The organism is Pseudomonas sp. FBF18 (assembly GCF_024261405.1).
GTDB classification, from domain to species: Bacteria; Pseudomonadota; Gammaproteobacteria; order Pseudomonadales; family Pseudomonadaceae; genus Aquipseudomonas; species Aquipseudomonas palmensis.
On the sequence record NZ_QKRS01000019.1, the window covers coordinates 57,672 to 102,995 of the forward strand.

At 64.5% G+C, this 45,324-nt stretch carries 48 protein-coding genes (1 of these 48 cut by a window edge); 31 read left to right on the forward strand and 17 right to left on the reverse strand.

Annotation, left to right across the window (positions count from 1 at the left end; translation table 11 throughout):
• From mreB to tldD, 8 genes are all read left to right on the forward strand, one after another.
• Positions 1-416, forward strand: partial view of a rod shape-determining protein MreB gene (gene mreB / locus DN387_RS22750; RefSeq protein WP_008371426.1) — the 3' end only. It extends 622 nt beyond the left edge of the window; 416 of the gene's 1,038 nt are visible here — the last part of the coding sequence; its start codon lies off the left edge, out of view; it ends in the stop codon at positions 414-416.
• Positions 417-573: 157 nt separating this feature from the next.
• On the forward strand, positions 574-1,611 hold the full coding sequence (gene mreC / locus DN387_RS22755) for a rod shape-determining protein MreC (RefSeq protein ID WP_080922886.1): 1,038 nt from the start codon (positions 574-576) through the stop codon (positions 1,609-1,611).
• Positions 1,611-2,099, forward strand: a complete 489-nt coding sequence (mreD, locus tag DN387_RS22760; protein ID WP_043862475.1) for a rod shape-determining protein MreD — start codon at positions 1,611-1,613, stop codon at positions 2,097-2,099. The genes mreC and mreD overlap by 1 nt, the downstream gene beginning before the upstream one ends.
• Before the next feature lie 37 nt (positions 2,100-2,136).
• Entirely contained in the window at positions 2,137-2,742 is a 606-nt protein-coding gene (locus tag DN387_RS22765; RefSeq protein ID WP_043862474.1) for a nucleoside triphosphate pyrophosphatase, read from the forward strand.
• 88 nt (positions 2,743-2,830) lie between these two features.
• Positions 2,831-4,288, forward strand: coding sequence for a ribonuclease G (gene rng, locus DN387_RS22770; protein ID WP_043862473.1), 1,458 nt, complete (start codon positions 2,831-2,833; stop codon positions 4,286-4,288).
• 79 nt (positions 4,289-4,367) lie between these two features.
• Positions 4,368-8,183 carry a YhdP family protein gene (locus tag DN387_RS22775; RefSeq protein ID WP_054916384.1) on the forward strand — a complete coding sequence of 1,272 codons (3,816 nt, stop codon included), beginning with the start codon at positions 4,368-4,370 and terminating at the stop codon, positions 8,181-8,183.
• A 9-nt stretch (positions 8,184-8,192) separates the two neighbouring features.
• On the forward strand, positions 8,193-9,044 hold the full coding sequence (locus DN387_RS22780; RefSeq protein ID WP_054916383.1) for a carbon-nitrogen hydrolase family protein: 852 nt from the start codon (positions 8,193-8,195) through the stop codon (positions 9,042-9,044).
• A gap of 2 nt (positions 9,045-9,046) precedes the next feature.
• Positions 9,047-10,486: a metalloprotease TldD gene (tldD, locus tag DN387_RS22785; protein WP_043862470.1), complete on the forward strand. Its 1,440-nt coding sequence runs from the start codon at positions 9,047-9,049 to the stop codon at positions 10,484-10,486.
• Between the two features lie 42 nt (positions 10,487-10,528).
• On the opposite strand, the gene yjgA is transcribed toward tldD, so the two are convergent.
• Complete coding sequence (gene yjgA / locus DN387_RS22790) at positions 10,529-11,050, reverse strand: ribosome biogenesis factor YjgA (RefSeq protein WP_043862469.1); 522 nt, start codon at positions 11,048-11,050, stop codon at positions 10,529-10,531.
• A 108-nt stretch (positions 11,051-11,158) separates the two neighbouring features.
• Here yjgA and pmbA point away from each other — a divergent pair, with 108 nt between their 5' ends.
• From pmbA to DN387_RS22820, 6 genes are all read left to right on the forward strand, one after another.
• Positions 11,159-12,505: a metalloprotease PmbA gene (gene pmbA / locus DN387_RS22795; protein ID WP_043862468.1), complete on the forward strand. Its 1,347-nt coding sequence runs from the start codon at positions 11,159-11,161 to the stop codon at positions 12,503-12,505.
• 169 nt (positions 12,506-12,674) lie between these two features.
• Positions 12,675-13,076, forward strand: coding sequence for a hypothetical protein (locus DN387_RS22800; protein WP_043862467.1), 402 nt, complete (start codon positions 12,675-12,677; stop codon positions 13,074-13,076).
• Positions 13,069-14,445 (forward strand): lyase family protein, encoded by a 1,377-nt coding sequence (locus DN387_RS22805; RefSeq protein WP_043862466.1) that lies wholly within the window; start codon positions 13,069-13,071, stop codon positions 14,443-14,445. Before DN387_RS22800 ends, DN387_RS22805 begins: the two co-directional genes overlap by 8 nt.
• A gap of 29 nt (positions 14,446-14,474) precedes the next feature.
• Entirely contained in the window at positions 14,475-14,936 is a 462-nt protein-coding gene (locus tag DN387_RS22810) for a hypothetical protein (protein WP_043862465.1), read from the forward strand.
• 1 nt (position 14,937) lies between these two features.
• On the forward strand, positions 14,938-15,549 hold the full coding sequence (locus DN387_RS22815) for a superoxide dismutase (RefSeq protein ID WP_043862464.1): 612 nt from the start codon (positions 14,938-14,940) through the stop codon (positions 15,547-15,549).
• Between the two features lie 11 nt (positions 15,550-15,560).
• Positions 15,561-16,454 carry a ZIP family metal transporter gene (locus tag DN387_RS22820; protein ID WP_054916382.1) on the forward strand — a complete coding sequence of 298 codons (894 nt, stop codon included), beginning with the start codon at positions 15,561-15,563 and terminating at the stop codon, positions 16,452-16,454.
• A 15-nt stretch (positions 16,455-16,469) separates the two neighbouring features.
• On the opposite strand, the gene DN387_RS22825 is transcribed toward DN387_RS22820, so the two are convergent.
• From DN387_RS22825 to DN387_RS22870, 10 genes are all read right to left on the reverse strand, one after another.
• Positions 16,470-16,742 carry an HPr family phosphocarrier protein gene (locus tag DN387_RS22825; RefSeq protein ID WP_043862462.1) on the reverse strand — a complete coding sequence of 91 codons (273 nt, stop codon included), beginning with the start codon at positions 16,740-16,742 and terminating at the stop codon, positions 16,470-16,472.
• A gap of 20 nt (positions 16,743-16,762) precedes the next feature.
• On the reverse strand, positions 16,763-17,617 hold the full coding sequence (rapZ, locus tag DN387_RS22830) for an RNase adapter RapZ (protein ID WP_043862461.1): 855 nt from the start codon (positions 17,615-17,617) through the stop codon (positions 16,763-16,765).
• Positions 17,618-17,619: 2 nt separating this feature from the next.
• A complete protein-coding gene (gene ptsN, locus DN387_RS22835; RefSeq protein ID WP_043862460.1) occupies positions 17,620-18,084 on the reverse strand; it encodes a PTS IIA-like nitrogen regulatory protein PtsN in 465 nt (154 codons plus the stop codon).
• Positions 18,085-18,096: 12 nt separating this feature from the next.
• A complete protein-coding gene (gene raiA, locus DN387_RS22840; RefSeq protein ID WP_043862459.1) occupies positions 18,097-18,405 on the reverse strand; it encodes a ribosome-associated translation inhibitor RaiA in 309 nt (102 codons plus the stop codon).
• A gap of 82 nt (positions 18,406-18,487) precedes the next feature.
• Complete coding sequence (locus DN387_RS22845; RefSeq protein WP_043862458.1) at positions 18,488-19,981, reverse strand: RNA polymerase factor sigma-54; 1,494 nt, start codon at positions 19,979-19,981, stop codon at positions 18,488-18,490.
• Positions 19,982-20,169: 188 nt separating this feature from the next.
• Positions 20,170-20,895: an LPS export ABC transporter ATP-binding protein gene (gene lptB, locus DN387_RS22850; protein WP_054916381.1), complete on the reverse strand. Its 726-nt coding sequence runs from the start codon at positions 20,893-20,895 to the stop codon at positions 20,170-20,172.
• A complete protein-coding gene (gene lptA, locus DN387_RS22855) occupies positions 20,896-21,420 on the reverse strand; it encodes a lipopolysaccharide transport periplasmic protein LptA (protein ID WP_054916380.1) in 525 nt (174 codons plus the stop codon). It lies immediately after the preceding gene.
• Complete coding sequence (lptC, locus tag DN387_RS22860) at positions 21,407-21,979, reverse strand: LPS export ABC transporter periplasmic protein LptC (RefSeq protein WP_043862455.1); 573 nt, start codon at positions 21,977-21,979, stop codon at positions 21,407-21,409. Before lptC ends, lptA begins: the two co-directional genes overlap by 14 nt.
• An 8-nt stretch (positions 21,980-21,987) precedes the next feature.
• Positions 21,988-22,512: an HAD family hydrolase gene (locus DN387_RS22865; protein ID WP_043862454.1), complete on the reverse strand. Its 525-nt coding sequence runs from the start codon at positions 22,510-22,512 to the stop codon at positions 21,988-21,990.
• Entirely contained in the window at positions 22,513-23,487 is a 975-nt protein-coding gene (locus DN387_RS22870; RefSeq protein WP_043862453.1) for a KpsF/GutQ family sugar-phosphate isomerase, read from the reverse strand.
• Positions 23,488-23,743: 256 nt separating this feature from the next.
• Here DN387_RS22870 and DN387_RS22875 point away from each other — a divergent pair, with 256 nt between their 5' ends.
• From DN387_RS22875 to DN387_RS22940, 14 genes are all read left to right on the forward strand, one after another.
• Positions 23,744-24,553: an ATP-binding cassette domain-containing protein gene (locus DN387_RS22875; protein WP_043862452.1), complete on the forward strand. Its 810-nt coding sequence runs from the start codon at positions 23,744-23,746 to the stop codon at positions 24,551-24,553.
• Positions 24,553-25,350, forward strand: a complete 798-nt coding sequence (mlaE, locus tag DN387_RS22880) for a lipid asymmetry maintenance ABC transporter permease subunit MlaE (protein ID WP_043862451.1) — start codon at positions 24,553-24,555, stop codon at positions 25,348-25,350. Before DN387_RS22875 ends, mlaE begins: the two co-directional genes overlap by 1 nt.
• Positions 25,350-25,817, forward strand: coding sequence for an outer membrane lipid asymmetry maintenance protein MlaD (gene mlaD, locus DN387_RS22885; RefSeq protein WP_043862450.1), 468 nt, complete (start codon positions 25,350-25,352; stop codon positions 25,815-25,817). The genes mlaE and mlaD overlap by 1 nt, the downstream gene beginning before the upstream one ends.
• A gap of 9 nt (positions 25,818-25,826) precedes the next feature.
• Complete coding sequence (locus DN387_RS22890; RefSeq protein ID WP_054916379.1) at positions 25,827-26,477, forward strand: phospholipid-binding protein MlaC; 651 nt, start codon at positions 25,827-25,829, stop codon at positions 26,475-26,477.
• Complete coding sequence (locus tag DN387_RS22895) at positions 26,474-26,776, forward strand: lipid asymmetry maintenance protein MlaB (protein ID WP_054916378.1); 303 nt, start codon at positions 26,474-26,476, stop codon at positions 26,774-26,776. Before DN387_RS22890 ends, DN387_RS22895 begins: the two co-directional genes overlap by 4 nt.
• Before the next feature lie 115 nt (positions 26,777-26,891).
• Entirely contained in the window at positions 26,892-27,131 is a 240-nt protein-coding gene (locus tag DN387_RS22900) for a BolA family protein (RefSeq protein ID WP_010223373.1), read from the forward strand.
• 23 nt (positions 27,132-27,154) lie between these two features.
• Positions 27,155-28,420, forward strand: a complete 1,266-nt coding sequence (murA, locus tag DN387_RS22905; protein WP_043862447.1) for a UDP-N-acetylglucosamine 1-carboxyvinyltransferase — start codon at positions 27,155-27,157, stop codon at positions 28,418-28,420.
• Between the two features lie 97 nt (positions 28,421-28,517).
• Positions 28,518-29,153 (forward strand): ATP phosphoribosyltransferase, encoded by a 636-nt coding sequence (gene hisG, locus DN387_RS22910; protein ID WP_043862446.1) that lies wholly within the window; start codon positions 28,518-28,520, stop codon positions 29,151-29,153.
• 126 nt (positions 29,154-29,279) lie between these two features.
• Positions 29,280-30,620: a histidinol dehydrogenase gene (gene hisD, locus DN387_RS22915; protein WP_043862445.1), complete on the forward strand. Its 1,341-nt coding sequence runs from the start codon at positions 29,280-29,282 to the stop codon at positions 30,618-30,620.
• A 2-nt stretch (positions 30,621-30,622) separates the two neighbouring features.
• A complete protein-coding gene (hisC, locus tag DN387_RS22920) occupies positions 30,623-31,669 on the forward strand; it encodes a histidinol-phosphate transaminase (protein ID WP_043862444.1) in 1,047 nt (348 codons plus the stop codon).
• Between the two features lie 130 nt (positions 31,670-31,799).
• A complete protein-coding gene (locus tag DN387_RS22925; RefSeq protein ID WP_043862443.1) occupies positions 31,800-32,447 on the forward strand; it encodes a FadR/GntR family transcriptional regulator in 648 nt (215 codons plus the stop codon).
• Between the two features lie 13 nt (positions 32,448-32,460).
• Entirely contained in the window at positions 32,461-33,714 is a 1,254-nt protein-coding gene (locus DN387_RS22930; RefSeq protein WP_043862442.1) for an MFS transporter, read from the forward strand.
• Positions 33,715-33,866: 152 nt separating this feature from the next.
• The gene (locus DN387_RS22935; RefSeq protein WP_043862441.1) at positions 33,867-34,337 is read left to right on the forward strand and encodes a nuclear transport factor 2 family protein; all 471 of its coding nucleotides are present in this window, start codon (positions 33,867-33,869) and stop codon (positions 34,335-34,337) included.
• Between the two features lie 40 nt (positions 34,338-34,377).
• Complete coding sequence (locus DN387_RS22940) at positions 34,378-34,671, forward strand: GIY-YIG nuclease family protein (RefSeq protein WP_229589547.1); 294 nt, start codon at positions 34,378-34,380, stop codon at positions 34,669-34,671.
• Here the strand turns inward: DN387_RS22940 and yejK are convergent.
• Entirely contained in the window at positions 34,652-35,659 is a 1,008-nt protein-coding gene (gene yejK / locus DN387_RS22945; RefSeq protein WP_043862439.1) for a nucleoid-associated protein YejK, read from the reverse strand. The genes DN387_RS22940 and yejK overlap by 20 nt on opposite strands.
• A gap of 408 nt (positions 35,660-36,067) precedes the next feature.
• On the opposite strand from yejK, the gene DN387_RS22950 reads away from it, so the two are divergent.
• Positions 36,068-36,349: an HU family DNA-binding protein gene (locus DN387_RS22950; protein ID WP_009398256.1), complete on the forward strand. Its 282-nt coding sequence runs from the start codon at positions 36,068-36,070 to the stop codon at positions 36,347-36,349.
• A gap of 72 nt (positions 36,350-36,421) precedes the next feature.
• On the opposite strand, the gene rlmF is transcribed toward DN387_RS22950, so the two are convergent.
• From rlmF to DN387_RS22975, 5 genes are all read right to left on the reverse strand, one after another.
• On the reverse strand, positions 36,422-37,384 hold the full coding sequence (rlmF, locus tag DN387_RS22955; protein WP_043862438.1) for a 23S rRNA (adenine(1618)-N(6))-methyltransferase RlmF: 963 nt from the start codon (positions 37,382-37,384) through the stop codon (positions 36,422-36,424).
• A gap of 113 nt (positions 37,385-37,497) precedes the next feature.
• Positions 37,498-40,344, reverse strand: coding sequence for a valine--tRNA ligase (locus DN387_RS22960; protein ID WP_043862437.1), 2,847 nt, complete (start codon positions 40,342-40,344; stop codon positions 37,498-37,500).
• Between the two features lie 170 nt (positions 40,345-40,514).
• Positions 40,515-40,880: a hypothetical protein gene (locus DN387_RS22965; RefSeq protein WP_043862436.1), complete on the reverse strand. Its 366-nt coding sequence runs from the start codon at positions 40,878-40,880 to the stop codon at positions 40,515-40,517.
• 2 nt (positions 40,881-40,882) lie between these two features.
• Positions 40,883-41,311, reverse strand: coding sequence for a DNA polymerase III subunit chi (locus DN387_RS22970; protein WP_043862523.1), 429 nt, complete (start codon positions 41,309-41,311; stop codon positions 40,883-40,885).
• Between the two features lie 51 nt (positions 41,312-41,362).
• Positions 41,363-42,856, reverse strand: a complete 1,494-nt coding sequence (locus DN387_RS22975; protein ID WP_054916377.1) for a leucyl aminopeptidase — start codon at positions 42,854-42,856, stop codon at positions 41,363-41,365.
• Positions 42,857-43,143: 287 nt separating this feature from the next.
• Between DN387_RS22975 and lptF the strand changes: the two genes are divergently transcribed.
• Both lptF and lptG read left to right on the forward strand, forming a co-directional pair.
• Entirely contained in the window at positions 43,144-44,259 is a 1,116-nt protein-coding gene (gene lptF / locus DN387_RS22980; RefSeq protein WP_043862434.1) for an LPS export ABC transporter permease LptF, read from the forward strand.
• Positions 44,252-45,313, forward strand: a complete 1,062-nt coding sequence (gene lptG / locus DN387_RS22985) for an LPS export ABC transporter permease LptG (RefSeq protein ID WP_054916376.1) — start codon at positions 44,252-44,254, stop codon at positions 45,311-45,313. The genes lptF and lptG overlap by 8 nt, the downstream gene beginning before the upstream one ends.
• The last annotated feature ends 11 nt before the right edge of the window (positions 45,314-45,324 follow it).

Below are 45,324 nucleotides of genomic sequence, written 5' to 3' on the forward strand. Positions count from 1 at the left end.
TCGGCGAGTCCACCGCCGAGCGTATCAAGCAGGAAATCGGTACTGCCTACCCGGGCGGCGAAGTGCGTGAAGTCGACGTACGCGGCCGCAACCTGGCCGAAGGCGTGCCACGTGCCTTCACCCTGAACTCCAACGAAGTGCTCGAAGCCCTTCAGGAATCGCTGGCGACCATCGTGCAGGCGGTCAAGAGCGCCCTGGAGCAATCGCCACCGGAGCTGGCTTCGGACATCGCCGAGCGCGGCCTGGTGCTGACCGGTGGTGGTGCGCTGCTGCGCGACCTGGACAAGCTGCTGGCCCAGGAAACCGGCCTGCCGGTGATCGTCGCCGAAGACCCGCTGACCTGTGTCGCCCGTGGCGGCGGTCGCGCGCTGGAGATGATGGACAAACACACCATGGACCTGCTCTCCAGCGAGTGATTTGCTGACCGCCCACCCCGTCCCCCGGTTTACAGGTAGCGCCCACAGTGCTACCTGTATGTGCTGGTGGCGCGTGTGGGCGTCGTTTCCATCCATCCTGCAAGCAGGCCGGTGCGTTGCCGTATGAATGACCCCCTGAATCTTCGAGGAGCGGCCTATTAAACCGCTTTTCGCCAAAGGCCCTTCGCTGGGCGTGCACCTGCTTGTGCTGGTTGTGCTGTCTATCGCCCTGATGGTGGTGGACGCCCGCTTTACCTTGCTCAAGCCGCTGCGCAGCCAGATGGCGCTGGTGCTGATGCCTTCCTATACCATCAGCGACTTCCCGCAACGCATGTGGCAGGGCGTGGCCAGCCAGTTCGGCAGCCGCACCGAGCTGATCGCCGAGAACGAGAAACTCAAGACCGAAGCCTTGCTGCTGCAAGGTCGCCTGCAGAAGCTGGCGGCCCTGACCGAGCAGAACGTGCGCCTGCGCGAGTTGCTCAACTCCTCGGCACTGGTCAACGAGAAGGTCGAGGTGGCCGAGCTGATCGGCGTCGACCCCAACCCCTTTACCCACCGCATCCTGATCAACAAGGGCGAACGCGACGGCGTGGTGCTGGGCCAGCCGGTGCTCGACGCCCGTGGCCTGATGGGCCAGGTGGTCGAGCTGATGCCGTACACCTCGCGGGTGCTGCTGCTCACCGACACCACCCACAGCATTCCGGTGCAGGTCAACCGCAACGGCCTGCGCGCGATTGCCAGTGGCACCGGCAATCCCGAACGCCTGGAACTGCGCCACGTGGCCGACACCGCCGACATCAAGGAAGGCGACCTGCTGGTCAGTTCCGGCCTGGGCCAGCGCTTCCCGGCTGGCTACCCGGTGGCCACGGTGCGCGAGGTGATCCACGACTCCGGGCAGCCGTTCGCCATCGTGCGGGCGGTGCCGACCGCGGCGCTCAACCGCAGCCGCTACATGCTGCTGGTGTTTTCCGACAGCCGTACCCCCGAACAGCGCGCCGCCGATGCCGCGCAGGCTCAGGAAGCGGCTGATCGCCAGGCGCAGAGCCCGATCGATGGCAGCATGCCGGCTGCCGCGCCGGGCACACCTGCCGCACCCGCTGCGCCGGGCACGCCTGCGCCAACCCCTGCACCTGCTCCTGCCGCCGCGCCCGCTGCCCCTGCAGCCGCCCCGGCCACTTCTCGGGAGAGACACTGATGAGCAGTACCCGTAGCCGCAACGGTTGGGTGGTCTGGTTGACCTTCCTGATCGGCCTGCTGCTGAGCGTGTGGCCCACGCTGCCGTTCATGGAGATTTTCCGTCCGCTGTGGCTGGCCCTGCTGCTGGCCTTCTGGACGCTGCACCTGCCGCACAAGGTCGGCATGACCACCGCATTCGTGCTGGGGCTTGCCGAGGACGTGCTGTACGGCACGCTGCTGGGGCAGAACGCCCTGGTGCTGGTGCTTATCACCTTCCTGGTGCTGTCGCTGCAGCAGCGCCTGCGCATGTTCCCCATGTGGCAGCAGAGCCTGGTGATTCTGGTGATCTTCGGCCTGGCCCAGCTGGTTCAGCTGTGGCTCAGCGCCCTGACCGGCAACCGCCAGCCGACCCTGGCGCTGGTGTGGCCGGCGGTGATCAGTGCGCTGCTGTGGCCCTGGATCAGCTTCGCCTTGCGCGGCCTGCGCCGACGCCTGAGTATCAACTGATTCGCGTTGCCCACCGACGCTGACACGGAGACGTCACATGACCCCGCTGTACCTGGCCTCTGGTTCGCCACGCCGACGTGAGCTGCTCTCCCAGATCGGCGTGCCGTTCACCCCGGTGGCCGCCAGCATCGATGAAACCCCTCTGGATGCCGAACCGGCTGACGCCTATGTCGAGCGCCTGGCGCGCGAGAAGGCGGCTGCCGGCCTGGCGGTGTTGCGCGCCAGCGGCGTGGAAGGGCACCTGGCGGTACTGGGCGCCGACACTGCGGTGGTGCTCGACGGGCAGATCCTCGGCAAGCCGCAGGGGCAGGCCGACGCCCTGGCCATGCTGGCCGCATTGTCCGGACGCGAGCACGACGTGCTGACGGCAGTGGCGGTGACCGATGGCGAGCGCTGCCTGAGCGTGAACGTTGCCAGCCGCGTCAGCCTGCGCCCCATCAGCCCCGAACAGGCCCTGGCCTACTGGGCCAGCGGCGAGCCGCAGGACAAGGCCGGCAGCTATGCGATTCAGGGCCTGGCGGCAATTTTCGTCAAGGCGCTGCAGGGCAGCTACTCGGCGGTGGTCGGCTTGCCGCTGAGCGAAACCGCCGAGCTGCTGGAGCAATTTGCCATTCCCTGCTGGCAAGGCCTGCCGCCCCGTTGAGCGAGGAACTGTCCGTACCCCTTTAATTGCTCGCCAGCGACCGCCGGGCAATCCATCATTAGCTGAAGACCTTTGACGAGAGCCTGCCATGAGTGAAGAGATTCTGATCAATATCACGCCGATGGAATCACGCGTGGCGGTGGTGGAGAACGGTGTTCTTCAAGAGGTGCACGTCGAGCGCACCCAGCGGCGGGGCATCGTCGGCAACATCTACAAGGGCAAGGTGGTGCGGGTGCTGCCCGGCATGCAGGCGGCGTTCGTCGACATCGGCCTGGAGCGCGCGGCGTTCATCCACGCCTCGGAAATCTCCCAGCGCGAAGGCGCCAGTGTCGAGACCATCAGTGCCCTGGTGCACGAAGGCCAGAGCCTGGTGGTGCAGGTGACCAAGGACCCGATCGGCTCCAAGGGCGCACGCCTGACTACCCAGCTGTCGATCCCGTCGCGCTATCTGGTGTACATGCCGCGTACCAGCCATGTGGGCATCTCGCTGAAGATCGAGGACGAAGGCGAACGCGAGCGGCTCAAGCAGGTGGTCACCGACTGCATCGCCCAGGAAAACATCCAGGACGCCGGCGGGTTCATCCTGCGCACCGCGGCCGAGGGCGCCGGCGCCGACGAGATCGTCATGGACATCCGCTACCTGCGTCGCTTGTGGGACCAGATCGGGGCCCAGATCAAGACCGTTGGCGCACCCACCGAAATCTACGAAGACCTGGGCCTGGCCCTGCGTACCCTGCGCGACCTGGTCAACCCCAAGATCGAGAAGATCCGCATCGATTCACGGGAAACCTTCCAGAAGACCACGCAGTTCGTCGCCGAGCTGATGCCGGAAATCGCCGACCGCCTGGAGCATTACCCGGGGGAGCGGCCGATCTTCGACCTGTATGGCGTCGAGGACGAGATCCAGCGCGCCCTGGAGCGCAAGGTGCCGCTCAAGTCCGGCGGCTACCTGGTGGTCGACCCGGCCGAGGCGATGACCACCATCGACGTCAACACCGGGGCCTTCGTCGGCCACCGCAACCTCGAAGAGACCATCTTCAAGACCAACCTGGAGGCTGCCACGGCGATTGCCCGCCAGCTGCGCCTGCGCAACATCGGCGGCATCATCATCATCGACTTCATCGACATGGAAGACGAAGAACACCAGCGCCAGGTGCTGCGTACCCTGGAAAAACAGCTGGAACGTGATCACGCCAAGACCAACATCATCGGCATCACCGAGCTGGGGCTGGTGCAGATGACCCGCAAGCGCACCCGCGAAAGCCTTGAACAGGTGCTGTGCGAACCATGCGCCAGTTGCCAGGGCCGCGGCAAGCTGAAGACCCCTGAGACCATCTGTTACGAAATTTTCCGCGAGATCCTGCGCGAGGCCCGCGCCTACCAGGCCGAAGGCTACCGGGTGCTGGCCAACCAGAAGGTGGTGGACCGCCTGCTCGACGAGGAATCGGGCAACGTGGCGGAGCTGGAGGCATTCATCGGGCGAACCATCCGCTTCCAGGTGGAGTCCATGTATTCCCAGGAACAATACGATGTGGTGCTGCTCTGACTCGCGTTGAAACCTACCCTGCGCTGGAAAACTGCGCGTACCGGGCCATAGTTAACGGACCACACGGGGAGCCCTTGCCATGGAGCGTCTGATCCGCGTTCTGGGCATCTTGACCCGTTGGGGGCTTGGCCTGTGCGCCTTGCTTGCCGTGCTGGTGGCGTTGTACGTCAGCCTTGGCCGCGAGCTGGTGCCACTGGTTGCCGAGTACCGCGCCGAGGTGGAGCAGAAGGCCGAGGCCGCACTGGGCATGCCGGTGCATATCGGTGCCCTGGAAGGCCGCTGGAGCGGCCTTGCGCCGGTGTTGCGCGTGCGCGACGTGCAGCTGGGCGAAGGCGCCGGCGCCTTGCGCCTGGACGAGGTCAAGGTGGTGCCTGACCTGTGGGCCAGCCTGATGCAGCGTCAGGTCCGCCTGGCCCAGGTCGAACTGGGCGGCCTGCAACTGAACCTGCACGAAGATGAAAACGGTCACTGGAGCCTCAAGGGTCTTCCGGTGCAGGACGATCAGCCACTGGATGTACAGCAGTTGCTCGAACGCAGCCAGGTGGTGGCGAAGGTGTCGGTGCTCGACAGCCAGGTGACCCTGGAGCCGTTCGCGCATGAGCCGATGACCCTGACCTATGTGAGCCTCGGGCTGCAGACCGGCAGCGTGCGCCAGCGCCTGGATGCGCGCCTGACCCTGCCCGACGGCCAGCCGATGAGCCTGAGCCTGCGCAGCCGCGTGCGCGCCGACCAGTGGCGCGACGGTGCGGTGGATGCCTACCTCAGCCTGCCACAGAGCGACTGGGCCAAATGGGTGCCGGCGCGGCTGCTGGGCCCGTACACGGCCAGCGAACTGCGTGCCGGTGGCGAGGCCTGGGTAGGGTGGGGCAAAGGCCAGTTGCAGACCGCGACGCTGCGCCTCAACGCGCCGCAGCTCAAGGGTGCGCATGCCGGTCGCAAGGCGGTAAAGGTCGAGAACCTGGCGCTCAATGCCTGGTTCAGGCGCAGCGACAAGGGCTTTGACGTGGTGCTCGATTCCCTGGCCATGAGCCTGGGCGACACCCGCTGGGAATCCCACGTTCAACTCAGGCAGAGCGCCGCCACCGAGCCGGCCGATGAAATGTGGGCAATCCAGGCCGACCGCCTCGATTTGACCCCGCTGACCCCGCTGATCCAGGCGCTCGCGCCGCTGCCGGAGGCGGGCATGGCCGTGGTCGAGGGCCTCAAGGTCACCGGCGGCCTGCGCAATGTGCGCCTGGACGTGCGGCCCAGGGCCGAAGGCGATCAGCGCCTGAGCTTTGCAGCCAACCTGGACCGCGTCGGCTTCAATGCCTACCACGGCGCCCCCGCTGCCGGGAATGTCAGCGGCAGCATCAGCGGCGACCTGGGCCAGGGCGAGCTGCGCCTGGACACCGACAAGTTCATGCTGCACCTGACGCCGATCTTCGCCGACCCCTGGCATTACCTGAAGGCCAATGCACGCCTGACCTGGCGACTGGACTCCGAGGGTTTCACCCTGGTTGCGCCGTACCTGAAGGTGCTGGGTGACGAGGGCAGGATTGCCGGCGACTTCCTGATCCGGCTGCTTTTCGACGATGCACGCGAAGACTACATGGACCTGCGTGTGGGCCTGGTCGACGGCGATGGCCGCTACACCGCCAAGTACCTGCCCGAAGTGCTCAGCCCTGCGCTGGACCACTGGTTGCGCACCGCAATCCTCAAGGGCGCGGTGGATGAAGGCTACTTCCAGTACCAGGGCTCGCTGCACCACGGCGCGACCCCCGAGTCGCGCAGCATCAGCCTGTTCTTCAAGGTGCATGACGCCGAGCTGGACTTCCAGCCCGGCTGGCCCCACGTGAGCAAGGTCGATGGCGACGTGTTCATCGAGGACACCGGTGTGCGGGTCAAGGCGCGCAGCGGCCAGTTGCTCGGCACCCGGGTGCGCAATGTGGACGTGAACATTCCCCATGTGAACGAAGGCGAGCATACCCACCTGTACCTGGACGGAGAGTTCGACGGGCGCCTGGCCGACGGGGTGAAGATCCTGCGGGACGCGCCGATCGGTACCGGCCCGACCTTCGCCGGCTGGGAAGGCGAGGGCCCGCTGCAGGGCAAGCTCAAGCTCGATATCCCCCTGGAGCACGGCCAGCAGCCCAAGGTGCTGGTGGATTTCAGCACCGAACAGGCGCGCCTGAAGCTGAGTGAACCGCCGCTGGAGCTGAGCCAGTTGAACGGCACTTTCCGCTTCGACTTCGACAAGGGGCTCAGCGGCCAGAACATCACCGCGCGCGCCTTCGACAAGCCCATCAGCGCACAGATCTTTGCCGAGGGGCAGCCTGGGCAACTGCAGACCCGTATCGCCGCCAAGGGCCAGATCGCCTTGAAGGCGCTGACCGACTTGCTGAAATTCACCCAGCCCTTGCCAGCCTCCGGAGAAATCCCCTACCAGTTGCAGGTCAGTGTCGGTAGCCGCGAAAACCAGCTGAGCATCGACTCTACCCTCAAGGGCCTGAAAGTGGACCTGCCGGCGCCGTTCGGCAAGGCGGTCAGCGAAACCCGGGCCACGCAGTTCAAGATGAACCTGCAAGGGCCGCAACAGCGCTTCGATGTGGCCTACGCCGACGTCGCCAGGCTGGCCTATGCCGCGCCTGCCGGCAAGCTCGGCCAGGGGCGCGGTGAGCTGCTGCTGGGCAACGGCACGGCGCAACTGCCGGCCGGTCAGGGCCTGCGGGTGCGTGGCCGGCTCGCCCAGCTGGACATTGAGCCCTGGCAGAAGCAGTTCGAGCAGATGGCCGGTGACGATCCGGGCGGCAATGCCCGGCAGGTGCTCAACAGCGTGGACGTGAGCATCGGCCAGCTCAAGGGCTTTGGCCAGACCCTCAACCAGGCAGTGGTACGCCTGGACCGCGGGAGCAACTTCTGGAACCTGCGCCTGGACAGCAAGGAGGTCATCGGCACGGCCCGCCTGCCCGATGCCAAGGGCGCCCCGATCGTGATCAACCTGCCGACCCTCCACCTGCCGCCGTCCGACCCGGCCGACGCCAGCGCAGTGGACGGACCGGACCCGCTGGCCGATGTCGACCCGCGCAAGATCCCGGCGATCGACCTGAGCATCGGCAGGCTGTTCCTTGGCGATGATCTGCTCGGCAGCGTCGCGCTGAAAACCCGTCCCACCTCCAAGGGCGTGGCCCTGAACGACCTGGACCTGAACCTCAAGGGCCTGGCGATCGATGGCACCGCCACCTGGGAAGGCACGCCGGGGCGCAGCGACAGCTGGTACAAGGGGCGCCTGGAAGGCAAGAACCTGGCCGATGTGCTGACCGCCTGGGGCTTCGCGCCGACGGTGACCAGCCGAGACTTCCGCCTGGACGTGGACGGACGCTGGCAGGGGTCGCCGGCCTGGGTCAGCCTCAAGCACTTCTCCGGCAACCTCGATGCCTTGCTGCGCAAGGGGCAGTTCGTCGAAGTGGAAGGCGGAGCGCAGGCCTTGCGCGTGTTCGGCCTGCTCAATTTCAACTCGATCGGCCGGCGCCTGCGCCTGGACTTCTCCGACCTGCTCGACAAGGGCCTGAGCTACGACCGGGTCAAGGGCCTGCTGGTGGCAAGCGAGGGGGTGTATGTGACGCGCGAGCCGATCACCCTGACCGGCCCGTCCAGCAACCTCGAGCTTGATGGCACCCTGGACATGGTTCGGGACCGGGTCGATGCGACCTTGCAGGTGACCTTGCCGGTGACCAACAACCTGCCCCTGGCGGCGCTGATCGTGGGCGCGCCAGCGGTGGGCGGGGCGCTGTTCCTGGTGGACCGGCTGCTGGGGGATCGGGTGGCGCGCTATGCCAGTGTGCATTACCGCGTCGAGGGCCCGTGGAAAGAGCCTAAGATTAGCTTTATCAAACCTTTCGAGAAGTCGCGCTAGAACATGGACATGACGTCAGCGGTTATTCAGATGGTCAGCCAGGACGATGTGCCGGGCAACCTGGCGCGGGCCCGTGCCCTGCTGGAGCGGGCTGCCGAAGGGGGCGCGCGGCTGGCGGTGCTGCCGGAAAACTTCGCTGCCATGGGCCGGCGCGACAGCGCCGCCATCGGCCGGGCCGAGGCGCTGGGGGAGGGGCCGATCCTGCCATGGTTGAAACAGGCGGCCCGCGACCTCAGGTTATGGATTGTAGCGGGCACCTTGCCGCTGCCGCCGCTCGACCGGCCCGAGGCCAAAGCCCATGCCTGCTCCCTGCTGGTCGACGAGCACGGCGAGCAGGTGGCCCGCTACGACAAATTGCATCTGTTCGATGTGGATGTGGCCGACAACCGTGGGCGCTACCGCGAGTCGGACGATTATGCCCACGGCGCGCGGGTGGTGGTGGCCGATACCCCGGTGGGGCGCCTGGGCCTGAGCGTGTGCTACGACCTGCGCTTTCCCGAGCTGTACAGCGCGCTGCGTGCGGCCGGAGCCGAACTGATCAGTGCACCGGCAGCCTTTACTGCAGTAACCGGTGCGGCCCATTGGGACGTGCTGATTCGCGCCAGGGCCATAGAGACACAGTGTTACGTATTGGCGGCCGCCCAGGGCGGCACGCACCCGGGGCCACGGGAAACCCATGGCCATGCCGCCATCGTCGACCCCTGGGGGCGTATCGTTGCCCAGCAGGCCAGCGGTGAAGCGGTGCTGCTGGCGCCCCGCGACAGCAGCGAACAGGCGTCCATTCGGGCGCGGATGCCGGTGGCCTCGCACCGGCGCTTTTTTTCGCAGGACGCATTGCGGCCTGCGCACACCTCGGAGTGACTATGAGCGAGTTGTTATCCACTGTCAGCGATCACCTGCTGGCGCCGGGCGGCCTGACCCTCGACAGCCTGCAATCGGTGCTGGGCGAGTTGGCCGGGCCGGGAATCGACGCCGCCGACCTGTACTTCCAGGGCCAGATTTCAGAGTCCTGGGCGCTTGAAGACGGCATCGTCAAGGAAGGCAGCTTCAACCTCGACCAGGGGGTCGGGGTACGCGCCCAGTCTGGTGAAAAGACCGGCTTTGCCTACAGCAACGCGATCAACCTCGAAGCCCTGACTTCCGCTGCACGCGCCGCGCGCTCCATTTCCCGCGCCGGTCAGAATGGCAGCGTGCAGGCCTTCAAGAGCCAGGACGTGACCGCGCTGTATGCGCCGGGCAACCCGCTGGATGTGCTCAGCCGCGCCGAGAAGGTCGAGCTGCTCAAGCGTGTCGACGTGGCCACGCGTGCCCTGGACCCGCGTATCCAGCAGGTCAGCGTTAGCATGGCCGGGGTGTGGGAGCGCATTCTGGTGGCCGCTGCCGATGGCAGCCTGGCGGCCGACGTGCGGCCGCTGGTGCGCTTCAACGTCAGTGTGATCGTCGAGCAGAATGGCCGTCGCGAACGTGGCGGGCATGGCGGCGGCGGGCGCACCGACTACCGCTACTTCACCGACGAGCGGGTGATGGGTTTTGCCCGCGAGGCGCTGCGCCAGGCACTGGTCAATCTCGAGGCCATTCCGGCACCGGCCGGCACCTTGCCGGTGGTGATGGGCGCCGGGTGGTCCGGTGTGCTGCTGCACGAGGCGGTCGGGCATGGCCTGGAGGGCGATTTCAACCGCAAGGGCAGCTCGGCCTACAGTGGCCACCTGGGCGAGAAGGTCGCGTCCAGCCTGTGCACCATCGTCGACGACGGCACCCTCGAAGGGCGCCGCGGTTCGTTGAGCGTGGATGACGAAGGCACCCCGACCGAATGCACCACACTGATCGAGAACGGCATTCTCAAGGGCTACATGCAGGACAAGCTCAATGCCCGCCTGATGGGCATGGCAGTCACCGGCAACGGGCGGCGCGAGTCGTATGCGCACCTGCCGATGCCACGCATGACCAACACCTACATGCGCGCCGGCGAAAGCGACCCGGCGGAGATCATCGCCTCGGTCAAGCGTGGCATCTACTGCGCCAACCTCGGCGGTGGCCAGGTGGACATCACCAGCGGCAAGTTCGTGTTCTCCACCAGCGAGGCTTACCTGATCGAAGACGGCAAGATCACCGCGCCGGTAAAGGGTGCGACGCTGATCGGCAACGGCCCCGAGGCCATGAGCCGGGTGTCGATGGTCGGCAACGACCTGTCGCTGGACAGTGGTGTGGGCACCTGTGGCAAGGATGGGCAGTCGGTGCCGGTGGGCGTTGGCCAGCCGACCCTGAAGATCGATGCGATCACCGTGGGTGGCACGGGCGCATGAGCATGAAACCGGGCGGGCAGGGTGCCTGCCCGGTGGCGAGAATCAGCGCAGGCCGCGCTGGATTTCGTCGAGGTCGCGGATGTACTTGAAGATCTTGCGGCTGGCGGTGGGCGCCTTGTTGCGCGCCAGCTCGTGCTGGGCCTGGCGGATCAGCGAGCGCAGCTGCTGGCGATCGGCGTCCGGGTACTCCTGGACGAACTTCTCCAGTACGTCGTCGGTGCCGCCGATCAGCCGGTCGCGCCAGCGTTCGAGGTTGTGGAAGCGTTCGTTGTACTGGCGCGAAGAGGCGTCGAGCTGGTCGAGCAGCGCGAGGATCGCGTCGATGTCCTGGTCGCGCATCAGCTTGCCGATGAACGACTTGTGACGGCGCTTGGCTTCGTTCGCGGTGTGCCGCTTGTGCTCTTCCAGGGCCGCGCGCAGTTCGTCGGTCAAGGGCAGTTTGGCCAGGATATCGGGCTTGAGCGTGGTAAGGCGCTCGCCCATATCAACCAGCGCCTGCATCTCGCGCTTGATTTGGGTTTTGCTTTTTTCGCCGTCGAAGGCGGTGTCGTAAGAATCAACCATGGGGGCAGTCCGCTGAGAATCGCCGCCATGATAACCAGTCGGGGGCCGCTTGTCCGGTCCGGTCGTAGATTGACCCGAGCCGAACGCAGAATTTGAGTGGAGAAAACCATGAGTGCAGTCCAGAGCGTAGGTCCGCAGGCCCTGCCGGCGTTGCAGGAACAGGTCGAACAGATCATCGCCGAAGCCCGGCGCCAGGGCGCCAGCGCCTGCGAAGTGGCCGTATCGCTGGAGCAGGGGTTGTCGACCTCGGTGCGCCAGCGCGAGGTGGAGACGGTGGAGTTCAACCGCGACCAGGGCTTCGGCATCACCCTGTATGTGGGCCAGCGCAAGGGCTCGGCAAGCACCTCGGCCAGTGGCAGCGATGCCATCCGCGAAACCGTGGCGGCGGCCCTGGCCATCGCCAAGCACACCTCCGAGGACGAATGCTCGGGCCTGGCCGACCCGGCCCTGATGGCCCGTGACCTGCAGGATTTCGACCTCTATCATGCCTGGGACATCACCCCCGAGCAGGCCATCGAAAAGGCCCTGGCCTGCGAAGCCGCGGCGTTCGACACCGATGCCCGCATCAAGAACGCCGATGGCACCACACTCAGCACCCACCAGGGATGCCGGGTGTACGGCAACAGCCACGGCTTCATCGGTGGCTACGCCTCCACCCGCCACAGCCTGAGCTGCGTGATGATCGCCGAAGGTGACGGGCAGATGCAGCGTGACTACTGGTATGACGTGAACCGCCAGGGCGAGCTGCTGGCCGATCCGCAGAGTATCGGGCGTCGCGCTGCGCAGCGTGCGGCGGCGCGCCTGGGCGCACGTCCGGTGCCGACCTGCGAGGTACCGGTGCTGTTCTCGGCGGAGTTGGCCGGCGGGTTGTTCGGCAGTTTCCTGTCGGCGATTTCCGGCGGCAACCTGTACCGCAAGTCGTCGTTTCTGGAAGGCTGCATGGGCCAGCGCCTGTTCCCCAGCTGGCTGACCCTGGACGAGCGGCCGCACCTGCAGCGTGCCCTGGGCAGTGCCTCGTTCGATGGGGACGGCCTGGCGACCTATGCCAAGCCGTTCGTCGAAAATGGCGAGCTGGTGTCGTATGTGCTGAGCACCTATTCCGGACGCAAGCTGGGGCTGCCAAGCACCGCCAACGCCGGTGGCGTGCACAACCTGTTCGTGACGCATGGGGTCGAAGATCAGGCTGCATTGCTGCGCCGCATGGGGCGCGGGTTGCTGGTGACCGAGCTGATGGGGCATGGCTTGAACATGGTGACCGGTGACTATTCGCGCGGCGCAGCGGGGTACTGGGTGGAGAACGGCGAGATCCAGTTTGCGGTTCAGGAAGTCACGATTGCCGGCAACATGAAGGACATGTTCCAGCAGATTGTCGCTATCGGCAACGATCTTGAAACCCGTAGCAATATTCACACAGGCTCGGTGCTGATCGAGCGCATGACGGTCGCCGGCAGCTGACACCGCCGGCCTGTGCGCGGTCCCCGTAGGCGCCGGCGTTGCCGGCGAAGGGGCCACCTCAGGTTACACATCGAAGCCCGGCCCCGTGCCGGGCTTTTTGCTTTTCGCCTTTGGTCGCACTTGAACTGATTCTAATTATCACTTAATAATGACTATCATTATCTAGGCGATGATGTTCATGAGACCTGTCCTTCACGAATTGCCCTACCTCGAAAACTGGCGCTGGCTGAGCCGGCGAATTCGCTGTGCCCTCGAGCCCGACGAGCCGCGCCTGATCGAACACTACCTGGCCGAAGGTCGCTACCTGGTCTGCTGCACCGAGACCTCGGCCTGGACCGTCGCCTTGACTTCCTTCCGCCTGCTGCTCGACACCGCGTGCGACCGCATGCTGCCGTGGCATTGGCGTTGCTTGTGCCTGGACCAGGCCTGGAAGCCGCTGCTGCAGCTGCGCAAGCTCGACGGCGGCGAGCACGGCCAGCGCTGGCAGCCCTTCGCCCTGCAACTGGCGAACTGCACGCTGCTGCCTTCGATTTCTTTCGCTGAACTGATGCAAGGACTTGATGATGAGTAATACCCGTATCGAGCGTGACAGCATGGGTGAGCTGCAGGTGCCGGCCGAGGCCCTGTATGGCGCCCAGACCCAGCGCGCGGTGAACAACTTCCCGATCAGCCAGCAGCGCATGCCGACCCAGTTCATCCGGGCCCTGCTGCTGGCCAAGGCCGCCGCCGCCAAGGCCAACGTCGAGCTGGAGCAGATCAGCCAGGCACAGGGCGCTGCCATCGTCACCGCCGTGGAACAGTTGCTGGCTGGCGATTTCATGCAGCACTTCCCGGTCGACGTGTACCAGACCGGCTCCGGCACCAGCTCCAACATGAATGCCAACGAGGTGATCGCGACCCTGGCCAGCCGTGTGCTGGGCGACACGGTAAACCCCAATGACCATGTCAACTGCGGCCAGAGCAGCAACGACATCATCCCCACCACCATCCACGTGAGCGCCGCGCTGGCCCTGCACGAACAACTGCTGCCGGCGCTCAGGCACCTGGTGCAGGTGATCGAGCACAAGGCCGAGCAGGTGCACCCGTTCATCAAGACCGGTCGCACCCACCTGATGGACGCCATGCCCGTGCGCATGAGCCAGGTGCTGGGCGGCTGGGCGGCACAGGTCAAGGCGGGCATCGGTCACCTGAACGACACCCTGCCAAGCCTGCAGGCCCTGGCCCAGGGCGGCACTGCGGTGGGCACCGGGATCAACGCCCACCCCGCGTTCGCCGCGCGTTTCAGCCAGCAACTGAGCGGCCTGACCGGGGTGCAGTTCGTGCCGGGGGAAAACCTGTTTGCCCTGATCGGCTCGCAAGACACCGCCGTGGCTGTTTCCGGCCAGCTCAAGGCCACCGCCGTGGCCCTGATGAAGATCGCCAACGACCTGCGCTGGATGAACTCCGGCCCGCTTGCCGGGCTGGGCGAGATCGAGCTTGAAGGGCTGCAGCCCGGCTCCTCGATCATGCCGGGCAAGGTCAACCCGGTGATTCCGGAAGCCACCGCCATGGTGGCCGCGCAGGTCATCGGCAACGATGCGGCCATCGCCGTGGCGGGCCAGTCGGGCAACTTCGAACTGAACGTGATGCTGCCGATCATTGCGCAGAACCTGCTGGGCAGCATCGAGCTGATGGCCAATGTGAGCCGTCTGCTGGCCGACAAGGCCATCGCCACCTTCAAGGTCAACGAACCCAAGCTCAAGGAAGCCCTGGCGCGCAACCCGATCCTGGTGACCGCGCTGAACCCGATCATCGGCTACCAGAAGGCTGCCGAAATCGCCAAGACCGCCTACAAGCAGGGGCGCCCGATCATCGAGGTTGCGCTGGAACACACCGACCTGCCGCGCAGCCAGCTGGAAGTCCTGCTCGACCCTGAAAAACTCACGGCCGGCGGTATCTGACACCGCCCACCGCTTCGGAGGTTTCTGTCATGCAGCATTGGAAACGCACCACTGAAATAGCCAACCGCCTGTTCCAACAGGGCGATCTGGTGGATGCCCGCGAGTTGTACTTGCAGGCCCTGGCCTTGGCCCAGGTGTTGTTCGAGCGCTGGCAGGACGCCGACGAGGCGGTGGCCGCCTGTGTGATTTCGCACCACAACCTGGCCGACCTGCATTTGCGCCTCAAGCAGCCGCAGGAGAGCGCCGAGTACCTGTGCGCCATCCACCAGCGCCTGTTGCAGGCCAGCCAGGATCAGCGCCTTTCGCCGTTGCTGCGCGATGCGGCGCTGCGCCAGAGCAGCAAGACCTACACCGAACTGCTCAATTTCATCAGCGAGTATGGCCAGTACCCCCGTACCGAACGCCTGCTCTACCGCCAGGGGGCGCAGCCGGCACTGTTTGCCGGCCAGGAACAACTACAGCCCCCAGCCCTTCATTATGGAACCCACTGATATGCCGCATACCTTGCCTGCATTGCCGTACGCCTACGATGCGCTGGAACCGCACATCGACACCCAGACCATGCAGATTCACCACAGCAAGCACCACCAGACCTACATCAACAACCTCAATGCCGCCATCGAGGGCACTGAATACGCCGAGTGGCCGATCGAGCAGCTGGTCGCCAGCGTCAAGAGCCTGCCGCAGAATCTGCAGGCCGCAGTGATCAACCAGGGCGGCGGGCATGCCAACCACAGTCTGTTCTGGACGGTGATGGCGCCCGGCGGCGGCGGTCAGCCCCACGGCGCAGTGGGCGAGGCGATCGATGACCAGCTGGGCGGTTTCGAGGCATTCAAGGACGCCTTCACCAAGGCTGCGCTGACCCGCTTCGGCAGTGGCTGGGCGTGGCTGAGCGTAACGCCGCAGAAAACCCTGGTGGTAGAGAGCAGCGGCAACCAGGACAGCCCGCTGATGAATGGCAATACGCCCATTCTTGGCCTGGACGTGTGGGAGCATGCCTACTACCTGCTGTACCAGAACCGTCGCCCCGAATACATCGGCGCCTTCTACAACGTGATCAACTGGTCCGAAGTAGAGCGTCGCTACGTTGCTGCCCTGGTGTGAGTCCTAGCGGCATGCGCTCGGAGGTGATGGCCATTGGCGGTGTGCGCCTGTTCAGGTTGGCGCTGGGCACACTGCTGCTGTTGGTGGGGACGGCGTTGCTGCTGGTACAGGGCTTCGCCTGGCTGGACCTGGAACCGCGGATGTTGCGTGCGCTTGAGGGCGGGGCCATGTGTGCGCTGGGCACCGCCCTGGGCGCAGTGCCGGTGTTGGTGATTCGCAGCATGCCGGTGGCCGTGGCCGATACCCTGATGGGGTTCGGCGCAGGCGTGATGCTGGCCGCCACGGCGTTTTCGTTGATCATCCCGGGGCTGGACGCCGCACAGGCGGTCGGCTTCGGCAAATGGGGGGTAGGTGGCCTGATCAGCTTCGGCCTGCTGTTCGGTGCGTTCTGCATCTACCTGGTGGACCGCAGGGTCTCGGGCGCAACACCGGACGACCTGGTCGCCGTGCCCGGCAGGCCGGTGATTCCGGCGCGCATCTGGGTGTTCGTGATTGCCATCATTGCCCACAACATCCCCGAAGGCATGGCCATCGGGGTGTCGGCCGGTGGCGGCATGCCGGATGCCGACAGCCTGGCCATGGGTATCGCCCTGCAGGATGTGCCAGAGGGGCTGGTGATCGCGCTGGTGCTGGCTGGAGCGGGGATGGGCCGTTTCAAGGCGTTTCTGATCGGCGCGGCATCCGGGCTGGTGGAGCCACTGGCGGCGGTGCTGTGCGCGTGGGTGGTGAGCGTCGCCGAACTGATGCTGCCGCTGGGCCTGGCTTTCGCTGCCGGGGCCATGTTGCTGGTGGTGACCCAGGAGATCATTCCCGAGTCACGCAGCAACGGCAATCATCGCCTGGCCAGCCTGGGGCTGTGCATCGGGTTCTGCCTGATGATGGTGATGGATACCGCGTTGTCCTGAAGCGAGAAGGCGAGGTTACTCGCCTTCGTCGAAATAGTTGTTGATCAGTTCGACCAGGCCTTGCAGCGCTTCGGCTTCCTGTTCGCCTTCGGTCTTGAGGTGGATGCTCGTGCCCTTGCCGGCGGCGAGCATCATCACGGCCATGATGCTCTTGCCATCGACCATCGACTCCGGGGTACGGCCTACACGCACCGAACACGGGTACTTGCCCGCCACGCCAACGAACTTGGCCGCTGCCCGGGCGTGCAGCCCCAGCTTGTTGATAATCTCGATTTCAATGGCGGGCATCGCGGGCGGGATCCTGAGGGCTAGAGGTCGCGGTGGCGAACCTGGACGTTCTTCAATGTTTGTTGCAGCACCTGGCCCAGGCGTTCGGTGATGTACACCGAGCGATGATGACCGCCGGTGCAGCCGATGGCGATGGTGACATAGGCCCGGTTGCTGGCGGCGAACCGTGGCAGCCACTTGAGCAGGTACGACGAAATGTCCTGGAACATCTCCTCGACGTCCGGTTGCGCGGCCAGGTAGTCGATGACCGGTTGCTCCAACCCCGAATGATCCCGCAGCTCGGGCTTCCAATAGGGGTTGGGCAGGCAGCGCACATCGAACACCAGATCGGCGTCGACCGGCATGCCACGCTTGAAGCCGAACGACTCCACCAGAAACGCCGTGCCCGGCTCGGGCTGGTTGAGCAGGCGCAGCTTGATCGAGTCGCGCAGCTGGTACAGGTTGAGGTTGGTGGTGTCGATCTTGAGGTCGGCCAGGTCGGCGATCGGCCCCAGCAGGTCGCTCTCTACCCGGATGGCTTCGGCCAGGGAGCGTTGCGTGTTGGTCAGCGGGTGGCGTCGGCGCGTCTCCGAGAAGCGCTTGAGCAGGGTTTCCTCGTCGGCGTCCAGGTACACCACATCGCAATGAATGTGCTTGCTGCGGGCATCCTCCAGCAGCTCGGGGAAGCGGCTCAGGTGGCTGGGCAGGTTGCGCGCGTCGATGGAAACGGCCACCAGCGGCTGCAGCAGCTCGGTATTGATCAGTGCGTTTTCGGCCAGTTGCGGCAACAGCCCGGCAGGCAGGTTGTCGATGCAGTAGTAGCCGTTGTCCTCAAGTACCGCGAGCGCGGTGCTCTTGCCGGAGCCGGAGCGACCGCTGACGATGATCAAGCGCATGTTCAGTGCCCGTTTTGCACGTCCAGTACGACCTGGTACAGGGATTGGCTATCGGTGGCCGCGCGCAGTTTGTCGCGCACGTCCTTGCGGTCGAGCATGCTGGCGATCTGGCGCAGCAGCTCAAGGTGCGCATCGGTGGCGGCTTCCGGGACCAGCAGCAGAAACAGCAGGTCGACGGGAGCGCCATCGATGGCGTCGAAGTCGATGGGAGCGTCCAGGTGCAGCAGGGCGCTTACCGGTTTTTCACAACCTTTCAAGCGGCAGTGCGGGATGGCGATACCATTGCCGAAGCCGGTCGAACCCAGTTTTTCACGGGCGATCAGGCTCTCGAACACGGTTTGGGTGTCCAGCTCGGGTACTTCCTTGCCGATCAGATTGGCAATCTGTTCGAGCGCACGCTTTTTACTGCCGCCCGGCACGTTCACGAGGGAACGGCCGGGGGTCAGGATATCTTCTAGTCGGATCATGGGTGGGGGGGATCAGCGGGCCGCTGCACCTTGCAGGAGGCTTTGCTGTTTTTCCTTGTGTTTTTTCAGTTGGCGGTCGAGCTTGTCGGTAAGGGCGTCGATCGCTGCATACATGTCTTGATGTTCGGCGTTGGCAACCACTTCGCCGCCCGGGATCTGCAAGGTAGCCTCAATTTTCTGCTGAAGCTTTTCGACCTTCATGATCACCGTCACGTTGGTGATCTTGTCGAAGTGACCCTCCAGTCGTTTCAGCTTCTGCTCGACATACTCGCGCAGTGGCGGAGTGACTTCTACATGCTGTCCACTGATATTGACTTGCATACAGCTTCTCCTTTTGTTGCCGGTGCATAAGAGGCAGGTGTTGCGCCTGCCACTGAATTGCGGTGGCACATCTCAGGGGATGTCACATCAATCGCTTGCGTTCGCTCGACGGTGCAATGCCAAGGGACTCGCGGTACTTGGCGACGGTGCGACGGGCTACCTGGATGCCTTGTGCCTCCAGTAAACCAGCGATCTTGCTGTCACTCAATGGCTTTTTCTGATTTTCAGCCGCGACCAGTTTCTTGATGATCGCGCGGATCGCCGTGGACGAGCATTCGCCGCCCTCGGAGGTGCTCACGTGGCTCGAGAAAAAGTATTTCAGTTCGTAGATGCCGCGCGGGGTGTGCATGTATTTCTGCGTGGTCACCCGCGAAATGGTCGACTCGTGCATGCCCACCGCCTCGGCGATATCGTGCAGTACCAGCGGTTTCATCGCCTCGTCGCCGTGGTCGAGAAAGCCGCGCTGGTGCTCGACGATCTGCGTGGCCACCTTCATCAGCGTCTCGTTGCGGCTCTGCAGGCTCTTGATGAACCAGCGCGCCTCCTGCAACTGGTTGCGCATGAAGGTGTTGTCGGCGCTGGTGTCGGCGCGACGCACGAAGCCGGCGTATTGCGGGTTGACCCGCAGGCGCGGCACGGCTTCCTGGTTCAGCTCGACCAGCCAGCGGTCGGAATCCTTGCGCACGATGACATCGGGCACCACGTATTCGGCTTCGCTGGACTCGATCTGCGAGCCGGGGCGCGGGTTGAGGCTCTGTACCAGTTCGATGACCTGGCGCAGTTCGTCTTCCTTGAGCTTCATGCGACGCATCAGCTGGCTGTAGTCGCGGCTGCCGAGCAGGTCGATGTAGTCGCTGACCAGGCGCTGCGCCTCGGCCATCCACGGCGTACGCGGCGGCAGCTGGCGCAGTTGCAGCAGCAGGCATTCGCTGAGGTTGCGGGCACCGATGCCGGCGGGCTCGAACTGCTGGATACGGTGCAGCACGGCCTCGACTTCGTCGAGTTCGATGTCCAGTTCCGGGTCGAACGACTCGCACACCTCTTCGAGGGTTTCCTCGAGATAGCCCTGGTTGTTGATGCAGTCGATCAGCGTCACGGCAATCAGCCGGTCGGTGTCGGACATCGGTGCCAGGTTGAGCTGCCACAGCAGGTGGCTCTGCAGGCTCTCGCCGGCAGAGGTGCGGGTGGTGAAGTCCCACTCGTCATCGTCATTGCTGGGCAGGCTGCTGGCGCTGGTCTGGTAGATGTCTTCCCAGGCCGTGTCGACCGGCAGTTCGTTGGGGATGCGCTCGTTCCATTCGCCTTCTTCGAGGTTGTCCACCGTGGGGGCGGACTCCTGGAAGCTGCTCTCCTGAGGTTCGGCAACCGGCTTGGTCTCGGCGTTGTCGGCCATCGGGTCGCTGTTGTCGAAATCCTCGCCTTCTTCCTGGCGTTCGAGCATCGGGTTGGACTCCAGCGCCTCCTGGATTTCCTGTTGCAGGTCCAGGGTGGAGAGCTGGAGCAGTCGGATAGCCTGTTGCAACTGAGGAGTCATCGTCAGTTGCTGGCCCATTCTTAGGACGAGCGATGGTTTCATGGCTGGGGCTTAACACCTTATTCGCCGGCGCACAGGCGCCATCTACTACAAGGGCGCGAGAGGCGCCAACTTTAAGCAAATTATATGCCTGAAATCAAAGCGTTTGCCTAGAGCGCTGGAACAATTAACCCCGGGTGGAGCCATTTGCCAGCGCCCAGGCAGCGCCATGTTCAGCCATGTGCCGCAGCTTACAGGCGGAACTCGTGGCCGAGGTACACCTCTTTCACCAGGTCGTTGGCCAGGATGGTCTGTGCATCGCCTTCGGCGATCAACTGGCCATCGTTGACGATGTAGGCGGTCTCGCAGATATCCAGGGTTTCACGGACGTTGTGGTCGGTGATCAGCACGCCGATGCCCTTGGCCTTGAGGTGGTGGATGATCTGCTTGATGTCGCCCACGGAGATCGGGTCGACACCGGCGAAAGGTTCGTCGAGCAGGATGAACTTGGGCGCGGTGGCCAGTGCCCGGGCAATCTCCACCCTGCGCCGCTCACCACCGGACAGGCTCATGCCCAGGTTGTCGCGGATGTGGCTGATGTGAAATTCCTGCAGCAGGCTTTCAAGCTCCTTGCGGCGACCATCGCGGTCGAGTTCCTTGCGGGTCTCGAGGATCGCCATGATGTTGTCGGCCACCGACAGCTTGCGAAAGATCGAGGCTTCCTGCGGCAGGTAGCCGATGCCGGCACGTGCGCGACCATGCATGGGCTGGTGGCTGACGTCCAGGTCGTCGATCAGCACGCGGCCCTGGTCGGCCTGTACCAGGCCGACGATCATGTAGAAGCAGGTGGTCTTGCCGGCGCCGTTGGGGCCGAGCAGGCCGACGATCTGGCCGCTGTCGATGGACAGGCTGACATCACGTACGACTTGCCGGCTTTTGTAGGTCTTGGCCAGGTGCTGGGCTTTGAGGGTTGCCATCTACTCGGCCTTCTTCTTCGGCTGGATCACCATGTCGATGCGCGGACGCGACTCGGTGACTTTGCCACCGCGACCAGCGGTAGCGATCTGCTTCACCGTGTCGTAGACGATTTTCTCGCCTTCGGTGGTGTTGCCTTCATTGATGACCTTGGCGCGGTCGATCAGCACGATGCGGTTCTGTGGCGCATTGTACTGAATGGTCTTGCCGTAGCCCTGCATCTTGTCCGGCTTGGCCGCGCTCTGCTGCTGCTCGAAGTAGGCCAGGTTGCCCACCGAGGTCACGACGTCGATATCGCCGGAGGCAGTGCGGGTGATGGTCACGGTGTTGCCTTTGATCATCATCGAGCCCTGGGTGATGATCACGTCACCGGTATAGGTGGCAACGCCTTTCTTGTCATCCAGTTGAGCCTGGTCAGCCTGGATACGGATAGGCTGATCACGGTCGTTCGGCAGGGCCCAGGCGCTCGCGCTTCCCAGTGCTGCGCTCAGGCTGAGCAAAAAGGGGAGGGTTTTAACGAGCCTCATACTGTCCTCTTACGTTGGACAGCAGGTTCATCCTGCCGTCTTTCAGATACGCTTTCATTCCCTTGCCCGTAGTTGTGCCACCGGCGCCGTCGATTCTAACGGCTTGCTCGGTCTGCGCATATTGCTTCTGCGGGAAGACTGTCATGCGGGTGGTGGTAATGATGGTTTCGCGGTTCTGGTCGTCGGTGCGGGCAACCCGCACGTTGTCGATCAGTTCCACTTCGGTGCCGTCCGGGTTGACCTCGCCGCGGGTGCTCTGCACGTGCCACGGGTAGGCGGTACCACGGTACATGTTGAGGTCCGGCGTGGTCAGCAGCGTCACTTCGCTGGCCTTGAGGTGTTCGACCTTGTCGGCGGTCATCTCGTACTGCAGCTTGCCATCGGGCAGAAACTGCACGCTGTGGGCATTGATGGCGTAGTAGTCGATGGCGCTTTCGTCGACCTGCGCTGCGGGCTCGTCGAGGAACGTCTCGGGGCTGATGTTCCAGTAGCCGACCGCTGCAAACAAGGCAGCGATCACACTGAACAGCGCGATATTGCGGATCTTTTTACTGAACATGGATCGCTCTACAGGTAGTTGGCATTCGCCGCGTCCAGGTTGCCCTGGGCTTGCAGGATCAGTTCGCAGAACTCGCGGGCTGCGCCTTCGCCACCGCGCGCAAGGGTCACGCCATGGGCGTGCTGGCGCACGAACGGAGCGGCACTGGCTACGGCCATGCCCAAGCCGACCCGGCGAATCACCGGCAGGTCTGGCAGGTCGTCGCCCAGGTAGGCAACCTGTTCATAGCTTAGGCCCAGTTGACCAAGAAGGTCGTCGAGCACCACCAGTTTATCTTCGCGGCCCTGGTACAGGTGCGGGATGCCGAGGTTTTTCGCACGACGTTCGACCACCGGCGTCTTGCGCCCGCTGATGATCGCGGTGGTCACGCCCGAGTTCATGAGCATCTTGATGCCCTGGCCGTCGAGGGTGTTGAAGGTCTTGAATTCGCTGCCGTCTTCGAGAAAGTACAGGCGACCGTCGGTCAGCACGCCGTCCACATCGAATACCGCCAGCTTGATGGCCTTGCCGCGTTGCAGCAGATCGTCGTTCATTTACATCACTCCGGCGCGCAGCAGGTCGTGCATGTTCAGGGCGCCGACCGGCTGGTCGAGCGTGTCCACCACCACCAGCGCGCTGATCTTGTGGTCTTCCATGATCTTCAAGGCCTCGGCCGCGAGCATCTCGGCGCGGGCGGTCTTGCCGTGTACGGTCATCACTTCGTCGATCAGCGTGGTGTGCACGTCGATGTTGCGATCCAGGCTGCGGCGCAGGTCGCCGTCGGTGAACACCCCGGCCAGGCGGCCGTCGCTTTCGCGCACCACGGTCATGCCCAAACCTTTGCGAGACATTTCAAGAAGGGCGTCCTTGAGCAGCGTGCCGCGCTGAACCTGAGGCAGCTCGTCACCGCCGTGCATCACGTTCTCGACCTTGAGCAGCAGGCGTCGGCCCAAGGCACCGCCCGGGTGCGAGAAGGCGAAGTCTTCGGCAGTGAAGCCGCGTGCCTCGAGCAGGGCGATGGCCAGGGCGTCGCCGAGTACCAGCGCAGCGGTGGTGGAGGACGTCGGGGCCAGGTTCAGCGGGCAGGCCTCCTGGCCCACGCGGGCGTCCAGGTTGACCTCGGCGGCCTTGGCCAGCGGCGAGTCGGGGTTGCCGGTGAGGCTGATGAGCTTGATGCCCAGGCGCTTGATCAGTGGCAGCAGGGTCACGATTTCGTTGGTGGTGCCCGAGTTGGACAGTGCCAGGATGATGTCGTCCCGGGTGATCATGCCCATGTCGCCGTGGCTGGCCTCGGCGGGGTGAACGAAGAACGACGTGGTGCCGGTGCTGGCCAGGGTGGCGGCAATCTTGTTGCCGATGTGCCCGGATTTGCCCATGCCCACCACCACGACCCGGCCCTTGCTGGCCAGGATCAGCTCGCAGGCCTTGACGAAATCGGCGTCGATATGGGCCAGCAGGCCCTCTACCGCTTCGATCTCGAGACGGATGGTGCGCTGTGCGGATTGGATCAGGTCGGTGGATTGGCTCATGTCGTAGATCGGATTGCCTGATGAAAAGGCGGGGATTATAGCGGTAATGCGCCAAAGCCTCACCTGTGATTGCAAGGATGCTCTGCCAGAAACCTTAAGTGAGCCTTAACTTGAGCTGAACAGCCTCGGTGATGGCCTTGGGGTGGCTCTATCAGCGGTGCTATAGTTCGCCGCCTGTTCGGTCCGCTCGGAGCGTGCGTGCCTCCATGAAGGAGGTTGGCGTCTGAGTGAAAAGGCTGCATCGCAAGGAGTTTAGATGAGCGTTGATAACGCCTACGCGGTCGAATTGAAGGGCGTGACCTTCAAGCGCGGCGCGCGCAGCATCTTCAATAATGTCGACATACGCATTCCCCGCGGCAAGGTTACCGGCATCATGGGGCCTTCCGGGTGCGGCAAGACCACGCTGCTGCGTCTGATGGGCGCGCAACTGCGCCCTGCCAGCGGCGAGGTGTGGGTGGCCGGGCAAAACCTGCCGACCCTGTCGCGCAGCGACCTGTTCGACGCGCGCAAGCACATGGGCGTGCTGTTCCAGAGCGGTGCACTGTTCACCGACCTCGACGTGTTCGAGAACGTCGCCTTCCCGCTGCGGGTGCATACCCAGCTGCCCGAGGAAATGATCCGCGACATCGTGCTGATGAAGCTGCAGGCCGTGGGCTTGCGCGGTGCCATCGAACTGATGCCCGACGAACTGTCCGGCGGCATGAAGCGCCGTGTGGCGCTGGCCCGGGCGATTGCCCTGGACCCGCAGATCCTCATGTACGACGAACCTTTCGTCGGCCAGGACCCGATCGCCATGGGCGTGCTGGTACGCCTGATCCGCCTGCTCAACGATGCGCTGGGCATCACCAGCATCGTGGTTTCGCACGATCTTGCAGAAACCGCGAGCATTGCCGACTACCTGTATGTGGTGGGGGACGGCCAGGTACTGGGCCAGGGTACGCCGCAGGAGCTGATGGAGTCGGACAACCCGCGTATCCGCCAATTCATGAAAGGCGATCCGGATGGCCCGGTGCCCTTTCATTTTCCTGCGCCTGATTACCGCGCCGATCTGTTGGGGAAGCGTTGATGCGCAGAAAGTCATTGCTCGAACGTATTCGTCTGTTTGGTCGCTCCGCGATCGACGTGGTGGCCGTGCTGGGGCGCTCCTGCCTGTTCCTGCTGCATGCCCTGGTGGGGCGCGGCGGGATTGGCGGCGGGTTCCAGTTGCTGGTCAAGCAGCTGTACTCGGTCGGCGTGATGTCGCTGGCCATCATCGTCGTGTCCGGCGTGTTCATCGGCATGGTGCTGGCCCTGCAGGGCTTCAGCATCCTCACCAAGTACGGTTCGGAACAGGCGGTGGGGCAGATGGTTGCCCTGACCCTGCTGCGTGAACTGGGCCCGGTGGTGACCGCGCTGCTGTTCGCCGGGCGGGCCGGGTCGGCGCTGACGGCCGAAATCGGCAACATGAAATCCACCGAGCAGCTGTCGAGCCTGGAGATGATCGGCGTCGACCCGCTCAAGTACATCGTTGCACCGCGCCTGTGGGCCGGCTTCATCTCGCTGCCGCTGCTGGCGATGATCTTCAGCGTGGTCGGCATCTGGGGCGGGTCCTGGGTGGCGGTGGACTGGCTGGGAGTCTATGAAGGTTCCTTCTGGTCGAACATGCAGAACAGCGTTTCGTTCGTCGACGATGTACTCAACGGGGTGCTCAAGAGCCTCGTGTTTGCCTTCGTCGTCACCTGGATTGCCGTATTCCAAGGCTATGACTGTGAGCCCACTTCAGAGGGGATCAGCCGTGCCACTACCAAGACCGTGGTCTATGCCTCGCTGGCAGTCCTGGGTCTGGACTTTATTCTGACCGCCTTGATGTTTGGAGATTTCTGATGCAAAACCGCACCCTGGAAATCGGTGTCGGCCTGTTCCTCCTGGCCGGGATCCTGGCACTGCTTCTGCTGGCCCTGCGCGTCAGCGGCCTGTCCGCCAGCCCGAGCAGCGATACCTATAAACTTTACGCCTACTTCGACAATATCGCCGGTTTGACTGTCAGAGCTAAAGTGACCATGGCCGGTGTAACCATCGGCAAGGTCACGGCCATCGATCTGGACCGCGATACCTATACCGGTCGGGTGACGTTGCAGCTGGAAAAACGCGTCGACAACCTGCCGACCGATTCCACCGCCTCGATCCTGACCGCCGGGTTGCTCGGCGAGAAGTACATCGGCATCAGCGTGGGCGGTGAGGAGGCGGTGCTCAAGGAAGGTGGAACCATCCATGACACCCAGTCGGCGCTGGTACTGGAAGATCTGATTGGCAAGTTTTTGCTCAATACCGTTGGCAAAGAAGCTAAATAAGGAGTTTCCATGATTTCCATCCTGCGACGCGGCCTGTTGGTATTGCTGGCGAGCCTGCCGTTGATGGCCGTTGCGGCCACGCAATCGCCCAAAGAAGTGATCCAGACCACCACCACGCAACTGCTGTCCGACCTCAAGGCGAACAAGGAGCAGTACAAGGCCAACCCCAGCGCGTTCTACGATGCGCTCAACGCCAACCTGGGACCGGTGGTGGATGCCGATGGCATCTCCCGCAGCATCATGACGGTCAAGTACTCGCGCAAGGCTACCCCGGCCCAGATGCAGCGCTTCCAGGAAAACTTCAAGCGCAGCCTGATGCAGTTCTATGGCAACGCCCTGCTGGAATACAACAACCAGGGCATCACCGTGGGCGCCGAGAAGAAGGACGGCGACGACCGTGCCAGCGTCGACATGACGGTCAAGGGCAACAACGGCGCCATCTACCCGGTTTCCTACACCCTGACCAAGCTCAATGGCGAGTGGAAGGTGCGTAACGTTATCGTCAACGGCATCAACATCGGCAAGCTGTTCCGTGACCAGTTCGCCGACGCCATGCAGCGCAACGGCAACGACCTGGACAAGACCATCGACGGTTGGGCCGGCGAAGTGGCCAAGGCCAAGGAAACCACCGAGCAAGCGGCCGAGAAGCAGGCCCAATGAGTGCGGCAGTCACCCTTGCCGCACCCGGCGTGCTGAGCCTGTCCGGTGTGCTGGATTACCGCACCGGCCCGGTGCTGCGCAAGCAGGGCAGGGCCCTGATTGCTGCCAGTCGCGAGCCTTCGCTGGTGCTGGACTGTTCGGCGGTGGAGCTTTCCAGCAGCGTGGGTCTGTCCCTGCTGCTGGCCTTCACCCGTGACGGGCAGGCGGCGGGCAAGACCATTGAGGTGCGCGGCATGCCCCATGGCATGCACGAAATCGCTCAGGTGTACGGGCTCGGCGAGCTGCTGGCCGGTCAATAAATACGGGTGCGCGACGGGCCCCTCTGTCAGAGTCCTCGTTTACGGGGTTCGCAGGCGAGGGGCTTTTTTGTATGATGGCCGACCCGCGCGCACAGGGCGCCGATTGAGGTTGAGCATGCAGGCCGTAGAAGTTAAGAACTTCCTTGAAGAAAAGTTGCCGGGAACCCGGGTAGAAGTTGAAGGCGAAGGCTGCAACTTCCAGCTGAACGTAATCAGTGACGAATTGGCGGCCCTGAGCCCGGTCAAACGTCAGCAGCAGATCTATGCTCACCTGAACCCGTGGATCACCGATGGCAGCATCCATGCGGTAACCATGAAATTTTTCAGCAGCGCAGCCTGGGCTGAGCGCACCTGAGCCAACTTGGCGGCGAGATTCCAATGGACAAACTGATTATCACTGGCGGCGTTCGTCTCGATGGCGAAATCCGCATTTCCGGCGCAAAGAACGCAGCGCTGCCGATTCTGGCGGCCACCCTGCTGTGCGACGGCCCGGTCACCGTCGGCAACCTGCCGCACCTGCACGACATCACCACCATGATCGAGCTGTTCGGTCGCATGGGCATCGAGCCTGTGATCGACGAGAAGCTCGCGGTGGAGATCGACCCACGCACCATCAAGACCCTGGTCGCGCCGTATGAGCTGGTGAAGACCATGCGCGCCTCGATCCTGGTGCTGGGCCCGATGGTCGCCCGTTTCGGCGAGGCCGAAGTGGCCCTGCCTGGCGGTTGCGCCATTGGCTCGCGCCCGGTCGACCTGCACATCCGCGGCCTCGAGGCGATGGGCGCGAAGATCGAAGTCGAAGGCGGCTACATCAAGGCCAAGGCGCCTGAAGGCGGCCTGCGCGGTGCGCACTTCTTCTTCGACACCGTCAGCGTGACCGGTACCGAGAACATCATGATGGCCGCTGCCCTGGCCAAGGGCCGCAGCGTGCTGCAGAACGCCGCGCGCGAGCCGGAAGTGGTCGACCTGGCCAACTTCCTCAACGCCATGGGCGCCAAGGTGCAGGGTGCCGGTACCGACACCATCACCATCGACGGCGTCGAGCGCCTGGGTTCGGCGGTATACCGCGTGATGCCCGACCGTATCGAGACCGGCACCTACCTGGTAGCCGCTGCCGTGACCGGCGGTCGCGTCAAGGTCAAGGACACCGATCCGACCATCCTCGAGGCGGTACTGGAGAAGCTCAAGGAAGCCGGTGCCGAAATCACCACCGGTGAAGACTGGATCGAGCTGGACATGCACGGCAAGCGGCCGAAAGCCGTGAACCTGCGCACCGCCCCGTACCCGGCGTTCCCTACCGACATGCAGGCGCAGTTCATCTCCCTCAACGCCATTGCCGAAGGCACCGGCGCGGTGATCGAGACGATCTTCGAAAACCGCTTCATGCACGTGTACGAGATGCACCGCATGGGCGCGCAGATCCAGGTCGAAGGCAACACGGCCATCGTCACCGGCACCAAGACCCTCAAGGGCGCTCCGGTCATGGCCACCGACCTGCGGGCTTCGGCCAGCCTGGTCATTTCGGCGCTGGTCGCCGAGGGCGACACCCTGATCGATCGCATCTACCACATAGACCGTGGCTACGAGTGCATCGAAGAGAAACTGCAGATGCTGGGCGCGAAGATCCGTCGCGTACCGGGCTAGCCCTGCACTCGGCGCAGGGACGCGCCACAAGAATCGATTGCCGTCGGGCGCCTGCACGGGTCCGGCGGCTAAAGCCGCTTAAGGATTGACGTTTCCCATGTTGACCATCGCGCTGTCCAAGGGCCGCATTCTCGACGACACCCTGCCATTGCTGGCAGAGGCGGGCATCGTGCCTACCGAGAATCCGGACAAAAGCCGCAAGCTGATCATCCCGACCACCCAGGACGATGTACGCCTGCTGATCGTGCGTGCCACCGACGTGCCGACCTACGTCGAGCATGGCGCCGCCGACCTGGGCGTGGCCGGCAAGGACGTGCTGATGGAGTACGGCGGCCAGGGCCTGTACGAGCCGCTGGACCTGCAGATTGCCCAATGCAAGCTGATGACCGCCGGTGCCATCGGCGCTGCCGAACCCAAGGGGCGCCTGCGCGTGGCCACCAAGTTCGTCAACGTCGCCAAGCGCTACTACGCCGAGCAGGGCCGTCAGGTCGACATCATCAAGCTGTACGGCTCGATGGAGCTGGCACCGCTGATCAACCTGGCCGACAAGATCATCGACGTGGTCGACACCGGCAACACCCTGCGTGCCAACGGCCTGGAACCCCAGGAACTGATCGCCACCATCAGCTCCCGGCTGGTGGTCAACAAGGCCTCGATGAAGATGCAGCACGCACGCATCCAGAGCCTGATCGACGCCTTGCGTCTGGCCGTGGAATCGCGACACCGCGGCTGACCCCTGCGCGCGACCTTCGCTGTCGCGCCCGTCTATCCGCGTCATAGCCAATTTTCTCGGGTGCCCGCGCGGATGGACTGGTAGCTTAGGGCGCCTGAGCATCCGCCATTTACCGAGGCCTTAGCCATGACCACGTCCACTGCAATTCGCCGACTCAACGCTGCTGACCCGGATTTCGCCCGACATCTGGATCATCTGCTGAGCTGGGAAAGCGTGTCTGACGATGCGGTCAACCAGCGGGTGCTGGACATCATCAAGGCCGTGCGCGAGCGCGGCGACGCGGCGCTGGTGGAATTCACCCAGCGTTTCGACGGCGTCCAGGCCACCTCCATCGATGACCTGATCCTGGGGCGCGAGCGCCTGGAGCTGGCCTTGAGCCGCATCACCCCGGCGCAGCGCGAGGCGCTGGAAACCGCCGCCCGCCGGGTGCGCAGCTACCACGAAAGGCAGAAGCAGGACTCCTGGACCTACACCGAGGCCGACGGCACCGTGCTGGGCCAGAAGGTCACGCCGCTGGACCGCGCCGGCCTGTACGTACCGGGTGGCAAGGCGTCGTACCCCTCGTCGGTACTGATGAACGCGATTCCGGCCAAGGTTGCCGGGGTGTCCGAAGTGGTCATGGTGGTACCCACCCCGCGTGGTGAAATCAACGAGCTGGTGCTGGCTGCGGCGTGCATCGCCGGGGTCGACCGGGTGTTCACCATCGGTGGCGCCCAGGCGGTTGCCGCACTGGCCTACGGCACCGAGAGCGTGCCGCAGGTAGACAAGGTGGTCGGCCCGGGCAACATCTACGTGGCCACCGCCAAGCGCCATGTGTTCGGCCAGGTGGGCATCGACATGATTGCCGGCCCGTCGGAGATCCTCGTGGTGTGCGACGGCCAGACCGACCCGGACTGGATCGCCATGGACCTGTTCTCCCAGGCCGAGCATGACGAAGACGCCCAGGCGATTCTGGTCAGCCCCGATGCCGAGTTCCTCGACCGCGTGGCCGCAAGCATCGACAAGCTGCTGCCGGGCATGGACCGCGCCGAGATCATCCAGACCTCCATCAATGGCCGTGGCGCACTGATCCACGTGCGCGACATGCAGCAGGCCATCGAGGTGGCCAACCGCATCGCCCCCGAGCACCTGGAGTTGTCGGTGGCCGACCCGCAGGCCTGGTTGCCGCAGATCCGCCATGCCGGTGCGATCTTCATGGGCCGCCACACCAGCGAAGCGCTGGGCGACTACTGCGCTGGCCCCAACCACGTGCTGCCTACCTCCGGCACCGCACGGTTCTCCTCGCCGCTGGGGGTGTACGACTTCCAGAAGCGTTCCTCGATCATCTTCTGTTCCGAGCAGGGCGCTTCGGACCTGGGTCGCACCGCGTCGGTGCTGGCCCGTGGCGAATCCCTGAGCGCGCACGCACGCAGCGCCGAATACCGCATCCTTGGCGATCACACCCCTGTCGATAAAGAGGGCAACTGAGCATGAGCAAATTCTGGAGCCCCTTCGTCAAGGACCTGGTGCCTTACGTGCCGGGCGAGCAGCCCAAGCTGAGCAAGCTGGTCAAGCTCAACACCAACGAAAACCCCTATGGCCCTTCGCCAAAGGCGCTGGAGGCCATGCGCGGCGAGCTCAACGACAACCTGCGCCTGTACCCGGACCCCAATGGCGACCGGCTCAAGCAGGCGGTGGCCAGCTACTACGGCGTGCAGGCCAGCCAGGTGTTCCTGGGCAACGGTTCGGACGAAGTGCTCGCGCACATTTTCCACGGCCTGTTCCAGCACGATGCGCCGCTGCTGTTCCCCGACATCAGCTACAGCTTCTACCCGGTGTACTGCGGCCTGTACGGCATCCCGTATGAGGCGGTAGCGCTGGACGAGCAGTTCCAGATTCGTGTCGAGGATTACCAGCGCGCCAACGGCGGCATCATCTTCCCCAACCCGAACGCACCCACTGGCTGCCTGCTGGCGCTGGAGGCAGTCGAGCAGATGCTGCAGGCCAACCCGGATTCGGTGGTGGTGGTCGACGAAGCCTACATCGACTTCGGCGGCCAGACCGCCATCAGCCTGGTGGACCGCTACCCGAACCTGCTGGTGACCCAGACCCTGTCCAAGTCGCGTTCCCTGGCCGGCCTGCGGGTCGGGCTGGCGGTCGGCCACCCGGACCTGATCGAGGCGCTGGAGCGCATCAAGAACAGCTTCAACTCCTATCCGCTGGATCGTCTGGCCATCGTCGGCGCGGCGGCGGCGTTCGAGGACCAGGCGTATTTCGAACAGACCTGCCGTCAGGTGATCGACAGCCGGGAGCAGCTGGTGGCGCAGTTGACCGACCGCGGTTTCCAGGTGCTGCCGTCGGCGGCCAACTTCATCTTTGCCCGTCACCCCGAGCAGGATGCCGCTGCGCTGGCGGCCAAGTTGCGCGAGCAGGGCGTGATCGTGCGCCACTTCAAGCAGCAGCGCATCGCGCAGTTCCTGCGTATCAGCATCGGTACGCCCGAGCAGAACCAGGCGCTGCTCGACGCCTTGAACTGATCGCGCCTTGTCTTTCGCCAGCTAGGCGGGCTCCTGCGGGAGCCGGCCTAGCTGGCGATTGCATCGACGTGGCCCGACAGGCTATTCTCCGCTCCTCAGATTCGTCCGATGATTGGATGTAAGCACGTCAATGACTCAACTCATCAAACGCTCCCTTGTCGAGCAGGCCGTCGAACAACTGCGTCAGCGCGTCGCCGATGGCGCCTGGGCCGTCGGCCAGCGCCTGCCCACCGAGCCCGAACTGGCCCTGGAACTGGGCATCAGCCGCAATACCGTGCGTGAAGCGATGCGCGTGCTCGCCTTCAGCGGCCTGGTCGAAGTGCGCCAGGGCGACGGTACCTACCTGCGCGCCAATGTCGACCCGCTGGCCACCGTGCAGGTGCTGTCGCGTTGCAGCCTCGAGCAGGCCCGCGAAACCCGGCACATCCTCGAAGCCGAGGCCATCGGGCTGGCGGCGCTGCGCCGCACCGACGACGACCTCAAGGGGCTGCATGAAGCCCTGCAGCACAGCGCCGAGCACTTTCACGACGACCTCGACAGCTACGTGGCCTGCGACCTGGTGTTTCACCAGCGCCTGGTGGACGCCGCACACAACCCGGCATTGAGCGAGCTGTACCGCTACTTCTCCGCCGTGGTGGCGTGCGCCGTGCACCACAACATGCGCGAATCGCGTTGCCAGGGCGTGTTCGACCTGCACCGCGACATCCTGCAGGCGGTCGAGCAACGCGACCCGGAACGGGCCAAGGCCCTGAGCAGAACCCTTATCAATGAAGCCTGACGCAGAGACAGCCATGCCCAAACCCAACCCGCCGCTCGAAGAACTCCTGATCGACGCCGAAGCCGACGACGCCCAGCTGCAACCGCCCGCCGTGCTGCAGCGCCCGTGGCTGTTGCTGCTGGGGCTGGTACTGGTGGCACTGAACCTGCGCCCGGCGCTGTCGAGCATGGCACCGTTGCTCGGGCAGGTGTCCGACAGCCTGGGGCTGAGTGCTTCGCAGGCCGGCCTGCTGACCACGCTGCCGGTACTGTGCCTGGGCCTGTTCGCGCCGCTGGCACCGATCCTGGCGCGTCGCTTCGGCAGCGAGCGGGTGGTGCTGGGCATTCTGCTCACGCTGGCGTGCGGCATCTTGCTGCGCAGCTCGCTGGGCAGTGTGGGGCTGTTTGCCGGCAGCATCCTGGCCGGGGCCAGCATCGGCGTGATTGGCGTGCTGCTGCCGGGCATCGTCAAGCGCGACTTCCCCAAGCATGCCGGCGCCCTGACCGGCGTGTACACCATGGCCCTGTGCCTGGGCGCGGCCCTGGCGGCCGGCGCCACCGTGCCGTTGAGCCAGCACTTCGACGACAGCTGGGCGCTGGGCCTGGGTGTCTGGCTGATTCCGGCGGTGGTGGCGGCGCTTTTCTGGCTGCCCCAGGCGCGCCACGGGCATGGCAAGCATGCGGTGGCTTATCGGGTGAGGGGGCTGCTGCGCGATCCGCTGGCCTGGCAGGTGACCCTGTACATGGGCCTGCAGTCGTCGCTGGCGTACATCGTGTTCGGCTGGCTGCCCTCGATTCTGATCGGCCGTGGCCTGAGCCCGACCGAGGCCGGGCTGGTGCTGTCCGGTTCGGTGATCGTGCAACTGGCCAGTGCCCTGACCGCGCCGTGGCTGGCCACCCGTGGCAAGGACCAGCGCCTGGCCATCGTGCTGGTGATGCTGCTGACCCTGGCCGGCCTGTTCGGCTGCCTGTATGCCCCGTTAGGCGGGCTGTGGGGCTGGGCGGTGGTACTGGGTATCGGGCAGGGCGGCACCTTTGCCCTGGCGCTGACCCTGATCGTGTTGCGGTCGAAGGACTCGCATGTGGCGGCCAACCTGTCGAGCATGGCCCAGGGCATCGGCTATACCCTGGCCTCGATGGGGCCGTTCGCGGTGGGCCTGGTGCATGACGTGACCGGTGGCTGGGACGCAGTGGGCTGGATCTTCGCGGTGCTGGGCGTGGGTGCGATCGGTTTCGGGCTCAAGGCCGGGCGGGCGTTGCAGGTGGGTGTGGTCAGCGAACGGGTCTGACTTCGCGTGGCTGCCATCGCGGGTCTGCACTGCACCTGTGGGAGCGGGCCTGACCTGCGATGGGGCACATCATTCGCACCGTATATACCCGTAGCTTTCAGCCATCACTCGGCCTATCGTTCACGTCCGTTCCCCTGTAATGGACCGCGCCCATGAGCGACGCCAACATCGCGCTGATCACACGTTTCTACCAGGCCTTCCAGCGCCTCGACGCCGAGGCCATGGTCGCCTGCTACAGCCCCGAGGTGGTGTTCAGCGACCCGGCCTTCGGTACCCTGCGTGGCAAGGACGCCGCCGACATGTGGCGCATGCTCGCCAGTCGCGCCAAGGATTTCTCCCTGACCTTCGACAGCGTGCGCGCCGACGAGCGCAGCGCCACTGCGCACTGGGTGGCCACCTACCTGTTCAGCCAGACCGGTCGCGTGGTGGTCAACGACATTCAGGCACGTTTCGTGATCCGCGACGGGTTGATCGTCGAGCATCACGATCATTTCGACCTGTGGCGCTGGGCCCGCCAGGCGCTGGGTACCAAGGGCCTGCTGCTGGGCTGGACACCGCTGGTACAGGGCAAGATTCGCCAACAGGCGGCAAAAGGCCTGCGCGCATTTCAGGCCGGGCGTTGACGGGGTAAGCTGTCGCCTTCACCCCTGTACGCAGATGCCCGTGACCGAAACCCCCACCTCTCGCAAACCCTGGTATGTCTATCTGGTACGCACCGCCAACGGTTCGTTGTACTGCGGCATCAGCGACAACCCCGAGCGCCGTTTCAATGCGCATCAGAGCGGCCGCGGTGCGCGTTACTTCAGCACCAGCCCGGCAGTGGCGCTGGTGTATGTGGAAGCCTGGCCGGACAAGGCCGAGGCGCTGCGCCAGGAACGCCTGGTGAAGAAGCTGCGCAAGTCGGCCAAGGAGGCACTGGTGGCCTCCTGGACGGGGCTCAGTCCTTGCGACGCTTGAGCTGATCGGTGAGCTGGGTGGGCAGGCCCTTGATGATCAGGGTGCCGGCCTCTTCGTCGTACTCGATCTTCGAGCCCAGCAGGTGTGCCTCGAAGCTGATCGACAGGCCCTCGGCGCGGCCGGTGAAGCGGCGGAACTGGTTCAGGGTGCGCTTGTCGGCCGGGATCTCCGGCGACAGGCCGTAGTCCTTGTTGCGGATATGGTCATAGAAGGCCCGTGGGCGGTCCTCGTCGATCAGTTCCGACAGCTCGCTCAGGGTCACTGGCTCGCCTGCCTTGGTCTGGCTGGTGGCGTACTCGACCAGGGTCTGGGTCTTTTCGCGGGCGGCTTCCTCGGGCAGGTCCTCGCTCTCGACGAAGTCGCTGAAGGCCTTGAGCAGGGTGCGGGTCTCTCCCGGGCCGTCGACGCCTTCCTGGCAGCCGATGAAGTCGCGGAAGTACTCCGAGACCTTCTTGCCGTTCTTGCCCTTGATGAACGAGATGTACTGCTTGGACTGCTTGTTGTTCTGCCACTCGGAGATGTTGATGCGAGCAGCCAGGTGCAGTTGGCCCAGGTCCAGGTGGCGCGAGGGGGTCACGTCCAGGTCGGCGTTCACCGCCACGCCTTCGCTGTGGTGCAGCAGGGCAATGGCCAGGTAGTCTGTCATGCCTTGCTGGTAGTGGGCGAACAGTACGTGGCCACCGGTGGACAGGTTCGACTCTTCCATCAGCTTCTGCAGGTGCTCGACGGCCACGCGGCTGAAGGCGGTGAAGGTCTTGCCTTCATCCAGGTATTCCTTCAGCCAGCCGCTGAACGGATGGGCGCCGGACTCGGCGTGGAACAGGCCCCAGGCTTTGCCCTGTTTGGCGTTGTAGCTGTCGTTGAGGTCGGCCAGCAGGTTCTCGATGGCGGTCGACTCGGCCAGTTCCGAGTCGCGTGCGTGCAGCACGGCAGGGCTGCCATCGGGTTTCTTGTCGATCAGGTGGACGATGCAATGACGGATCGGCATGGGATTCTCGGCTGAAAATAGGGCGCGACATACGGCGCTGCAAAGCGGCCAAGTGTAACCCAGCCGGGGGCTTGAGCAGGGTATGGATGTGTGTCGACGCAAGGGTTGTTCATTTTTTGTGCGATTTTTTGCGAAATTTGCTGCAAACCCCCGAAAAACCAGAACATTTGGCCTGTGGGAGGCGGATATTTATCGCTTCGTGTGGTAGTTTTGCCCGGTCTTGCGCACCGCGTGTGGCGCATTGCTGGCAGACCGCTGATGTCACGTCGAACCAAACGCATTTTTGTGTATCTACATACGCGATTGGCAATGGATATACCCCGGACCGCCGAAGACTCGCGGGTCTGGGCCGATGGCTGACGCTGCACTCTGCAAACCAACTGAATTTGATAGGGAAGGAACACCACCATGGCATTGACCAAAGACCAACTGATCGCCGATATCGCCGAAGCTATCGACGCGCCGAAAACCACCGCGCGTAACGCTCTTGAGCAACTGGGCCAGATCGTTGCTGATCAACTGGAAAATGGCAGCGAAATCACCCTGCCGGGTATCGGCAAGCTGAAGATCACCGAGCGTCCTGCCCGTACCGGTCGTAACCCTTCGACTGGCGCTGCCATCGAAATCGCTGCCAAGAAAGTCGTCAAGTTCGTTCCAGCCAAAGTGCTGACCGACGCTGTAAACAAGTAATTGTAAACAGCTTCTGAAAACCGCGTCCGGTGCGAGCCAGGCGCGGTTTTTTTGTGGGTGCTGCGCATGCCCCTAGGGGGCGGGTTTCGTCCAGCGCAGCTGGCGCCACGCTGCGCGCGCCTGAGGTGTCTGGAAGGTCCAGGCCACCAGGCGGCTCTGCTTCTGCCCCTGGCCCATCTCCAGCACGCGGTGCTCTACTGCGCCGGCCTTGTTCAGGGCCGCCTCGATACCCGGCAGGTTCGATGCCTTCGACACCAGGCTGCTGAACCACAGCACCTGTTGGCCCAGGGCCACGCTTTCATTCACCAGCTGGCTGACAAAGCGGATTTCACCGCCCTCGCACCACAGCTCGTTGTTCTGCCCCCCAAAGTTCAGTACCGGCAGCTTGCGCTTGGGGTCGGCCTTGCCCAGCGCCCGCCATTTGCGCTGGCTGCCACGGGTGGCTTCGTCACGCGAGGCGTGGAAGGGCGGGTTGCACAGGGTGACGTCGAAGCGTTCGTCGCTCTTGAGCAGGCCGGCGAGGATCTGCCGCGCATTGCCCTGCTGGCGCAGGCTGATGACCTTGCCCAGCCCGTTGGCCTGCACGATGGCCTTGGCGGCGCCCAGGGCCACCGGGTCGATGTCCGAGCCCAGGAAGCGCCAGCGGTAGTCGACGTGACCCAGCAGCGGATAGATGCAGTTGGCCCCGACCCCCACATCCAGTGCCTGGATCATCGCACCCCGCGGAATCTCGCCACCGTTGTCGGTGGCCAGCAGGTCGGCCAGGCCATGCAGGTAGTCGGCGCGGCCGGGTATGGGCGGGCACAGGTAGTCGGCCGGGATGTCCCAGTGCTGGATGCCGTACTGGGCCTTGAGCAGGGCGCGGTTGAACACGCGCACTGCCTCGGGGTCGGCGAAATCGATGCTCGGCTTGCCGTGGGGGTTGGTGATCATGAAGCGGCCCAGCTCCGGGCTGCTCTTGATCAGTTGCGGGAAGTCGTAGCGACCCTGGTGGCGGTTGCGCGGGTGCAGGGTGGGTTTGTTGGGTGTGGTCATGTTTGTGTCCGGTGAAAAGCATCGCGGGTCAAGCCCGCTCCCACAGGGGCTGCATGCACAGTTCCTGGTGGGAGCGGGCTTGACCCGCGATGGCGTCGCTGTGATCAGCGCTATTACAAGGCGGCAATCCGCGCATGCTGCTCGGTGAAGTTGGCCAGGGCCTGTTCGGCCTCGGCCAGCTTGGCGCGCTCCTTGTCGATCACCGCAGGCGGCGCCTTGTCGACGAACGCCGGGTTGGACAGCTTGCCGCCCACCCGCTGCACTTCGCCTTGCAGGCGCTGGATTTCCTTGTTCAGACGCGCCAGCTCGGCATCCTTGTCGATCAGCCCGGCCATCGGCACCAGCACCTGCAGGTCACCGACCAGGGCGGTGGCGCTCAGCGGCGCCTCGTCCTGCTCGCCCAGCACGGTGAAGGATTCGATCTTGGCCAGCTTCTTGAGCAGTGCCTCGTTTTCCTGCAGGCGACGCACGTCTTCGGCACTGGCGTTCTTGAGGAACAGCTGCAATGGCTTGCCCGGGCCGATGTTCATTTCGCCACGGATGTTGCGCACGCCCAGCATCAGTTCCTTGAGCCACTCGATATCGCCTTCGGCCGCTTCATCGATGCGGCTTTCGTTGGCCACCGGCCACGGCTGCAGCATGATGGTCTTGCCTTCGATACCGGCCAGCGGCGCCAGGCGCTGCCAGATTTCCTCAGTGATGAACGGCATGAACGGGTGCGCCAGGCGCAGCGCCACTTCCAGCACGCGGACCAGGGTGCGACGGGTGCCGCGCTGGCGTTCGACCGGTGCGTTCTCGTCCCACAGTACCGGCTTGGACAGCTCCAGGTACCAGTCGCAGTACTGGTTCCAGATGAACTCGTACAGCGCCTGGGCGGCCAGGTCGAAGCGGAACTGGTCCAGCTGTCGGGTCACTTCGGCTTCGGTGCGCTGCAGCTGCGAGATGATCCAGCGGTCGGCCAGCGACAGCTCGTAGGCCTCGCCGTTCTGGCCGCAGTCCTCGCCCTTGTCCAGCACGTAGCGCGCGGCGTTCCAGATCTTGTTGCAGAAGTTGCGATAGCCTTCGACGCGGCCCATGTCGAACTTGATGTCGCGACCGGTGGACGCCAGCGAGCAGAAGGTGAAGCGCAGGGCATCGGTGCCGTAGCTGGCGATGCCTTCGGGGAACTCGGCCTTGGTCTGCTTGGCGATCTTGTCGGCCAGCTTGGGCTGCATCAGGCCGCTGGTGCGTTTCTCCAGCAGCGCGTCCAGGGTGATGCCGTCGACGATGTCCAGCGGGTCGAGCACGTTGCCCTTGGACTTGGACATCTTCTGCCCCTGGCCATCACGAACCAGACCATGCACGTACACGGTCTTGAACGGCACCTGCGGGGTACCGTCCTCGTTCTTCACCAGGTGCATGGTCAACATGATCATCCGGGCAACCCAGAAGAAGATGATGTCGAAACCGGTCACCAGCACGTCGGTGGAGTGGAAGGTCTTGAGGAATTCGGTCTGCTGCGGCCAGCCCAGGGTGGAGAAGGTCCACAGGCCCGAGCTGAACCAGGTGTCGAGCACGTCGTTGTCCTGGTTCAGGACCACGTCGTCGCCCAGCTGGTGCTTGGCGCGCACTTCTTCTTCGCTGCGCCCCACATAGACCTTGCCCGACACGTCGTACCAGGCCGGAATGCGGTGGCCCCACCACAGCTGGCGGCTGATGCACCAGTCCTGGATGTCGCGCATCCAGGAGAAGTACATGTTCTCGTACTGCTTGGGCACGAACTGGATGCGGCCGTCTTCGACAGCGGCGATCGCAGGCTCGGCCAGCGGCTTGGTCGACACGTACCACTGGTCGGTCAGCCATGGCTCGATGATGGTGCCGGAGCGGTCGCCCTTGGGCACTTTCAAGGCGTGGTCGTCGACGCTGACCAGCAGGCCTGCGGCATCCAGGTCGGCAACGATCTGCTTGCGCGCCACGAAGCGGTCGAGGCCGGCGTAGGCGGCAGGCAGGCTGGCGTCCAGGCTTTCGTTCAGGCTGCCGTCGAGGTTGAACACCTGGGCTGCCGGCAGCACCGCAGCGTTCTTGTCGAAGATGTTGAGCAGCGGCAGGTTGTGGCGCTTGCCGACTTCGTAGTCGTTGAAGTCGTGGGCCGGGGTGATCTTCACGCAGCCGGTGCCGAATTCGGGGTCGCAGTAGTCATCGGCGATGATCGGGATCAGGCGACCGACCAGCGGCAGCTTGACGAACTTGCCGATCAGCGCCTGGTAGCGCTCGTCGTTCGGGTTGACGGCCACGGCGGCGTCGCCGAGCAGGGTTTCCGGACGGGTGGTGGCGACCACCAGGTGGTCCTTGCCGTCGGCCGTGGTGGCACCGTCGGCCAGCGGGTAGCGCAGGTTCCACAGATGGCCTTTCTCGTCGTGGCTTTCCACTTCGAGGTCGGAGATCGCCGTGTGCAGCTTGGTGTCCCAGTTGACCAGGCGCTTGCCGCGGTAGATCAGGCCATCTTCATGCAGGCGCACGAAGGCTTCCTTGACCGCTTCGGACAGGCCGTCGTCCATGGTGAAGCGCTCGCGGCTCCAGTCTACCGACGAGCCCAGGCGGCGGATCTGGCGGCTGATGTTGCCACCGGACTGATCCTTCCATTCCCAGACTTTCTCGAGGAATTTGTCGCGGCCCAGGTCGTGACGGTTCTGGCCCTTGGCCTCCAGTTGACGCTCCACCAGCATCTGCGTGGCGATGCCGGCGTGGTCGGTGCCTGGTTGCCACAGGGTGTTGCGACCCTGCATGCGGCGAAAACGGATCAGGGCGTCCATGATCGCGTTGTTGAAGCCGTGACCCATGTGCAGGCTGCCGGTCACGTTCGGCGGAGGGATCATGATGGTGTACGAATCGCCCGCGCCTTGCGGGGCGAAATAATTCTCTGACTCCCAGGTGTTGTACCAGGAAGTTTCAATGGCGTGCGGCTGGTAGGTCTTATCCATGCGCGGCGGGACCCTATGGCATTTATTCAGGAAAGCCGAGAAGTATAGCGGGGATAAGGGCCGGGGCGTAGCGTGAGGTGCGGGAGTGGGGCAAAAAACTGTGGGGAATTCTTCGCGTAGGAGCCGGCCTTGCCGGCGAAGCGAGCCAAAGGCTCGCCCCCCGTTTTTGATTACGAGCGTGAGTTCAACAACCGCTCCAGGCGGGCATCCAGGCGCCGCTTGATCTCGTTCTCGATATGCGGGGTAAAGTCCTTGATCACATCCTGCATGATCAACTGCGCCGCCGCGCGCAGTTCGCTGTCCAGGTGCAGCAGGGTGTCCTGGCGGCGCGCCTGCGGGTCGGGCTCGGCAGCCGGCTCGGCAGCCACCGGGGCCCGCGCTGCCGGTTCGGCCGGCTCGAGCAGCAACGGTATCTGCTCCTCGACGGTCTCGGTCAGCAGTGGCGGTTCCAGGGCATCGTCACCCAGCAACTGGCGAATCGACTCCAGATCGTCCAGCAAATGCGCAGGTTTTGGCATGGGGGCAGGTTTGTCCATCATCAGAGTCGCTGTAAACGGTGGTCTTGCAGAGCATAGCCCTGTTCACGGTAGAAACGGAAACTCTCCCGCGCCGCCGCACGAATGGCCGGCTCCTCCACCACGATCTCGGCAATGCGGGCAAAGCGTGCGGCAAAACCGGGTACCTTCAGGTCGAGATTGACCAGCAGGTCCTGATGATCGCCCGGGTCGTCACCGACCCCCAGCGCCACCGCGCCGTGCGGGTCGTCCTCGAGCGCGCTGTGGGGCACGAAGGCCTCGCCCTTGAACGCCCACAGCCGCGCATCCAGCTCGTCGCGCTGGGCCGCATCGCTGCAGTTGAGGTACACGCGGTGCCCAAGGCGCCAGGCCTTTTCGCACAGCTTGCAGGCGAAATCCAGCCGCGCGGCAGGCGCGGGGCTGGGCAGGATATAGAAGTCGACTTTGCTCATGGTGGGGTGGCCCACCGGCTACGCCTTGCAGCGCGGCCGGTGGACGGCGCCTCAGGCGTTGGCGCGGTCGAGCAGGTATTGGGTCAGCAGCGGTACCGGGCGGCCAGTGGCGCCCTTGTCCTTGCCGCCACTGGTCCAGGCCGTGCCGGCGATGTCCAGGTGGGCCCAGTGGTAGGCCTTGGCAAAGCGCGACAGGAAGCAGCCGGCGGTAATGCTGCCCGCCTTCGGGCCGCCGATGTTGGCGATGTCGGCGAACGGGCTGTCGAGCTGCTCCTGGTATTCGTCGAACAGCGGCAGTTGCCAGGCGCGGTCGTCGGCACGCTTGCCGGCGTCCAGCAGTTGGCCGATCAGTTCGTCGTCGTTGCCCATCAGGCCCGAGGTATGGCTGCCCAGGGCGACGATGCAGGCGCCGGTCAGGGTGGCGATGTCGATCACTGCCTGCGGCTTGAAGCGCTCCACGTAGGTCAGTGCGTCGCACAGCACCAGGCGGCCTTCGGCGTCGGTGTTGAGGATTTCGACGGTCTGCCCGCTCATGGTGGTGACGATGTCGCCCGGACGGCTGGCGCCACCGCTGGGCATGTTCTCGGCACAGGCCAGTACACACACCAGGTTGATCGGCAGCTTGAGTTCGAGCACGGCACGCAGGGTGCCGAACACGCTGGCTGCACCGCCCATGTCGTACTTCATTTCATCCATGCCGGCACCGGGCTTGAGGCTGATGCCGCCGGTGTCGAAGGTGATGCCCTTGCCCACCAGTACGTAAGGCTTCTCGCTCTTCTTGGCGGCGCCCTGGTAGCTGAGCACGATCAGGCGTGGCGGCTGATCGCTGCCCTGGCCCACGGCGTAGAACGCGCCCATGCCCAGGTCCTTGATCTTCTTCTCGTCCAGCACCTCGACCTTGAGGCCCTTGAACTCCTTGCCCAGCGCCTTGGCCTGTTCGGCCAGGTAGCTTGGGTGGCAGATGTTCGGCGGCAGGTTGCCCAGGTCGCGGGTGAAGCCCATGCCGTTGGCGATCGCGGTGGCGTGCTTGACGGCGCGCTCCACCTCGGCCAGGCCGGCCTTGTCGCTGAGCAGGGTGATCTTCTTCAGGGCGATCGGCTCGGCCTTCTTGCTCTTGTAATGATCGAATACATATTGACCATCGAGCAGGCTCTCGGCCAGCAGGCGTACCTTGCCGTAGTTGGCATCGCGGCCGGTCACGGCAACGTCGTCCAGTGCCAGCACCGCATCGCTGCCAGCCAGGCCCTTGAGCACGTTGAGCACGCTGCCCGCCAGCTTGCGCCAGGCGCGGTCGGCAAGGGCGTCCTTGCCGGTCCCCACCAGCAATACGCGCTCGGCCTTGACCCCGGCCAGGCCTTGCAGCAGCAGGGTCTGCCCGACCTTGCCGGCCAGGTCGCCGCGCTTGAGCACTGCGCTCAGGGCGCCGTTGCTGGCGTCGTCCACGGCCTTGGCGGTAGCGCCCAGTGTGCGGCCTTCACCCACGCTCAGTACCAGGGTGGCGGTTTTCAAGGATGCTGCGGCTACGCTTTTTACAACCAATTCCATGTCAGGGTCCCCGAATGAACTGTCAGTGCGCGCTGGCGGTGCAGGCGCTCGAAGCGGCCTGGCGCGCCGTGGCGGGCCAGTCAGAAAGCGCCCAGTTTGAGCCTGCGGCGGGCGCGCTGACAACCCCGAGATGAAGCTTTGCACGGCGCCAAGTGACAGGCACGGCCATTCACAGGATAATGCGCGCACTTTTGTCCGGGTTCGCCTTTGGCGGGCGGGCGACTATCTTGGTTGCAACGTTTTCCCTTGTTCGGCTGTCCGAGCCTGACAACCCAGGAGTGTCTGGTTTGATCGTCTTCCGTTATCTGTCCCGCGAGGTCCTGGTGACCTTGAGTGCCGTCAGCGCTGTGCTGCTGGTCATCATCATGAGCGGGCGCTTCATCAAATACCTGGCCCAGGCGGCTCAGGGCATGCTCGATCCGGGCGTACTGTTCCTGATCATGGGCTACCGCCTGCCGGGCTTTCTGCAACTGATCCTGCCGCTGGGCCTGTTTCTGGGCATCCTGCTGGCCTACGGCCGGCTGTATCTGGAAAGCGAGATGACCGTGCTCTCGGCAACCGGCATGAGCCAGCAGCGCCTGCTGGGCATGACCCTGATGCCGGCTGCACTGATCGCGGTGCTGGTGGCCTGGCTGAGCCTGAGCCTGGCGCCCCAGGGCGTGACCCAGGTATCGCAGATCATCAACCAGCAGGATGCGCTGACCGAGTTCGACACCCTGGTGCCGGGCCGCTTCCAGAACCTGCGCGACGGTTCGCGGGTCACCTACACCGAGCAGCTGTCGGATGACCGTTCAAAGCTGGCTGGCGTGTTCATTTCCGAGAAGCGCCTGTCCCAGGACAAGAGCAAGGACCGTGGCATCTCCGTGCTGGTGGCCGAAAAGGGCCGTCAGGAAGTGCAGGCCGACGGCAACCGCTACCTGATCCTTGAAAACGGCTACCGCTACGACGGCAACCCGGGCCAGGCCGATTACCGCGCCATCAAGTACGACACCTACGGTGTGCTGCTGCCCAAGCCGGAGGTCAGCCAGGAAGTCACCGAGCGCGAGGCCATCCCGACGTCCGAACTGATCGGCAGTACCGGGCTGCGCGAGCGTGCCGAACTGCAGTGGCGCCTGTCGCTGCCGCTGCTGGTGTTCATCGTGACCCTGATGGCGGTGCCGCTGTCGCGGGTCAACCCGCGCCAGGGCCGTTTCCTCAAGCTGCTGCCGGCGATCCTTCTGTATATGGCTTACCTGACGATTCTGATTGCCGCCCGCGGCGCCCTGGAGAAAGGCAAGTTGCCGATCGGCCTGGGCCTGTGGCCGGTGCATGGGCTGTTCCTGCTGATCGGCCTGGGCCTGATGTTCTGGGAACCGCTGCGCCTCAAGCGCGCCAGCCGTCGTGCGGAGGTGGCCCGTGGCTAAACTCGATCGCTACATCGGCCAGAGCGTGTTCATGGCCATCATCGCCGTGCTGGGGATCATCCTCGGCCTGGCGTCGCTGTTCGCCTTCATCGACGAGATGGGCGACATCAGCGATACCTACACCTTGTGGGACGCGGGCAACTACGTGCTGCTGACCGCGCCACGGCGCCTGTACGACATGCTGCCGATGGCCGCGCTGATCGGCTGCCTGATCGGCCTGGGCAGCCTGGCCAGCAGCAGCGAACTGACCATCATGCGCGCTGCCGGCGTGTCCATCGGGCGCATCGTGTGGGCGGTCATGAAGCCGATGCTGGTACTGATGCTGATCGGCGTGCTGATGGGCGAGTACCTGGCACCCGTGACCGAGAACAAGGCCCAGGCCGACCGTTCGCTGGCGCAGGGTGGCGGTGAGGCGCAAAGCTCCAAGCGCGGCCTGTGGCACCGTCAGGGCGAAGAGTTCGTGCACATCAACACCGTGCAGCCCAATGGGCTGTTGCTGGGCGTGACGCGCTATCGCTTCGACAACGAGCGTCACATGCAGACCTCCAGCTTTGCGCGCAGGGCGCAATACACCCAGGGCCACTGGGAACTGACCGACGTGACCACCACGCACTTCCGTGGGGACCACACCGAAGTCATCCACAATGCCGAGGAGCGCTGGGACGTCGCGCTGACCCCCGAGCTGCTCAGCACCGTGGTACTGGCGCCCGAGTCGCTGTCGATCAGCGGGCTGTGGGACTACATTCACTACCTCTCCGACCAGGGGCTGAACAACGCGCGCTACTGGCTGGCGTTCTGGACCAAGGTGCTGCAACCGGTGGTCACGGCGGCGCTGGTACTGATGGCGGTGTCGTTCATCTTCGGCCCGCTGCGTTCGGTGACGCTGGGCCAGCGGGTGTTCACCGGGGTGCTGGTGGGCTTCGTGTTCCGCATCGCCCAGGACCTGCTGGGCCCTTCGAGCCAGGTGTTCGGCTTCCCGCCGCTGCTGGCGGTGGTGATCCCGGCGGCAATCTGTGCGCTGGCGGGGGTGTGGTTGCTACGCAGGGCGGGGTAGCGATTACCCTG

Bases quoted from the DNA above. Each gene is read 5' to 3' on its own strand.
- mreD (WP_043862475.1), top strand. From the start codon at position 1,611: ATGAGCAGTACCCGTAGCCGCAACGGTTGGGTGGTCTGGTTGACCTTC.
- DN387_RS22765 (WP_043862474.1), top strand. From the start codon at position 2,137: ATGACCCCGCTGTACCTGGCCTCTGGTTCGCCACGCCGACGTGAGCTG.
- rng (WP_043862473.1), top strand. From the start codon at position 2,831: ATGAGTGAAGAGATTCTGATCAATATCACGCCGATGGAATCACGCGTG.
- DN387_RS22775 (WP_054916384.1), top strand. From the start codon at position 4,368: ATGGAGCGTCTGATCCGCGTTCTGGGCATCTTGACCCGTTGGGGGCTT.
- DN387_RS22780 (WP_054916383.1), top strand. From the start codon at position 8,193: ATGACGTCAGCGGTTATTCAGATGGTCAGCCAGGACGATGTGCCGGGC.
- tldD (WP_043862470.1), top strand. From the start codon at position 9,047: ATGAGCGAGTTGTTATCCACTGTCAGCGATCACCTGCTGGCGCCGGGC.
- yjgA (WP_043862469.1), bottom strand. From the start codon at position 11,050: ATGGTTGATTCTTACGACACCGCCTTCGACGGCGAAAAAAGCAAAACC.
- pmbA (WP_043862468.1), top strand. From the start codon at position 11,159: ATGAGTGCAGTCCAGAGCGTAGGTCCGCAGGCCCTGCCGGCGTTGCAG.
- DN387_RS22800 (WP_043862467.1), top strand. From the start codon at position 12,675: ATGATGTTCATGAGACCTGTCCTTCACGAATTGCCCTACCTCGAAAAC.
- DN387_RS22805 (WP_043862466.1), top strand. From the start codon at position 13,069: ATGAGTAATACCCGTATCGAGCGTGACAGCATGGGTGAGCTGCAGGTG.
- DN387_RS22810 (WP_043862465.1), top strand. From the start codon at position 14,475: ATGCAGCATTGGAAACGCACCACTGAAATAGCCAACCGCCTGTTCCAA.
- DN387_RS22815 (WP_043862464.1), top strand. From the start codon at position 14,938: ATGCCGCATACCTTGCCTGCATTGCCGTACGCCTACGATGCGCTGGAA.
- DN387_RS22820 (WP_054916382.1), top strand. From the start codon at position 15,561: ATGCGCTCGGAGGTGATGGCCATTGGCGGTGTGCGCCTGTTCAGGTTG.
- DN387_RS22825 (WP_043862462.1), bottom strand. From the start codon at position 16,742: ATGCCCGCCATTGAAATCGAGATTATCAACAAGCTGGGGCTGCACGCC.
- rapZ (WP_043862461.1), bottom strand. From the start codon at position 17,617: ATGCGCTTGATCATCGTCAGCGGTCGCTCCGGCTCCGGCAAGAGCACC.
- ptsN (WP_043862460.1), bottom strand. From the start codon at position 18,084: ATGATCCGACTAGAAGATATCCTGACCCCCGGCCGTTCCCTCGTGAAC.
- raiA (WP_043862459.1), bottom strand. From the start codon at position 18,405: ATGCAAGTCAATATCAGTGGACAGCATGTAGAAGTCACTCCGCCACTG.
- DN387_RS22845 (WP_043862458.1), bottom strand. From the start codon at position 19,981: ATGAAACCATCGCTCGTCCTAAGAATGGGCCAGCAACTGACGATGACT.
- lptB (WP_054916381.1), bottom strand. From the start codon at position 20,895: ATGGCAACCCTCAAAGCCCAGCACCTGGCCAAGACCTACAAAAGCCGG.
- lptA (WP_054916380.1), bottom strand. From the start codon at position 21,420: ATGAGGCTCGTTAAAACCCTCCCCTTTTTGCTCAGCCTGAGCGCAGCA.
- lptC (WP_043862455.1), bottom strand. From the start codon at position 21,979: ATGTTCAGTAAAAAGATCCGCAATATCGCGCTGTTCAGTGTGATCGCT.
- DN387_RS22865 (WP_043862454.1), bottom strand. From the start codon at position 22,512: ATGAACGACGATCTGCTGCAACGCGGCAAGGCCATCAAGCTGGCGGTA.
- DN387_RS22870 (WP_043862453.1), bottom strand. From the start codon at position 23,487: ATGAGCCAATCCACCGACCTGATCCAATCCGCACAGCGCACCATCCGT.
- DN387_RS22875 (WP_043862452.1), top strand. From the start codon at position 23,744: ATGAGCGTTGATAACGCCTACGCGGTCGAATTGAAGGGCGTGACCTTC.
- mlaE (WP_043862451.1), top strand. From the start codon at position 24,553: ATGCGCAGAAAGTCATTGCTCGAACGTATTCGTCTGTTTGGTCGCTCC.
- mlaD (WP_043862450.1), top strand. From the start codon at position 25,350: ATGCAAAACCGCACCCTGGAAATCGGTGTCGGCCTGTTCCTCCTGGCC.
- DN387_RS22890 (WP_054916379.1), top strand. From the start codon at position 25,827: ATGATTTCCATCCTGCGACGCGGCCTGTTGGTATTGCTGGCGAGCCTG.
- DN387_RS22895 (WP_054916378.1), top strand. From the start codon at position 26,474: ATGAGTGCGGCAGTCACCCTTGCCGCACCCGGCGTGCTGAGCCTGTCC.
- DN387_RS22900 (WP_010223373.1), top strand. From the start codon at position 26,892: ATGCAGGCCGTAGAAGTTAAGAACTTCCTTGAAGAAAAGTTGCCGGGA.
- murA (WP_043862447.1), top strand. From the start codon at position 27,155: ATGGACAAACTGATTATCACTGGCGGCGTTCGTCTCGATGGCGAAATC.
- hisG (WP_043862446.1), top strand. From the start codon at position 28,518: ATGTTGACCATCGCGCTGTCCAAGGGCCGCATTCTCGACGACACCCTG.
- hisD (WP_043862445.1), top strand. From the start codon at position 29,280: ATGACCACGTCCACTGCAATTCGCCGACTCAACGCTGCTGACCCGGAT.
- hisC (WP_043862444.1), top strand. From the start codon at position 30,623: ATGAGCAAATTCTGGAGCCCCTTCGTCAAGGACCTGGTGCCTTACGTG.
- DN387_RS22925 (WP_043862443.1), top strand. From the start codon at position 31,800: ATGACTCAACTCATCAAACGCTCCCTTGTCGAGCAGGCCGTCGAACAA.
- DN387_RS22930 (WP_043862442.1), top strand. From the start codon at position 32,461: ATGCCCAAACCCAACCCGCCGCTCGAAGAACTCCTGATCGACGCCGAA.
- DN387_RS22935 (WP_043862441.1), top strand. From the start codon at position 33,867: ATGAGCGACGCCAACATCGCGCTGATCACACGTTTCTACCAGGCCTTC.
- yejK (WP_043862439.1), bottom strand. From the start codon at position 35,659: ATGCCGATCCGTCATTGCATCGTCCACCTGATCGACAAGAAACCCGAT.
- DN387_RS22950 (WP_009398256.1), top strand. From the start codon at position 36,068: ATGGCATTGACCAAAGACCAACTGATCGCCGATATCGCCGAAGCTATC.
- rlmF (WP_043862438.1), bottom strand. From the start codon at position 37,384: ATGACCACACCCAACAAACCCACCCTGCACCCGCGCAACCGCCACCAG.
- DN387_RS22960 (WP_043862437.1), bottom strand. From the start codon at position 40,344: ATGGATAAGACCTACCAGCCGCACGCCATTGAAACTTCCTGGTACAAC.
- DN387_RS22965 (WP_043862436.1), bottom strand. From the start codon at position 40,880: ATGGACAAACCTGCCCCCATGCCAAAACCTGCGCATTTGCTGGACGAT.
- DN387_RS22970 (WP_043862523.1), bottom strand. From the start codon at position 41,311: ATGAGCAAAGTCGACTTCTATATCCTGCCCAGCCCCGCGCCTGCCGCG.
- DN387_RS22975 (WP_054916377.1), bottom strand. From the start codon at position 42,856: ATGGAATTGGTTGTAAAAAGCGTAGCCGCAGCATCCTTGAAAACCGCC.